This window comes from Paenibacillus xylanilyticus (assembly GCF_013359935.1).
Lineage (GTDB): Bacteria > Bacillota > Bacilli > Paenibacillales > Paenibacillaceae > Paenibacillus > Paenibacillus xylanilyticus.
In genome coordinates, this window is the sequence record NZ_JABMCB010000192.1 from 346,029 (window position 1) to 403,699 (window position 57,671).

Here is a 57,671-nt window from a genome sequence, read left to right on the forward strand (position 1 = left end):
GTAGTGACTTCTCAGATTCATGACATAACAGGTCCAGCCTTGTTGGACGAAATGAGGGATATATTTGCTCCACATCCAGCTTCCTGTATAGGCACCATGCACGAATAATAGCGGGGGTCTGTTTTCGCTTATTGCTTGAATGTCATCTCCCTCAAAAATCTCCAGATATAAATCCTGTTCCCCAATGTACTTTACGGTATGGTCAGGCAGGGATTTGGTGTAGTCCCTCATGTGTAATTCCTCCTAAAGACTTTTAGTTTTATATCAAACTATTTATCCAAAAAAATTTAGAAGTTGCTGTGAATTTTCATCAAAATTCGAAGCAGTTCCTCTTTCTCTGTTTCCGTGATATCCGCGTAAAAGACATTCAGCAGGTTCTGAGAGATCTTTTCAAAGACGGGCTTGAGATCCTCGCCTTTAGATGTCAGTGCTACATGAACAACGCGCGTATCTTCGTCGCTTCTCTCCTTGATGACGTATCCCATACGGACCAGCTTGTCGACAAGCGCCGTGACGGTAGATTTGTCCTTGCCAATTTTTTTGGCGATCTCGGCCATGGTCATTTTAGGCCTGTTATACAGGGCGTAGATAATATCGCCATGAGAAGTGGCAATATCCTGAACTCCATGCTTGGTCATCTCGGATACGATAAAACGGTTGGAACTCTCTTTAATTTTGGATATGAGTGATATAGCGTCTCTTGTTTTCATAACTCCAATATAGTTTGGTATCAAACTAAAGTCAAGGAGATTTCGAAACCATTGTGCGAAGGGATGACTCGATGTCCAGCATAAGACGCAGACAAGCAAATAATATAACTCTCATTATTCAAGTAAGTTGCATACCTGCTCACGTTGAGGAAAATAGTCCCAAAAACAAAAGGACCATTATACTACGTTCCAAATAAGGAAAATAACCGATGTTATTAAGGTAGTTCCTTTCTGCTAACAAACGAGGAGTGATACAACTTACGATGCATACGAATATAAAACAAGAATTTCTTTCTCAAGAAGATACGGAAGAAGCTTTACAACGAATAATGCATATTGGTGAGAACAAGGATACCTCTAAAATTCATTTTCTGATCAAGCTTCTGGAAACTACAGAAAACAATGTAATACGAAACCAAACGGCCATCACATTATCCGATCTTGGAGATGAGCGAGCGGTCGAGCCATTAATTCAAGCGATAATGGACCCCAGAACATTGGGAAGCAGAGGAACATTCTTATACGCTCTTGAAAACCTGGATTACATACTACATATAGAGCACATCATTCCATTTATTGGTGATACCAGTCTGGATGTATGCGCACAATCATTCATGCTGTTGGAGCAATTAAAGGATAGGCTATCCGACGAACAAATACTTAGATGCCAACAAGTAATTGAGCACGAAATCAAACATAACGAAAGAAAGCTTCTGGTCGTAGCTTTAGACATGCTGCAGAGATGGAGGTAAGGCCGCGTCCGTGAACTGAACAATCCCTATCCAATGCTTTCATTCCCTCCTTCCTTTCGTTTACAATAGGGTATTGAATGCAGCAAACGAAGGAGCGGGTATTGATGGCGAAACAAAAATATTATGTCGTGTGGGCTGGCAAGCAGCCAGGCGTATACAGCACGTGGGCGGAATGCAAAGCGCAGACAGATCATTTTATCGGGGCAAAATATAAATCGTATGAAACCAAGGCCGCAGCCGAAGAGGCTTACCGTGCCGGATGGAAGGGAAACTGGGGGACAGGTGCAAGCGGATCGGGTAGTTCTTCCAAAACCAAGTCCGTCAGCAGCGGCAGAAGCGCAGGTATGGAAACTTCGGAAGAAGTGGACTACGACAGCATCTCCGTTGACGTAGGTACGCGTGGAAATCCGGGACCCGTGGAATATAAAGGGGTAGACACTCGCACAGGGGAGATTATTTTTTCCGTCGGACCGATCTCCAAAGGCACGAACAACCTGGGTGAATTTCTGGCTATTGTACATGCCTTGGCGCATCTCAAAAAAGAAGGCAGCAGCAAGACCGTGTATACCGACTCCGTAAACGCCATGAAATGGCTGAAGCAAAAAAAGGTATCCACCACACTGGCTCGGGATACCTCGACAGAAGAGATTTGGCTGATGATTGACCGTGCGGAGCAATGGCTGCGTACGAATACGTATAGCAACAAAGTGCTGAAATGGCAGACGAAACAGTGGGGCGAAATCAAGGCGGATTATGGGCGCAAATAAGCAAAGATCCTAAACGTGTGTTACATTATATGAAGTCTATTAGAAACGATATTTACAATTTCCAGTTTCCATTCTATAATCATCTGAATATGAGAAGTTACACATATGGAGGAGCCTGTCATCTGCAGGCCCTCTTTATCTTTTTGGTCGATCCCTTTATCGTAAAGTTATGGGGGAGAGTACACATTGCAGGAGGCAGACATGAGTTCCATTTATAGAAGTGAAGAAGGCAAGAGCAGTATTCTTGAGGATTATGAAGCCTATCTTGAGAATCTGGGCGAAGGCATTACACGGGAATACGTGGAGACTAGGTTTGGACAAACGCATGTATTGCTGACGGGTCCAGAGGACGGTAAGCCTTTATTTATTCTCCAGGGCGGAAACTGTGTGAATCCGATGACGTTGTCATGGTTCTCTTCCTTATTCAAGGATTACCGGATTATTGCTCCCGATACGATCGGTCACCCCGGTTACAGTGAAGAGACACGAATCTCGGCGAGGTTTGATAGTATGGCCTTGTGGGTTTCCGATTTGCTGGACCATTACAAGATTGAAAAAAGTGCGTTTATCGGGCCTTCGTTTGGCGGTGGAATTATCCTTAGACTGGCTACGTACATTCCGGAGCGTATTGCATGTTCCGTCTTGGTATCGCCTGCTGGACTGGCTGTCGGTTCGAAATTTAAAACAGCTCAGGATATCGTTCTTCCACTTGTGAAATATCGGATGACTTCTTCTCCATCTTCTTTGCAAAAAATTACAGGCACCATGTCATGCAACTGCATGAAGGAAATGGATAAAAACATTATGGGCAAAATCTTCAAATACGTCAGCATGGAGCAGGATAATCCGAAGCTTACGGAGCGGGAAGAGCTGGTCAATTATACGTCGCCAACGCTGCTGCTCGTCGGAGAGAAAGATGTCTTTTTCCCTGGGGACAAGGTCATTGAACGAGCTCAGAAAATTATTCCGAATGTACAAGCCGTCAAATACGACACGGGTCACTTTCCGTCTCAAGACGTGCTCATTCAGATGAACGAGGAAATTCGCCAGTTTTTACAGAAGAACTACGAATAGGCTGCAGGGACGGGGCGGAGTGAAGTGTTTTTCCAGTTTAATAAAATAAACCGCCCCATCTGTCGATAACATATAATTAGAGGATTGTTTTAATGAATGTTCCCGCATGACTATGTTTCGAATTGCCCCATTTGGTTTAAATATATGGTTGGCGATGAAACGCCTGCTGATTGGAACGGAATGGTGCAACATGCGGCAAGTCTTCCGATCAACAAGGTTGAAAAGAGGGTCTGTTATGAGAAAAGACAATTACAAAATGGCACTGCAGCGCAATGTCATTCTAAACGATACATATCAGGTAAGACAGGTACTCGCCAGCAGCGAGCTGGCTATTGTGTATGCAGGAAGAGACAAAAATACAGGGGCGAAGGTAGCGATTAAGGAATTTTTTCCACAACGGCTGGCTTCGCGTCAATCCGATAAGCGGGGAGTGTACTGCTCTTCGCGCGGCTTTGGCGGGCAATATCAGGAACTGCTTGCTGCCTTTTTGATGGAAGGTGAATTGTTGTCTGACCTCAGCCATCCCCATATCATTACATACATCGATCATTTTGAAGAGAATGATACAGGGTACCTGATTACGGAATACTGCAGCGGGATTACCTTGAATGAGTATTTGAACGAAAATGACCATGCACTGGATCCAGCATTTATTCAGGGTACTTTGCTTCCTCTGGTGGACACCCTGGACTACATTCATAAACAGGGGATTCTTCACCGGGATGTGAAACCTTCCAACATTATGATTATGGAGGACGGGACACCTATGCTGCTGGATTTCGGTTCCGCTGCTCGCTGGCCCACACAATCTGGAGATAAACAGGCAATCTTTACATCTGCGGGATATTCGCCGCTTGAATTTTATTCCGAGAAATCCAGTCAGGGACCGATGTCAGACATCTATAGCCTGTCAGCTCTCCTTCATTATTGGACATGCGGACAGCCCCCGATGGACGTGAAACAACGTCTGTTCCAGGATGAGTTACCATCCGTTCGCAGCCACAATACGTATGTGAATCCATGGCTGGCTCGTGTCATTCATTGGGGTCTGACTGTCCGCTCCGAGAAGCGCTGCGCTTCGCTGGCTTGGGTCAGAAGGTCTTTGCGCGTCCAAGCCTTGATGTGGAAAATACGCAAACCAGGCACGTTGGAATGGACATTGGCAGAGAATGAACATACTCAGGTCTATGATCTGGAACCGGGTAAAAAGCATGAGACGGCGTAAGCTTACGCCTCTTTTGCAACCCAATCTTCATGCTTAGACTAAAACGAAAGAACAAAATGAAGCCAGACCTCTTGTGAAAAGGGAGACCTGGCTTGTTTTTCACTATTAAAATTATTATGATGGAATAAATTGGATATATAAAGTCAAAGAAGCTCACATATATCATTCTGACAGGGATGGTGATGTGAGCTTTTTTACGCTTTTTTTCAGAAGTTTTATATTGAACGCAATAAGAAATTAGCATAAAAAGTAAATTCCCATTCAAAATACTCTTCATTTTCGAAAGTGTTTTTAGGTCTAGAGATACTTGTTTGCTAAAAGAAGTTGCAAATATTAGGGTGTCAGCCTGGGTTTGTAAAATAAAGTCTCTAAATTAGATAATTCGGTCTATATATAAGTAAATTTTTCCGAAGGATATCAGAGTGGCTCAATCTATTAACATACTCAATTACCCCAATTTACATTCCATACGCTGCGGAATACGATAATCCTAATCTAATAGGAAACCGCAGGAGGTATGAAATGAAACGAAAATCAGCCCGATTGTTATCCGGTTTTATAGCAGCTGGAGTCTTGTTATCTTCTATGTTTTCCATGCCTGCTTATGCAGCGCCTGCCTATGGCGCTCTCGAGAAGAGTGAAAGTGCTAAGTCCATTCTGCAATCTCTGACGAAGGAAGAAAGACAAGCTCTAAACCAGCTTCAGGTTATGGATGGAGAAATTATCGACGCCAAGGTGAATACGAAAAGTAGCGATTTGGTAAACGTGATTGTCCAATTCAAAAGCGAACCCGCTGCAGTTGCCTTAAAACGAGCTGCACTAAACAATGAGAAGATGTCAGAGCTTACGGCTACGAGCAAAGTAAAACAAAATCACCAGCAATTCAAGCAGCACATTAAGTCTCTGCAGCAGAAGAGAGGGCTATCTTATGATGCTGCCTCGATCCAAATCACTCAGGAGTATGAAACCGCACTAAATGGTGTTGCGCTAACCATCCCTGGCGTAGCCATAGACGATTTGATGAAATCCGGGGTAGTCAAAAAAGTGTGGGCTGATCAGGAAGTGGCTCTGGATCTACCAGAGACAGACACGCAAAGTGAATTTGCCGTGGGGGGTGGAATGCAGCCTCGAATGGCTGATAGTGTACCTTATCTCGGCATCGATAAACTTCATAAAGAGGGCATTACAGGTAAGGGAATTAAGGTCGGTGTACTGGACACAGGGATTGATTATAATCATCCGGATTTAACAGGGGCATATAAAGGGTATCGCGCTCATTCAGGTGAAGATCCAAAGCAAGTGGATCCGGCGACGGTTAAAGGTTGGGACTTTGTCGATAACGATGCTGACCCGATGGAGACGACTTATGAAGATTGGGAAAATTCGGGTTATAAGGAACAGGGTGTATTAGCAGAAGATTATTATACTTCCCATGGAACACACGTATCGGGAACCATCGCTGGTCAGGCCAAAAATGAAGTGGGGTACGCTGTAAAAGGTGTTGCTCCAGACGTAGACTTATATGTGTACCGTGTACTTGGACCTGGTGGAAGTGGTGAGATGAGTGGCATTATTGCCGGGATAGACAAGGCCATTGAAGATGAACTGGATGTGATCAATCTCTCTCTCGGAGCTGCAACGAATGATCCATTGGATCCAGCCTCCATTGCACTGAATAATGCTATGCTGCAGGGCGTGGTAAGTATGGTTGCGGCAGGTAACGATGGACCCAATGAAGGTACGTTAGGTACTCCGGGAGCCAGCGCGCTGGCCATTACGATTGGTGCATCCGATGTTCCGTTAACCCTTCCTACGGCTACCGTGACTATGGATGTGTACAGCGATCCAGGTGCGGGAGAGGCAGGCGGAAATACAGCTGAAACAGAAGCGCCTGCTGCAGAAGAAGAAGTGCCAGTGGGAGAAGACATGCCTGCTACAGAAGAAGAATCGCCACCAGCAGCAGACGAACCATCTGCAGCAGATGTAGAAGCGTCGGCAACAGAAGAAGAGACACCAGTAGAAACATCACCAGCAGCAGAAGATGCACCTGAAGCAGATGTAGAAGCACCACCAGCAGCAGAAGAAATACCTGCAGTAGAAGAAGAAGTACCAGCACCAGGAGAAGAAGCGCCTGATTCAACTTATACTGAGGAATTACCTCTGTTTGGTAAAGATTTTACTGACGATCTGACCACGCTTGAAGGCAAAACCTACGAACTTGTTTATGCAGGGCTTGGTAATGCTTTTGATTTTGAAGGTATTGATGTACAAGGCAAAGTGGCCCTAATCGCTCGGGGTGATATTGCACTCGATGCCAAGATCGTCAATGCAAGAAAGGCAGGCGCAGCGGCAGCTATCATTTATAATAATGTTGAAGGAACAATTCCCAATTATTTGGGTGAAATGAACGGGTATATTCCTACGTTCCAAATGATGAGAGAGCTTGGAGAAAAACTAAAAGAGTTGAACGGCGTGACGGTCACCTTTGGCGCAGCAGGCCAAACCGTTACGGAAGGAAATAAACTGGCAGATTTCAGTTCCCGAGGTCCAGCCGCCGTGAATGATGATATTAAACCTGATCTTGTAGCCCCGGGCGTAGCTGTTTTTTCAACCTATCCTGTATTTGTGAATGATCATACGGGTGAGAATTATAATATTGCCTATGCACGAATTTCGGGTACTTCCATGGCAACGCCGCATATGGCGGGAATTGCTGCACTTATGCTCCAGGCACATGAAGAATATACACCTTTTGATGTGAAGTCTGCTCTTATGAATACAGCTGTCGATTTGAATGGCAATTATTCCGTATATGAGGTAGGTGCAGGTCGTGTAGATCCTTACCGGGCAGTCCACACATCCGTATTTGCCAAAGTTCAGGATCAAACGATTCACTTTTCGAATGACGAATCCATCCTGATTGATGAAATTACAGGTTCCATCGTATTTGATAGTGCATATTTGGAAGAAAACGGCCAGGGAATCGTATCGGACAGCCGGACAGTTAAGATAGAGAATAAAGGGGACCGTGCCAAAACGTATAACACTTCCATGAAGCTGTTAAACGATATGAATTTAAATGTTCATGTTCCAGAATCCATTACTGTAAATGGCGGAAGTACGGAAGAGATGACTGTTTCAGTGGATATACCACAGAACACGCCGAGCGGCCGTTATGAAGGATATGTATATTTGGATACGGGAGATGCGGCGGATCATATTCAGATTCCATTCTCCATCCGTATTAGCGAAAAGGGCATCACTTCGGTGGAGATGATTCCTCCATCCGTTACAAACGATACCCCATTCCATCAGTTTCTGAACCGGATGACACTGAGTACCATTCTTTTGGGCAGTCCCATTGATTCTGTGGATGTATTGCTGAAGGATCGCGAAACCGGCGAGGACATCGGGTTTGTAGGTACCTTGAATTCGCAGTCCATGCTCCCGGGAGTGGAATATCTGATCCTGAATGTGTTTAGAGGTTATGCATTTCCGATTGAAAATGGGGAGATCTCCAGCATCGCACGATTTGTCCCTGAGGGCAGTTACACACTTGAATTCATTGGAACGGATTCGGACTCGAAGCAGTATTCATATGAAACTTTGGTAGTTGTGGACAATACAGCACCTGAGATTGATTTGGGTATAGAGCCTGGCGTATACGAGCTCAATGATAGTATGCTGACGGAAAGGGAAGGTGGACAGGGTGTCTGGTATGATGGCACAGCTATCGATTCAACCGTCCAAACCTTTGTTGATAATGGGATCACCGCTTATGATCAATCTTCCAATCGTGTCATTTTCTATGAGAATGGCAGCCCCTTCTATTCCGGTGATTTGCCTGTTTCCAAAGAAGGAAACATATCATTTGGTATTACCAAAGAAGAATATGACAATGGTTACGAACTTCGACTCTTTGGATTGGATGTGGGTACAGCGGCAAATCCTGTTAAGGACCATCGCTATGGGTTTATATCTGAAGGCAAACCTTATGTGACCAGTAAATATGACAAAGACGAAGTGCGTAAAGGTGATACGATTACCCAGACCATTCAATTGAACAATGTGGAGAAGTTAAACGGTATTTCGTTTACCCTGGAATCGATGTATGACTATAAACAATTTAACCGGGTTGAGCCAACGCCTGAGCTGCAGGCATTATTGGTTGCCACAGGTGCTGAAGTGAAATTAAGTGATCCTGTAGTGGACCAAAGAGAAATCAGCTTTGAGGCATCCATCTCAGGTGGGTCCTTTGAAGGAATCACAGGGGATCTTGATTTGTTCCATGTTGTCTTTGATGTACCGAAGGATGAATTCTATTTTAAGAAAAGCGACGTACCATTTCTTGAAGTGAAATACACGACTGTTGGCATGAAAGAGAACGAAGAGAAATTGGCATTAACCGCGTTTAACACAGACAGCTATGAAGTAATCTCCAAATCTTCAAGAACATATGGTTTTGTACGTCCGGAAGCTTTTATGGTCGATGGAGAGTATCTGGATTTTGCAAATGACTATTCGGCAATGGGCATTGAAGTTTATGCCGAGACGGCTTCCGGTGAGAAATATGAGGGGACTATGCAAAATTATGGTGAGTTCCTTATCGATGGGATTCCCGCAACAGGAGAAATGTCGACCATCTACACACGAGTTCCGGGTCATTTACCTTCCAAGCTGGCAGTGGTTCTGAGCAAGACGATTGATGGCGAATATTATGGCATCAATCAAATGAATTCGTCTGACTTTACGTATGCTGGAGATATTAATGGGGATGGAGCCATCGATATCTATGACATGGAGCTTGTAACGAAACATTATCATACTTCGGATGAAATCGCTGATATTGACCAGGATGGTTATGTAGGAGACGCCGAAGTGAATTATATTACGAATAACTTTGGAATGACCGCTAACTATTCTACCAAGGAGCCTGTCTTGCATATTGATATGACAAGGGAAGCAGCAAGATATCATCAAATGAACGATATTCTGGATTCATGGCAAGAGGCCATTATTATGCAGAGAACAGCTGAAGCTATTCGGCTAAAAGACAAGTTGGAAGAAGAACCGTTAAAAGGCATACCAGACCTGCGTCTATCCTATGACTTGCTGCAGATCCGATTTTACTTGTTTATGAATAATATCGATGAAGCAGAGAGACTTATAGCCGAAGTCGAGATTCCGGATGAATCGGAGCATTCGTACGAGCATTATTTTTATCACCATGTGATGGGGATTTACTACTTCCTTACAGGACATTATACCAAATCAATCCAGACATTAACTTCAATCAATCAGTCCAAATATACGAATCATGAATACTTTTATCATTTGTCGCTGGCATATCACTCGATATATTCGAATATTACGTCTTACTATTACGCTGAGAAGGCTATCCAGCATTTTCGGAAAACACTCAATATGGTGCGGATCATTGATACCGAAACCATTATGCTGGTTCAACTCAATTCACGCGAGTATCATGATTTTCCTGAGACGAAACGCAGATATGAGAATCTCATTCGGATTTGTGATGATTGTGGGCTTCCTGACCGAAAAGCAAAGCTGCTGAACAATCTTGGCTATGAATATAATCGGCGAAAGCAATATGAGGATGCTGCCCATTGGTATAGGCAAGCTCTTGCTATCATTCCTGAGAAGCAACCGTTGTACCTGATGGTACTCAATAATTACATAGAATCGAATAGACTGGGTAATCTCATTCCTGCAAACAAGCTATTGGATATGTCTCTGGATGCATTGCATAACTCTAAACTTGTTGAAGACGCAAGTTATATGGAACTGGAACTCCAGTGTGTCATTTTACAAGGGGAAGAGAACGCGTATTATGAAATGATAGAAAAGCGGATTCTTCCTTATTATCGTGAACTCGGTTCCCAGTATCTCGCCGAACGGTATGAAGAAATATTGTTTGAGTACTATATGAATCATGGTGAAAAGGATAAGGCACTTGGGCTCGCCAAAAATCGTTTTAAATCGCAAGCCACTTTACTTATATAAGGGTAATATTAGAGTAAAAGAAGAGTCGATATGTAGGTGATTTGAAACGAGCACTGTATCTCCGATACAATGTGGTCAGAGAGTCTGAGAGATTTGCATTCAAATATGGCTGAGAAATGGAGAACTACAATATGACTGATTTTATTAACGCGGATGATATTAATGACGTAATTCTGGCAGCGGCTGCCACAGAACTGGAGCAGATGGTGAGCAGAATTTGCGAACTGATTGGCACACCTTTGGAACAAACAACGGAGCTGGAGCGTCAGGTGATTGCGGCATTTGGTTTTGGCGCTGTATACGGTATTACCCATCGGGATCAGCTCGGAGAGTCGCAGGCTCATGCACTTAGCATCCGGATGCTGATTAAGCCGTTTAACTACAGTGAGCAGCAAGCGGTGGATTTTGCCGATGACCTGATTCGGGTGGCTTCGGACCGGGAGGCACATCCTGTCATGAACACGATTATTCATCGCGGCATTGATGGTCACCGCCAATTCAACCAGGAAGACGATGAAGGACTTGCCCGTAACATTCAGGAGATTTTGACTGCGGTACAACCGGAGAAATAGATGCGCGTTAGTGGATTGGGGAGATGATCGCAATGGATCTGATGAAATTAAGTAAAGAGCTCTCATACGCTCTGCGACATGCCCCATGGGAGTACGAACTGGAGCTGGACGAAGAGGGCTGGGTAGAGATTCCGCAATTGCTCGTGGCGTTACATGAAAGTCCGCAGTGGAAGGAAGTTACAGAAGCTGATCTGGAGCAAATGATTCAGGCCTCGGATAAGAAGAGACACGAGATCCGTTCTGGTCGCATCCGGGCATTATATGGTCATTCAACTCCGCAAAAGATATCCAAAATACCTGCCGATCCACCGGAAAAACTCTATCATGGCACGCCAGCACGCGCGGTGGCTTCGATTATGGAGCAGGGGCTGCATCCGCGGCAGCGACAATATGTACATCTGTCCGCAGATATGGATACCGCCACTCAGGTGGGACGTAGACGTGATGATCAGCCTGTGATCCTGAAAATTAATGCCTCACAGGCAGCTAAAGACGGTATCCTTTTTTACCATGGAAACGAGAATATCTGGCTCGCCGATCACATTCCTGCTAGCTATATCCAGCAATGATCAATGTAACGGTCATGGAGACGGGACATACATTGAATTGCAGTCGTAATCGGACTGGTTTGGTGCATGGTGAGCCGATCAACTTCTATATCGTTGTATAGATCGTCGCTGCACCAAAAGGGACACATCCAACATTCGTTGGTGTGTCCCTTTTTGATTTCCATAGTTTCCTCTTCTAAATTTATACACGGAGAGAACTCAGATCTGAACAGCTCCCGTACTCAAAACTTATTTGCCCAAAATCGCTTTAACACCCTCATTCAATGGTTGAGCTGGACGGCCGAGCAATTGTTCCAATGTATCACTTTCTACAGCGAGTGCGCCTTCACGAATAGCACTTTGCATATCGACCAGCATGGAGACAACAAATTCAGGCAGACCTGCACCCTTCATGATGTCGGCGTAAGCAGCATCGTCCACGTTTTGCACGTTAATATCCTGTCCGAGCACTTCCCCAACGATGGCCGCAAGTTCAGCTTGGGTACGAAGTTTACCAGACAATTCGTATACCGAATTCTCATGTCCCTCACCTGTAAGCACTGCAGCAGCAGCATGCGCATAATCACTGCGAGTAGCCCAGCCTACTTGACTTGCGTTGGTTGCATGCACCCATGGAGCACCTTGGGCAGCTGCTTGTACGCTGCCTGCTTCATTCTCCAGGTACCAGTTGTTGCGCAGGAAGGAATAAGGAATACCAGACTCGCGAATCGCCTTTTCTGTGGCGCGGTGTACTTCAGCCAAGGAAAGGGTGTTCTTATCTGCATTCACCACGCTGGTGTAAGCAATGAAGCCGACTCCTGCACTTTTGGCAGCATCCACGGCAGCTTGATGTTGGCGAATACGTGTTTCATTGTCACCATCTGTGGAGATGAGCAGCAGACGATCCACGCCGGCAAAAGCTTTGGCAAGGGTATCCGGTTGATCAAAATCACCTTGACGGACGTCGACACCTTGAGCACGCAGTGCTTCTGCTTTCTCAGTGTTGCGTACACTTACAGCCAGATCAGCGGCAGATACTTTTTTTAATAAAGCTTCTACGACCAGTGAACCCAAGTGTCCTGTTGCGCCAGTAACCAAAATTTTCATGAGATGTTCCTCCAATGGTTTAAGTATTTTTGAAAAAAAGAACGGATGTAATCCGGTTGGTTATAACAGGTGTGATTACAACCAAAGGGTTAAAAAAAGCTCACAATGAGCTTCTTTTATTCAGGGACATGAACCTGATCCATCATCTGCTGTATCGTTACGCGATTCAAGCGCTGTTCCATGGCTGTCTGAGCCTCAATAAGTTCGGCGCGCAAGGTACGTTCGATCATGCTGCCCACCGGACAATTCGGGTTCGGATGTTTATGGAAATTAAATAACTCCCCATCCTGGGCCACTTCAAGTGCCCGATATACATCCAGCAGGGTAATGTCTGCCGGGTCCTTTAATAAGGAAGCGCCGCCGACGCCAGGTCTGACCTCGATCAAACGAGCCTGTTTCAGCTTGGACATGATCCTCCGGATGATGACGGGGTTCGTATTCACGCTAGAAGCAATAAAATCCCCAGTGCACTCATTGGGAGCAACAGCGATCAAGGACAGTGCATGAACCGCCATGGAAAAGCGACTGCTGATTTGTTTCATGGATAATCACCACCGTTGTAACTATAATAGTTACAAATTAAGCTGTTGTCAAATCCCGTTTCTTTTCCTTCTGAAGGATAATATACAGAATGCTATAAATACTTTATAGCTGAACTTTTCAAATGATCATAAGGCAATTAAATAGAAAAATATGTTTTAATTGACAAATAAAAAGTAAGTTGTATAATCTGGCTAGATAAACCGTTGTGAGCAGCATTGCTATGGTTGGGAATAACCTTTAAGAAGGGAGCTGGGTCTGCTGTTTATCATATGAATATATATTTGATTTCCAAGTCTGTGGTATTAGTTCGTCTAACATCTTGGATTCAACTTTTTTTTAGATCAGTTTCAATTCTTCAAGCTAAGTGACTCCAGGTGAGTAGGACAACTGAAAATGAGAGGAGCCATGTTGGTTTATGCTGCTGCGAATGCTGAAAAATGATATCACGAGAAAGAAAGGGATCACGGCTGCATTATTTATTTTTGTTCTGCTAGCTGCCTTGCTGGTGTCCTCGGGTTCCCGGATGATTATGGAACTAACGAGTTCCATTCAATATTTATTCTCTGAATCCAAGACACCACATTTTGTACAAATGCATGCCGGAGAACTGGATAAGGACAAAGTGAACTCATGGGCTGAGTCAAATCCCATGGCCCAGCAGCATCAGATAGTAGAGATGGTCAATATTGACGGCGCTCATCTGTTTTTCGGGGCAGAATCCGAGAAACGTAGTGTAATGGACATCGATTTTGTAACTCAGAATCAGGATTTTGACTACTTGTTGAATTTGAACAGTGAAATGATACAGGTGAACGATGGTGAGATTGCTGTTCCTGTGTATTACATGCAGCAGAACAAGTTAAGCGTGGGAGACCAGGTGCGAATTGATAATGGACAATTTAAACGTTCCTATACCATTGTTGATTTTGTCCGGGATGCCCAGATGAACCCATCCGTCGTTCACTCCAAACGTTTTATTGTGAGTTCAGGTAACCTGGAGGAATTGAAGCAGAGTATCGGGGAGATGGAATATCTTATTGAGTTTCGCTTGACGGATCCCGTACAGATCGGAGAATTCACGCAAGCCTACCAGAATGCAGGACTTCCCAATGCCGGTCCGGTCGTGACGTATAGTCTGTTCCAGTTACTGAATGCCATGACTGACGGAGTCATAGCTGCCGTTATCATTTTGGTCAGTCTAGTGCTGATTCTGATTGCGATGCTCTGTATCCGGTTCACGATGCTGGCTACCATCGAAGAGGATTATCGTGAGATCAGTGTCATGAAAGCAATTGGTATTGCGGAGAAAGACATTAAGAAGCTGTATCTCATGAAGTATGTATTTATGGCCGGGTTGGCTTCCCTGCTCGGTTACGTTGCATCTCTGGGTGTGAACAGACTTTTCGTGTCGAATATCTTGTTGTACATGGGAAAGGCACCTGCAACCTTACTGCATTTTGCTGTACCATTACTCGCTGCCGGATTGATATTTGCCATGGTGGTTCTGTTCTGCCGGACGGTGCTGCGGCGGTTTCGTTCCTTCTCTGCGGTGGAGGCACTGCGAACTGGTAGTTTGGGAGATACACAAATCATTCGCAATCGCCTCAGTCTGTCCCGTAATCGTTGGTCTTCCGTACCCGTCTTTCTTGGACTGAAGGAAGTCGTACAGCGAATCAAGATGTTCCGTTTGTTATTATTCGTCTTTGTTATCAGCTCGTTTATCATGATAGTACCGATCAATTTTCTCAACACCTTGCAGGCACCAAGCTTTATTTCCTATATGGGTGTAGGACAAAGCGATATACGCATCGACTTGCGGCACACTGACGATGTAGAACAGCGTTATAACAGCCTGATCACTCAGATCAAAAATGATGAAGCCATCCAAACGTATTCTCCACTCGTAACAAGCCAGTTCAAGGTTCGGAATGCGGAAGGTAGTTATGACAATCTGAGTGTGGAAACCGGGGATTTCAGCATTTTCCCATTGTCTTATGTCAGCGGTAATGCGCCGGCAACCGAAAACGAAATTGCACTATCGGATGCGAACAGCAGCGAGCTCGGGCTGAAGACAGGAGAACAGCTTACCTTGCTGGTAAATGGCAGGGACCAGGTGATGACGGTCAGTGGCATCTATCAGGACGTTACTAACGGAGGGAAAACGGCGAAAGCTCTGTTGCCATATAACAAGGATAGCGTTCTCTGGTATGTAGTCAGCCTTGATCTGAAAGATCGCAGTCAAATGGCTGCCAAAATTGCTGAATATGAGACGTCCTTCTCGCCAGCCAAAGTAACAGATCTGCAAGGATACCTGGATCAGACGCTTGGAGGAACCATTAAGCAATTGAAATTGGTTACGATGTTGGCTTTAGCCATCGGAGTATTTATTTCCATACTCATTACCTCATTGTTCCTTCAGATGCTCGTAGCGAAGGACAATAACGATATAGCTGTTTTAAGAAGTCTCGGTTTTGCCTTGTCCAAGATCAAACTGAAGTATGTCGTGATGTCACTTGTCATATTGATTGTCGGGGTTGCTGCCGGAACGATACTGTCCAACACACTCGGGCCGCTGCTCGTCAGCAGCATTATGTCAACATTTGGTGCTTCCAATATTTCTTTCGTTGTTGACCCAGTACAGGCGTATATTCTGTGTCCCTTATTGCTTGCAGGAGCCATCGTACTGACGGCGTGGATCAGCATCCAGTCCATCAAGGAAACTAGCATATCCAAAATGATCGCGGAATAGGGAGGATTAACGATGACAACCATACTTGAAGCTAGAGACGTGAATAAATCCGTAGCCATCGGCGAGAATGGGGAACATAGCATTCTAAAAGATATCAACCTCCAACTCCAAAAAGGAGAGTTCGTATCCATTATGGGTCCGTCCGGTTCAGGCAAGTCTACGTTGTTGTACAACATCAGCGGCATGGATCAGATCAGTGCGGGCAGTGTCTATTTCAATGGTAAAAAAATATCGGCATTTAAGGAGAGCGACCTGGCGAGTCTGCGCTTGACCAAGATGGGCTTCATTTTTCAGAACATTCATCTGCTCAAGAATCTAAATCTGCTCGACAACATTGTACTTTCCGCCTACCTCGCCAAGAACAGCAGCAGAGATTCAATTAATACTCGTGCACTGTCACTCATGAAAAAGATGGGAATTGACGGGCTGACTCAGCATAACATCACGCAAGCCTCGGGAGGACAGCTCCAGCGGATCGCCATTTGCCGCGCGCTTATCAATAATCCGGATATTCTGTTTGGAGATGAGCCCACAGGGGCGCTGAATTCCAAATCGACACACGAGATCATGGATATTCTCGGGGATATCAATGCTGCAGGTACTACCATTCTACTTGTTACGCATGATGTCAAAGTGGCTGCCAGATCGGAACGGATTCTGTTTATGATGGATGGTAAATTGGTTGCAGACAAAAATATCGGCAAGTATGCAAGAGAACGTCAGGATCTAAAGAACCGGGAAAGTCATCTCTCGCAATGGTTAACTGCAATGGGGTTCTAAGTTGGGAACTTCACGACTAAAATAGACCGACAGTCGGTCTAGTGAATCGGAGGACAGAATATGAGATTAATTAAAAATCCGGAAGAACGACGAAATGAAATACTGAATGCAGCCGAGATTCTGTTCGTAACAAAAGGTTATACCAAAGCGACGGTCATGGATATCCTCCAGGCTTGCAACATTGCTAAGGGTACGTTTTATTATTATTTTCAGTCCAAGGAGGAAGTGATGAATGCCATCGTCATGCGTTACATTCTGAACGGGGAGTCCGCAGCAAGACGGATAGTGTCTGATCCAGAATTGAGTGCCCATGATAAGATTTTTCGCATTATTACTGCGCAAAATCAGCCCGACGATAGAAAGCATGGACTGATTGAGCAATTGCACCATGTACAGAATGTGGAAATGCACCAAAAGAGCCTGGTGGAGACGGTCATTAGGTTAAGTCCGATCTTGGCTGAAGTAGTCGAGCAAGGTATTCAGGAAGGTGTCTTTAACACACCTAGCCCTAAGGAGTCGATCGAGTTTTTGCTGGTATCATCACAGTTTTTACTGGATCAGGGTATTTTTCAATGGGAGGAAGAAGAGCTTCGGAAGAAGGTTGAAACGTTCTCTCATATCATGGAACGTGTCCTGGGGGCAAAACAAGGAAGTTTCGCCTACTTTACCCGTCTGCATTTTCCACATCAAGCTTGAGATGAGAAAGGGGCGGCATTAATGGAACAGACTGTTCAAACATCATTCGGAAAGTTTCTGATCGTATGGTTCGGTCAGCTGATTTCCTTGATCGGGATTGGCCTTACGGCTTTCTCGCTGGGGGTATATGCCTTCGAGAAGACTAATACGGCAACAAGTGCTGCTCTGATTACCCTGTTTACATTTTTGCCTAGCATCCTGCTCAGGCCTATTGGAGGTATACTGGCTGACCGATTTGACCGCCGGACGATGATGATCATCGGTGATTTGGGTTCTGCAGCCGGTCTGATTTTTATCCTGGGGATCATGCTCACGGATGATATTCAGTTATGGCATATCTATGTGGGAGTGGCCTTTAGTTCCGTGTTTTCCGCGCTGCAAAGCCCCGCATACAAGGCCTCTGCCACCGACTTGCTGGATAAGGATCAATTCTCCAAAGGGAGCGGACTCGTGCAACTGGCTGAATCCTCCAAATTTTTGTTTTCACCGATTATTGCGGGAATCCTGCTAAGCATCACAACGATCGAAGTGATCCTAATCATTAATATCGCTACTTTCTTGATTGCCATTCTGGCCGTGCTGGTCATTCGGAAGAGCATGAAGGTAGAGCGGGAGAATAAAGAAGACACAAACTGGATGACCGATATTCAGGAGGGGTGGAAGGAAGTTGTAACGAATAAGGGAGTGCTGCTGCTGGTCATTATTATTTCCTTGGTGACCTTCTATCTGGGATTCCTGGAGACGCTGATTGGTCCAATGCTCTTGTCCTTTACAGATGCGAAAACACTTGGGACGTTTCAGTCCGTTAGCGCGATTGGGATGCTGATTAGCAGTTTGTGCATCGGGATATTTACGATGACGAAGAAATACGCAAGTGTACTTGTTATGGGGTTAATCATGTGCGGACTGTCCTTCTCGCTTCTCGGGATATCGACCAACATCTATTTTATTATCTTAGCGGGCTTTCTGTTCCTGTCCTCACTGCCGTTTGTTAACATGAGCGCAGATGTGTTGGTGCGTAACAACATTGCCAACGAGAAGCAGGGAAGAGTATGGGGTATCATTGGTATCCTGTCACAGCTCGGGTTCATCATTGCGTATAGTTTGGCCGGATTTTTGGCCGACCACGTATTTAACCCCCTTATGCTGGAAGACGGGTCACTGGCATCTTCTGTTGGTCAGATCATTGGAACTGGACCAGGGAGAGGGATTGCCTTGCTGTTCATCATTGCCGGTCTTTTTGTTATTCTGATCGCTATAATTACATCCCGGTTGAATATGATCAGATTACTAGAGCAACGTATCAACATTACTCAGCCGGATTCTACCGGGTTGGTACACGATTAATTCGAAACTAATTATTTGGCTGCAACTTCATTTAAATGGGGCGAAGCGCATGCTGTAACGCAAGGGGATATCAATATCAAGGCTATAGGTCAAGCCGTCGGATACAGCAATTTCCATTAATTCGCCCGTGTTTTAAATAGCAAAACAGGTTTATATCCAGCGAGTATCGGTAGCACCCACAGCAACGAAAAAAGCCATGTCCCCCGGATCAGGTGAACCAAGATGGTTCAGAATGGATTACTGGGACAAAGCTTCTTCAGTTATTTTGCGGATATCGAACGGGGAGCGAATGCCTTCCTCAATAATGTCGGGCAGAATGTTGTTCAGGAAATAGCGCACACAGTGGAGGTCAATATTTTTGATTTTGACCAGTGCATAGCGGTACATGACGATGAATTCTTTCTCTGTATTGCCACGCTGCAGTTCCGCGAAGGCTTCATATACCTGGTCCATTTTATCTGCGACCTCAAGGATTAGTCCTTCTACAGTGTCGTCTTTGCCTTCTCGCAGCTGCCTACGGAAAATGTCCTTGAATTCTTCAGGGATATTTTCGTTGATAAAATGTTCTACCATGGCTTCTTCAACATGCAGCAGCATGGAACGCAGCTCCAATGAGTAATGTTTGACTGGCGTCTTGATGTCACCAATGAAGATTTCGCCATAATCATGGCTGCTGGTGATTTCGTATAGCTTTTTCCAGTCGATGCTTACTCCGTGCTGTTCTTCAATATCTGCCAGTGTCTTGGCGTACTGGACCACTTTCCAGGAATGAGCAGACACACAGTGTTCTTCGAACTTGAACTTGCCCGGCGTCCGAATAATGCGTTCAAGATCGTTCAGCGACCTGAAGTACGTATGAATTCCCATCTAAGCAATCATCCTTTGTTGGTTTGGGTATGAACTGACTATACTTTAGTTATGTTAACCATGGATTAACGATGTATGCGAGAAAGGTAAAAAATAAAGCTTTGTATAGGAAGGATATTCATATTCGAGTGGGAGAAGTAGGAAGGTGCTACTAGCGAACAATCCAAAAACCACCATGTTTACTGAACTTATATTCAGCATAATCCATGATGGCCTTTGGTTTATTAATATTTTTGGTTATTCAAGATTTATGAAAAATCTCGATATGATGTCAAGCTTTCTTCCTTACTGGTGAAATAAACCAATATGCCATGCCAACAAACAAGGCACCACCGATGATATTACCCAGTGTGACTGGAATCATATTGTGCAGCCAACCTGCCAGTGTGATCGTATCGGGGTGATTGGGCAGCAGCCAGGATAGCGATAAGAGCGTCATATTGGCGACACTGTGTTCATATCCGCTGGCGATAAACGCATATAGACACCACCAAATCAGGACCAGTTTGGCAATATCCTCTTTGGAACGGGCCGCCATCCAAATGGCCAGACAGACAAGCCAGTTACAGAGTATGCCGCGGAAAAACAGTTCGGTAACGGGTGCAGCCATCTTTTTGGCCGATACGGCAAACAGGATATGCTCCGGTCCAGCTGTTTTGAACAGACCACTGCCCACAATCAGCAGACAGAGCAGGATGGCGCCGATCAGGTTGCCGAGGAACACCAGCCCCCAGTTTTTGAGCGTATCACGGACCGTAGTCCGGCCCGCCAGTGTGCTCATGGTGAAAAACATGTTGTTGCCTGTGAACAATTCCGATCCTGCAAAAATGACGAGGGTAAGGGCCAGTCCAAAGGACATGCCCATCAGCATCATCTGCAATGGCGACTTGGCTGCAAGCAGCGGTGCGCCGATACTAAAGATCAGAATAATTCCCAGGCCCACGTAGGCGCCTGCCATTAAGGCTGCCACCATGTAACGAGGCAAGCTGGCATTCATCTGATCCCGTTTTTTTACGGCAGCTTCAATAATTCCTTCCACACCTGGTGTAAACATCACGGTCTCCTCCATTATTGTGCATCAATCTAGGTTTTACTTATGGAGCTGGCTACACAGCGATCCAGACCTGCCCGTTTTCGATCTTCACCGGAAACATTTCAACCTGCCCCTTATCGGGCGCCTGTACCTGACCTGTACATAAGTCAATTTTCCAGTCGTACAGCGGATCGTAAAGATAGTGGCCGGATACAATTCCTTCGGCGAGCGGCCCGCCCTTAGGGTGGGGGGTATGGTTGTCGGCAGCGAATACGGTACCATCCGATGCGCGAAAGACAGCCAGCTGCCGGCCTTCAATTTCTACCACCCGCCCAATCCGGGGAAGAAATTCATCAATTTCTCCCGCCGGAAAATAGGTGCCTGATTGTTTGGTTGTCATATGGACTGCTCCTTTTCTATGGCAGGTTCATCCTGCAGATTTCAATGATATTTGTCCAGTGAAGAAGTTTGCTTCCTTATGGACGAGCCGACACTTCAATACCTTGGAACAGTTTGGTTTGGCCTTCTTCATTTCGAAGTGCTTTTTTCCATGGGTCCTCTACATGGCCCAGGGCAAATTCAATGCGGTCCATCAATGCTTTGCGTTCCTCCAGATTATCAACCACTACTGAACGAATCTGCTCAAGACCGATACGTTCTACCCATTCCGAGGTGCGCTCCAGATAGTTTCCAGTCTCGCGGTAGTATTGGATAATTGCACCGCATAATTCGATGAGTTCTTCATCTGTTTTCACTTTGCATAAAGAGTCTGCAAGTCTCGCCTTAATCCCGCCGTTGCCGCCAACAAACAACTCCCAGCCTCCATCATTACCGACGATACCGATATCTTTCGTACATGATTCAGCACAGTTCCGCGGGCAGCCATTGACCGCCATTTTGAATTTGGCAGGCAGATCGAGACGTTCGAACTTGCGCTCAAGCAGGGCGCCCATTGCCATGGAGTCCTGGGTCCCGAAGCGGCAGAATTGGGAACCGACGCATGTTTTGACTGTACGCAGCGATTTGGCGTATGCGTAACCTGAAGGCATATCCAGTTCGGCCCATACCTGCGGCAGATCCTCTTTTTTGACCCCGATCAGATCGAGGCGTTGACCGCCGGTAACCTTGACCGCTTTAACATCGTATTTGACCGAAATGTCTGCAATGCGCTTCAGTTCTTCCGGCGTGGTCACTCCGCCATACATGCGCGGTACCACCGTATAGGTGCCGTCTTTCTGGATATTGGCGTTCATGCGTTCATTGACAAAACGGGACTCTTTCTCGTCTTCATGCGTATCCGGTGCAATCATGCCGAGGTAGTAGTTAATCGCAGGGCGACATTTGGAACAGCCCTCTGGCTGGCTCCAGCCCAGGACATTCATGACTTCCTTGGTTGTCTGCAATCCTTTTTGTTTGATTTCGGCCACAATTTCATCCCGGCTGAGCGAGGTACATCCACAGATGCCCTGTTTGGCACCGCTTGTGAAGTTGTCTCCCAGTACGTATTGCAAAATTTGCTCTACCACCGGTTTACAGCCGCCGCATGAACGGGTTGCGCCTGTGCAGGCTTTGATCTCATCGACACTGCTCAGGCCTTGATTCGTAATGGCATCCACGATGGTACCTTTGGTTACTCCGTTACATCCACACACAATTTCGTCCTCGGCCATCGTTTCAACAGAAGCGGCTTTTTTGTGGCCACCACAGCCCGTACCCATCAGCGAAGCATACAGGTCATCTGTCATTTCGGTTTTTTGTTTGATCAGCTTCTGCAATTCGGCAGAGTCGGTGACGTCACCAAAGAGCACAGCACCGACCATGACATTGTCTCGCAGCAGAATTTTTTTGTAAGTCCGTTTCCAGTCATCCTTATGGCTAATCACTGTATGATCCGGACTATCAAGAAACTCGCCTGTAGAGAAGACGTCCACACCTGAAATTTTTAATTTGGTAGATACGACAGAGCCTTCATACGGAGCAGTCTCTACACTGCAGATATGCTTGGCGAGAATCATGCCTTGTTCGAACAACGGAGCGACAAGGCCGTAACATACTCCACGGTGTTCGGTACATTCCCCGACGGAATATACGCCCTCCAGCGAGGTCTGCATGTAGTCATCGACGACGATGCCCCGGTTAACCTCCATGCCGCTTTCACGGGCTACAATCGTGTTGGGCTTAATGCCTACGGCCATAACCACAAAGTCTGCATCCAGTACGGTATCATCGGCAAAGCGGAGACCTTCTACACGTTCCCCGCCGATCAGTTCAGCCGTCTGCGCACCCATTTTGAAACGAATGCCCTGACGCTCCAGTTCTGCTTTTAACATGGCTGAAGCTTGAGGATCGAGTTGGCGTTCCATCAAGTCCTGCATGAGATGTACGACAGTGACGTCCATGCCGAGCTGCACCAGTCCTTTGGCTGCTTCTAGTCCGAGAAGTCCTCCGCCGATAACTGCCGCTTTTTTATATTGCTTGGCTGCTTCGAGCATCATATTGCAGTCGGCAATATCCCGGAATCCTACAACGCCTTCTTTGTCATGACCGGGAACCGGAAGAATGAAGGAGCTGGAACCCGTGGCAATAATGATTTTGTCGTATGGCACCCGTGTACCTTCGTTCGTGACAACTTCCCGGTTGTCTGCATCAATATGGGACACGGTTGTCCCGGTATGAAGCGTAATGCCATTGTCTTCATACCAGTGCAGATCATTAAGCACGATATCATCAATGGTTTTGCTGCCCTCCAGAACATAGGACAACATGATCCGGTTATAATTGGGATAGGGCTCAGTGCCGAAGACCGTAATGTCAAAGCCTGAAGTCAATTTCAAAATTTGTTCAACTGTACTGATGCCGGCCATACCGTTGCCGATCACGACAAGTTTTTCTCTTTTTCCGTTCATGTGTGTAAGCCTCCTTGGTTAGACACTGGACAATACCAACAATTGTAGTGGTTTATATTTGAATCATACCGTGGATTGCTGACACTTAATGTGATTTATTTCACTAAGAACGATATAAGTGTCACAAATAAAAAAGTGTGAGCCCCGTCACGGAAACCGTTTTTTATTTAAAGTATGAACGAGAGGAGACGTTAGGGTGGGGATTGAATTAAAATAAGAAATACGAACTATTGTTCTCTTTTTGTTTTCGTTGTAACATCGTGAGTGGGATATGACGTTCCCTATTTCTTCGAAAGGAAGTTTTCGCATCATGATGGGAAGATCCCACCTGATTATTGGAACAGGCGTTTCGCTATCTGTGCTGCAATTAATGGGTATGCAAGTGACTGCTCCGGCAGTTACGGTTGCGCTGATTGGTTCGCTGCTGCCGGACATTGATGAACCGAATTCCTTATTGGTATCCAAGGCATTGCCGAATAGTTTGATCAGGCTGCTGCAAACCATTTTGCTGCCCACCGCTGTATTTGTGTACTTTTATGTACAGGCCAAGCCTTGGAATCTGCTGCTCGCCATTTTGGTTGGGCTGGTCTCTTTCCTGCCGTCCCGTTCACTTCGCAAAGTGTTGATGTTTGTTATTGGACTGGGGCTTGTATTCTATGGTCATGCATTCGCCCCATGGAACCTGATCGCGGGAAGTCTGCTCATGTTGTGTACAACGCTAACCCATCGAGGGCTAACCCATACTGTGTATGGAACGGCAGTGTGGGGAGGACTTCTATACAGTACAACGCATCAGCAGGGTCCGGAGATCTGGGTAGCTGGAGGAATAGCTTATGCCATGCATCTGCTTGCAGACTCGTTGACGAATCGCGGAATTCGTCCGTTTCCGCCACTCAAGTGGCGGATACGAGCAAATTTGATGAGTACGGGCACCAAGCACGGGGCTGTTGTAGAGAATGTATGTATCGTACTGACCTTAATTTTGGCCTGGATAGCATTTTCACCGCTATTCTTGTAACGGAGCATGTGCCGCATATCAAAACGCCAGTCCAGATTGAATGGACTGGCGTTTTAAATATATCCCTCTAAACCTAAAACTTAAATTTTTAATGATGCTTGCCGCATGTTGCATGTCCGGAACAATGGTTCAGCGACTGAACTGCAAGCCGAGATACTTAGGACGATGATGATGGAGAGTCGGTGAGTCCTTCAATATCCGAGGAGCCAAATACAAATAAAACAACAAGGATGACTACAATTAATAGCTCGGCAAATCCAGTTCCGTCAAAGTCAGACATCATTCAAACCTCATTTCATTCCGTTTAGGAATTCATTCTTTTTTGAAAAGCCCGCATAACATCATCGAGAGTCACATCGCCGATTTCGTCAAGAAATTGGACGAGTTTGTCTGCATTCGACGGCGTAATATTTTTAAGTGTTTTATATTGTCCAACCAATTCAACGACACAAAAAGAGACACTCTAACCAAAGTCAGAATGTCTCATAGAGTAGAAGGAGGGTTCAGAGTAGAAACTATTGAACCTTGAACCTCGTTCCAACGTTTACGCGTTCTCAATAATGGTATTCATGGTCGTGCGATCCAGACCCTTCACCAGTTTGACAAGCAGCGCTTTGGCAGCATCATAGTCATCCGTGTGAATGATGGAAGAAGAGGTGTGAATGTAACGTGCACAAATGCCAATGACCGTTGATGGTACACCGATTCCGCTCAGGTGCACTTGTCCCGCATCGGTACCCCCAGGTGAGATGAAGTATTGCATCTTGATCTGGTTCGAAGAAGCCGTGTCCTGAACGTATTCCACCATCCCGCGATGGGTGAACATGCCAGGGTCAAAAATACGGAGCAAAGCGCCTTGTCCGATATGTCCAAAGGACTGTTTGTCACCTGTCATGTCATTGGCTGCGCTGCAATCCAGTGCGAAGAAGATGTCAGGTTCAATCAGATTGGCAGCGGTGCGTGCACCGCGAAGCCCCAATTCCTCTTGAACGGTCGCACCGCAATATAAGGTGTTGGGAAGCTTTTCCTTGTGGAGCGCTTCAACCAATTCAAGAGCAAGTCCAACCCCGTAACGGTTATCCCAGGCTTTTGCCATGATTTTCTTCGGATTAGCCATTGGCGTGAATTCGCAGATCGGCACAATTTGCATGCCTGGATGAATGCCCCATGATTCCGCTTCAGCACGGTTATCTGCACCAATATCCAGGTACATGTGATTGAGGTCAACCGGTTTGTTTCGTTGCGATTCATCCAGTAAGTGAGTAGGCGTAGAACCTACAACCCCGGTAATGCGGCGATCAGGAGTAATGATCTGCAGGCGCTGTGACAGAACAGCCTGGCTCCACCATCCACCGAGCGGACGGAATTTAATCATTCCTGTTTCCGTGATGCCTGTTGTCATGAAACCGACTTCGTCAAAGTGCCCGGCAACCATCACTTTGGGACCCGATTCTTCACCGCGCAGTACACCAAATAGACTCCCCAGACGATCCTGAACAAATTCCTCTGTATAATTGGACAGCTGTTCCTTCATCCAGCCGCGAAGCTCACGCTCGAATCCGGAAGCGGAAGGAAACTCTGTTAAGGTGCGAAACATCTCCATTGTTTTTTCATTCATGTGTCGACAACTCCTCTGCTCGTATGTATGACAGTCTCGACAGAACGGCTGGCGGACTGTTGTCCCCTAAAATGCAGGACGAATTATTAACCACTGGTCACATTACAGTATGAACCTTGCGCACGTAATTGTCCATGTCTGTGTCACGTATCTAAGGCATTCCTGGGACAATAAAATGGGGACAGGCGAATAGATGGGCGATAATCCCACGCCTTTAGCAGTGATATTGAATACTCATACATTGAGGCTCTTTGTAATTCCCATCTATCGTGAACTTCTCATTCATTTGCCTGACGACAGGAAGGAGTTGGAACACCAGATGAAGCCACCTCATGAAGGCAATGAAGATATCCTTTTTATCGTCCTCTTTATTTTACTCGTGATCGTGCTTCTTTATTTATAAGAAAATGATGAACCTGGATATATCATGATTGAAAGCCATCTGATCCGGCGTACTTGATTCTGCTGCAAAAATGCTGCTCTCCCCAACTGGAAACAAATGCTGCAATTCGCCGGATACATAACCTTCCCATCATTAACAAACAATGAACATAGGATTTAACTCGCTCCGGGCAGTATTAAGCTGCTCGACTGATTTTGATTTCAAAGGAGGTTCTGTATCTTGCCAGCTCAAACCAAAGGATCCGGTAATGGAAAAAAAGCATCATCCCTGTCCATTAATGAACAGGATTACAAGAAGGTTGCCAAAAAACATGAGCCAGCCCGTCCGATCCTGGCAAACTGCATTAAGGCTTTCTTTGTTGGAGGATTCATTTGCATCATTGGACAGGCTATCCAGGAGGCATTCAAAGCGGGGTTTGATATGACTTCCAAGGAAGCGGCCAGTCCTACAGTTGCGGTTATGATCCTGATCTCGGTCATTCTTACATGTCTTGGGGTCTACGATAAAATCGCTCAATGGGCCGGAGCCGGTACGGCAGTTCCGGTTACCGGGTTTGCCAACTCCATGTGCTCGGCAGCATTGGAGCACCGAGCGGAGGGACTTGTCCTGGGGGTCGGAGCCAACATGTTTAAACTTGCCGGTTCAGTTATTGTTTTTGGTGTCGTTGCTGCCTTTATTATAGGTATCATTTACGCCTTCCTGGGAGTCGGAGGTGGGCATCTATGAAGCTGATCGGACGTCAAACCTGGCAATTTGAAAACCAGCCACGAATTATCGGCAGAGCAGCGGTTGTGGGACCTGAGGAGGGAGAGGGACCGCTGTCAGCCGATTTCGACTACGTATACGACAATCTGGAGATTGGCGAGAAAACGTGGGAGAAAGGGGAGCGCAAGCTGCTTGAACAGGCTACGCAGCTGGCACTCGTTAATGCGAACATTACAAAGGAAGAGCTCCAGTTTTTTATCGGTGGTGACCTCCTGAACCAGATCATCAGCAGTTCATTTTCGGCTCGAAAACTGGGAGCCCCCTACCTTGGTGTTTTTGGAGCCTGCTCCACATCCATGGAGAGCCTGGCATTAGCCTCCTTAATCGTTGACTCGGGTGCGGGTAATTATGTCCTCGCGGGTACGGTCAGCCATAACTGTACCGTGGAGAAGCAATTCCGCTATCCAACAGAGTATGGTTCCCAGAAGCCTCCATATGCCCAATACACGGTAACAGGGTCAGGATGCAGCGTGGTTTCCCGTACAGGGGACGGTCCTGTGGTTACCCGGGCAACGATTGGCCGAGTGATGGATCTCGGAATCAAGGACCCGTTCAATATGGGGGCAGCCATGGCTCCTGCCGCGGCAGATACCATTGTGTCTCATTTCCGGGATACCGGACTTGAACCAGGGTATTACGATCTCATCGTAACCGGAGATTTGGCCTCTGTTGGACTCCCGATTACGAAGGAACTGCTGCAAAAGGAAGGTATACCCATGGAACAAACGACGTTTAATGATTGCGGGCTCATGATTTACGACCGGGAGAAGCAGCCATACGTTGTAGCGGGCGGCAGCGGATGCGGTTGCTCTGCCACCGTAACTTACGGACATATTTTGAACCGGATGCAGAAAGGTGATCTGAAACGGGTCTTGATTGTTGCCACGGGCGCACTGCTGTCACCGATATCCTACCAGCAGGGCGAGAGCATCCCATGTATTGCGCATGCGGTAGCCATTGAAAAGGAGGGATAAACGATGCAATTTTTGTGGGCTTTTATTGTAGGCGGCTTGATTTGTGTGGTGGGACAGCTGCTGATGGATGGCGTCAAGCTGACCCCGGCTCATACCATGAGTACACTGGTTGTGGCTGGTGCGGTTGCGGACGCATTGGGTTGGTATGATCCACTTGTCAAATTTGCGGGAGCAGGGGCTTCCATTCCCATTACCAGTTTCGGTAATTCACTGGTGCACGGGGCGTTGACCGAGCTTGAAAAAGACGGATGGATCGGGGTGATTACCGGTATCTTCGACTTGACCGCAGCGGGGATATCATCTGCGATTATCTTCTCCTTTCTCGCGGCACTGGTGGTTCGGCCGAAAGGCTGACAAAGTTTGCAGAATCTTAAAGCTATATCGACTTAAATGGAGAGGCTCCGGATATTTAATATCCGGAGCTTTTTGTCGCACTCATGCGAGAATGGCGGCCAATCTGACGGCTGGAAACAAATTGTGATTCTCTGCGAGTGTACTCGGGCCCGTTGTTCATGTACAATAAAAGGAAATCTGTATGCTTTTTTAGGAGGTTAGACCACATGCCTGTGCGCAAAGAGTCGATCCAAATCATTTCAGCAGTTCGTTCTAATCTGGAATCTTGCATAATGGGGAAATCCTTTGAAATTCAACTTTTGCTCACAGCTTTGCTTGCAGGCGGACACGTTCTGATCGAAGACGTACCGGGAACAGGCAAAACGCAGTTGATCAAAGCATTATCGAAATCCATGCGCGGAGAATACCGCCGCATTCAATGTAATCCCGATATTCTGCCAAGTGATATCACCGGTGTATCCGTATTCCATCCGCGTGATGAACGCTTTTATTTCCGTCCGGGTCCAGTCATGACCAACATACTTCTAGCGGATGAGATCAACAGGGCAACAACGAAAACCCAGTCAGCCCTGCTGGAGGTAATGGAAGAGCGCAGTGTGACGGTAGATGGCGATACTTATGATCTGCCGCACCCGTTTATGCTCTGTGCTACCCAGAATCCAATCGATTTTGAAGGAACCTACACATTGCCGGAAGCACAACTTGACCGGTTTATGCTGAAAATAAGTCTTGGTTATCCGGATAAGGATATTGAGAAAACGCTGCTGAAGCAGCATCAATCGGGTCAGCCTGTGGACCGGCTTGAGTCCGTAACCCACATGGATCAAATTTCTGCGATTCAGCAGGAGATCAAGGAAGTGTTTATCGGCGATCCGGTGATGGACTATCTGCTTGATGTCGTTCGCATGACGCGTTCGCACCCGTCCGTGCTGCTGGGGGCGAGCCCGCGTGCAGCCATCTCATTCATGATGGCGGTGAAGGCGTTTGCCTTCTTGCAGGAACGTGATTATGTGCTCCCGGATGACGTGAAGACAATGGCGCCGTATGTCATCTCCCATCGGATTGTGCTGCGTCCTGAAGCGAGACTGGACAGCATGAGCTCTGAAGCCGTACTGAATTCTGTACTTCAGCAAGTTCGTGTACCCGTCTCCATGGGGCAATAATTCATGAAGCCGCTTTTGAGTAATGTCAGAAGAGGAATGCGCCACCCTCGCGTATGGAGCATCGCGGCGGTGTGGATTTGTTGTTTGGCTTACGTTCTGTTCCAGGGCGGGAAAACGTCCATCATGCTGCTTTCGATGGTGACCTTGCTCTGTCTCTATCTTGCAATTGCCGGGTTCAGCGGGGTAAGACGTGCACGCGGTGTGCGTATTTTATCCTCAGGTCAGGATCATGAAGAACTTTTGCATGCCGGTGACCAGGTTCAAGTGAAGCTTCAACTGACCATTCCCGGGTTTTTGCCGCTGCCTTATGTAGTTGTGCGTGAAATATTGCACCGTCATAACGGGGAGTCCTGGTCTTTCAGGGAGAGCCTGATTCCCAACATGCGGGGAAATGGAGAGTTGTCTTTTCAGACCCCGCCGCTGGAACGAGGCAAATATGTGTTTTCGGAAACGGAATGTGCAAGCGAGGATATCTTTGGACTGATCGAGCACCGCGGCACATTCAAGGCCAAAGGCGATTTTCGGGTGCTGCCCCGCACTGTGTTCATACCGTACTGGCAGTTATATGATCGTAAATCGCGACTATCTGGACCACAAACCGCGCGGACGCGTTCCCGCAGGGAAACAACTCAAATCAACGGAGTGCGTGATTATGTATATGGAGACCGGCTGTCCCGGATTCACTGGAATGCTACAGCCAAGACGGGAACATGGAAATCCAAGGAGTTTGAACATGAATCGGTACCCAAAACCATTCTGGTGCTTGACGCATTGGCGGGCAGCTACGAGCAAGGGGAAGCGTTTGAACTGGCTGTTTCCACCGCGGCATCGCTTTTGGAGTATGGAACGAGGGAACGGATGGGCATGGGGCTGATGACATTATCTGACCAAACGAAACTGCTCCCTCCCAGCGAAAGCCTGCTTGAACGACAGAAGATGATGCACCATCTGGTGGACGTGCAGCACAATGGCCAGGATAAACGACTGCTTCCCGGCATTGAGAAGCTTGCGCGTCAGCTGCCACAGGGTGCTTATTTTGTAGTCATTTCTCCCCAAAAAGATGAAAAGGTACTGGAATTGCTGCGGTGGGCTGACACTCGGGGAATGACTCCGTGCCACATTATTATTGATACCAAGGAGTCCCGTCAGAGTGCTGAATGGTCAGCCATGCTGCGAGGAAAAGGCACAAGATCCTTTGTTGTTTCCCATCTGCAGGAACTTCCAACGGTTATGGGGGGAGGTTCTGCATGAGTACCAATGGAAAAGAACTACGAACGGGAAAAAGATCCTGGTATCACGCAGCGTCGCTGCTCTGGATCTTCCTGATTGCAATGCAGTGGATCTCGTTTACCCAAGAATCATGGTATACGGAGACGACATCACTGGTGTTGTGGACGCTGGCAGCGGTCAGTGTATTGGAAATCATTTTACCTTTTAAACCGATCTACCGCATGGCGATCAAGGCTATTGTACTTATATATATTTTGCATAAAACGCTCATTGATTACTCTGTCTATATGCCTTACGGGACATTCACCGATCGTGCGGAGCAGTTCCTGCTGCATTTGACGCCATACATCTGGTTCTCGCTGTGTGCATGGGTCATGCTTGAAGCTGCTCTTCGACTGGTGACCACAACCCGCCGTATCCTTGTCTTTCTGGGAGTTAACATTGTATCGATGGGGATTCTGGATTCCTTTACCCAAATTCCGTTATGGATTGAAGTGGCCTGGGTGATGTTTGCAGGGATGGGCTGGCTGGTTTGCCAGCATTTCCGCAATTTTCAACTGCACTATCCGCAGGGCTGGAAACGATTAATCCGGTATCCGTACAAAATATTGGCCAACATCGCCATCATCTTTTCTCTGATTATCGTAGCGAGTGTGAATATGCCGGAAGTTCCGCCTACATTGACTGACCCGTATACGGCATGGCGTAACTATACCGGAAGCTCTACGAGCCAGACAGGCGACGGCACGCTGGATATTCCAAGTTCCACAGAGTCGGGATACAGCCGTGAAGATAACCAGTTGGGCGGTGGATTCAATTTTGACTACACGCCTGTGATGTCGGTGACGACCAATGAGCGCAGTTACTGGCGCGGTGAAACCCGGGAAGAGTACACCGGGACAGGGTGGGATGACCGCAGACGGGTGTCCACAGAGTATGTAGAACTTGGACAAACCCTGGAGAATGAGGATGCGGGCAACGTGAATACCAAGGAAGTTACTCAAAAAGTAACCATGCTGAACGATAATGTGTATCCAATCCTCTTTGGTGCGTACTCGATATCCGAAGTGAGTTCAGTCAATGGCGAGAACGTATCTGGCCGGATTCTGTGGAATGCGAATCAGGCAGAACTGCATATCGTAACGGACCGGCAGCAGCCGCAATTTCCCAAAACGTATACGGTTGTCTCTGAAGCGCCCGTAATCGTTGAAGATGAGCTTCGTACAAAGACGTTTGATGATCTGTACGCGAGCAATCCCGCAGACGATATGTACCTGCAGATGCCATCCCGCTTCCCGGACCGGGTGACGGAGCTTGCAGCTGAAATTACAGCTTCGGCAAATACGCCGTATGAAAAAGTGGCATTACTGCAAAACTATTTACAACAAAACTTTAATTACACCAACAATCCCGATTTATCACGAAAAGTAAGCAGTGATTTTGTTGAAGGATTTTTGTTTGACATCCGCGAGGGCTATTGTGATTACTTTTCGACGGCACTGGTCATGATGGCACGTTCGGAGGGGATACCGGCTCGCTGGGTAAAGGGTTATGCACCAGGCCAAATGTCTCTCAATTCGGACATGCAGGCACCACGTCAACCTGGGGCCGAGATTGAGACCACTTATACAGTGACGAATGCAGATGCGCATTCCTGGGCCGAGGTCTACTTTGGCGAATATGGATGGATTCCGGTTGAAGCGACACCTGGCTTTGATATGCCGCTGCTGACAGAACAGCCTGATGTACAGCCGGTAGATGAACCGGAAGAGCAGCCTGAAGAGGAACCAGTTGTTGAAGAAGAGCAAACACCGGCACCTGAAGAAGCTGCATCAAGCGTTCCTGCTTTTGTAATTTGGGCCGCTGTGGCTGTTCTTGGGTTATGGGTGGCCTACATGTTCTGGCGGAATCGTTTCTCGCTCCGTTTCTGGATCCTGCGCCTGCGAACGGGTGGACCACTCACGCCTGAGCAGAAAGTTGTTGCAGAGACAGACCGGTGGATTCGGTATGCGAAACGAAGAGGATTGAACCGAAGCGGAGATGAGACGCTGCGTGAGTCCGTTAACCGCTGGAGTCAGGCGAAACCGGCTGCTGCAGCAACGCTGCATGAACTGCTTGCGATGTTTGAACAGACGCGTTACAGCCCGGCCTCCGTTACTTCGGATGATTGGAAGGCAGTCTATGAGACAGCCTTGAAGCTGCGCAAGGAACTCAAAGCGGAACGGGCATAGCGGATGCCCGTCCCGTTTTTCCTTTTTCCCATACCATCAGGCACTGTATGCATTTTCAGGAAAGACGGATTTGTGATATAGTGTGTCGTATGAAACTGAGGTGACTTCTTTGTTTAAAATGTTAATGCCCAAGCTGCGAGTAGACACGGTTTTTGACATTAATCTGGAAGAGCTGTACGCTCAAGGCTACCGTGGAATAATAACTGATCTGGATAATACGCTTGTTGGTGCGAAAGCTCCTGATGCCACGCCTGAACTGATTGAATGGTTTGCGCGTGTGAAAAAGGCTGGTTTCAAGCTGATGATTGTATCCAATAACAATTTGAATCGTGTATCTTTGTTTGCGACGCCGCTGGATATCCAGTTTGTGCATAGTGCACGCAAACCATCGAATGCACCGTTTCGTAGAGCAATGAAAATGATGGAGCTAACTCCGGAAAAAACGATTGTGGTAGGCGACCAGATGCTTACGGATGTATATGGAGGTAATCGGCTGGGACTTTATACCGTGCTGGTACTGCCCATTTCCATCGGTGATGAAGGGTTTATGACCCGCTTCAATCGGCGCGTGGAACGGATTGCTCTAACCAGTTTGCGCAAGAAAGGCTTATGGCTCGAGGAGGAAAACAAGAAATGACAGAAACGCATAACGGCAACCTTGCCGTAAGATGCAGTGGATGCGGTGTGCATCTGCAAACGGAAAATCCGGATAAACCGGGATTTATCCCAGAGAAAGCGCTGGGGCGTGAACCAGTAATATGTCAGCGCTGCTTCCGGATCAAAAACTACAACGAGTCATCATCCGTCACGGTGGATCAGGACGAATTTTTGGCTCTTCTCAGCAAAATCGGGGATAAGGATGCACTTGTCATCCATATCGTTGATCTGTTTGACTTTGATGGCAGTATCATCTCCGGTCTGCAGCGTTTTGTAGGCAACAATCCGGTACTGCTCGCTGTCAACAAAACAGATCTGCTTCCCAAAGTAACCAACTGGAACAAGGTTCGTAACTGGGTACAGAAGCAGGCTAAAGAGCAAGGGCTGCGTACAGTGGATATTGTGCTCTGCAGTGCCAAGCAAAATCAGGGCTTCGACCGTCTGCTTGAGCTCGTTGGTACGTACCGTGAGGATCGCGATGTGTACGTGGTCGGTGGTACCAACGTGGGCAAATCCACGTTAATTAACCGTCTCATCCGTGATTATAGTGATCTGGAGCAGGAACTGACAACGTCCCGTTATCCGGGAACGACACTGGATATGGTCAACATCCCTTTGGATGACGGAAAATACATTATTGATACGCCCGGAATTGTTTACCCATGGCGTTTCAGTGAGATCGTATCACGCAAGGATCTGGCAGCAATCATGCCGGACAAGCCGCTGAAGCCGGCCGTGTATCAATTGAATGCAGGCCAGACGCTGTTCTTTGGCGCGATGGCCCGCTTTGACTTTATTGAAGGTGATCGCCAGTCCTTCACTTGTTATACCAGCAATGCCATTGATATTCACCGGACGAAGCTGGAACGTGCAGATGATCTGTACCGTGACCATGCCGGAGAACTGCTGTCCCCGCCAACCCGTGAGGATGCAGCAGATATGCCAGAATGGACAAGGCACGAGTTCCGGATCAAACGCGGCAGCCAGTCGGATGTGTTTATATCTGGTCTGGGTTGGGTTAAGGTCAATGGTGAGAATGGGGCGCTTGTCGCTGTGCATGCACCGAAAGGCATTCGGGTACTGGTTCGTCCATCTTTGATCTAACTTTGACGGCAAAATGATTCTCAACTGATCGGAGGCGGACCTATGTCAGAACAGAAGAATGCCTATGCCTCACTCCCGATTCTGCTTGGGGTTATGGGTGATCCCATTGGACATTCCAAATCTCCTGCCATGCATAATGCGGCTCTTGAAGCAGCAGGCGTGAACGGATTGTATATGCCGCTCCATGTTCGCCCGGAGCAGCTGGAAGCAGCCGTTAAAGGCATTGTGGCTCTGGGTTATCGCGGTGTTAATGTAACGATACCGCACAAAGAAGAGGTTATGCAGTACCTCGATGTCATTGATGAGAGTGCACGGTTGATTGGTGCTGTGAATACGATTGTCAATGAGGGTGGTAAACTGACAGGGTACAACACGGATGGCATTGGTTATGTGCGTTCATTGAAAGAAGAAGCAGTTCCCGATCTCTCAGGGAAACAGATCGCAGTTCTCGGGGCAGGAGGCGCTGCAAGAGGCGTCATTTATGCACTGGCGCTGGAGAAGCCGGAACGAATTAGCATCCTGAACCGTACAGCAGAACGAGCGAGCATGCTTGCCTCCGATTTGAGAGGGCATGGGATGGGTGACATCACAGGCAGCGGCATGGAAGAAGCTGCAGCCGTGTTAGCCTCAGCCGATATCGTCATTAACACAACGGCAGCAGGCATGCATCCCCATGTGGACGATGTTCCTGTGAATCCCGAGCTGATTCGGGAAGGTACGGCTGTGAGTGATCTGATCTATAATCCACTGGAGACACGCTTGCTTCGTGAAGCCCGTATGCGTGGATGTGTTGTACATGGCGGTCTCGGCATGTTTGTGTATCAGGGCGCGGTCGCATTTGAGCACTGGCTTGGAATTCCTGCGCCAGTAGAGACCATGAGACGTGCTGTATTGGATAGTTTTATGAAATGAAAAATATAATTGAACGGTCAGGTCCAGACAGACGTTGAGTTCTGTTGCCGAGACCTGCCGAGCATAAGGAGTTATGGAGTATTCATGTTAAACGGTAAACAAAAGCGCTTCTTGCGCTCACAAGCACATCATCTGACCCCTGTGTTTCAGATCGGTAAAGGGGGCACCAACGAGCATCTGTTCCGTCATATAGAAGATGCGATCGAGAAGCGTGAATTGATGAAAGTGCAAGTGCTGAACAATTGTCTGGATGATAAAAATGAGATCGCTGAAGAAGTCGCTCGGGAAACCGGAAGCGAACTGGTGCAGATTATCGGCAGCACCATCATCCTGTACAAGGAATCACGCGATAACAAACAAATCGAACTTCCTTAGGCGGTGACACGGGTGAAGATTGGCATCATGGGCGGGACGTTTGATCCGATTCATATGGGGCATCTGCTCGCAGCCGAAGCCGCAAGAGATTCTCATGCACTTGACGAGATCTGGTTCATGCCGTCTCATGTTCCGCCCCATAAACGCGGAGCCGGAGCTTCGGGACAGCAGCGTCTTGATATGACGGAAGCCGCAGTGAAGGGTGTTGAGCAATATGAAGTGCTGGACATCGAAATGGAGCTCGGCGGAGTATCCTATACGATTGATACGATGAAGGAATTGTGGCGCCGTTATCCAGAGCATGAATTTTACTTCATCATCGGAGCGGACATGGTGAACTATCTTCCGAAGTGGGAACAGATTGAAGAACTGGCAGCTAAATTAACCTTTATCGGTGTGGGTCGGCCAGGGTTTCAATTACATCTGGATGATCTCCCCGAGGAATTGCAGGACAGTGTTTTACTGGCGGAGATGCCCTTGGTGGATATATCATCCACAGCTGTTCGGAGAAGACTCGCGAAGGGACATTCGGTGCGGTTCATGATCCCTGATGCAGTTCATCAATATATTGTAAGGAGCGGTTTATATGGAACTAAGCCGTGAAGAATTGATTCAGGCCGTTTCAGGTCAGATGCCGGAGAAGCGCTGGAAGCATACGCTTGGCGTGATGGAAAAAGCAGTCCAGTTGGCGGATAAGTATGGTGCAGATCCGGTGAAAGCCGACCTGGCAGCCATTTTGCATGACGTCGCCAAATACTGGCCGGTATCCGAGATGGAAGCAGTCATCCGTGAGAACGGATTGAACGAAGAACTCTTGCAGCATGACAAGCAGCTCTGGCACTCTGAAGTAGGTGCCTTTATTGCACAGCGCGATTATGGTGTTGATGATCCGGAGATTATTAATGCGATCCGCTGGCATACTTCAGGCCGTGTAGGGATGAGTCTGCTGGATAAGGTGGTTTGTCTTGCTGACTACATCGAACCAGGAAGAGATTTCCCTGGGGTTGAGCACATTCGGGAACAAGCGGAGCGTAGTTTGGAGGAGGGGCTTATTGCAGGCTTTGACTCCACGATCAGCTTGCTGATCTCGCAGCGCCGGGTTATATATCCGCTCACCATGTTATCGCGGAACGATCTGATTGCACATTTATAAAATATGGAGGTTGGTTCATGACATTATCATCGAAAGAACTTATGAATATGGCGGTAACTGCCGCTGACGATAAAAAAGCATCCAACATTGTAGCACTGGATCTGGTTGGTATCTCGCTGGTAGCAGACTATTTTGTGATCTGTCACGGGAATTCCGATACACAGGTACAATCCATTGCAACGGAGATTCGCAAACAGGCGCATGCGGCTGGTGTGAACATCAAAGGTATCGAGGGCATGGATTCCGCACGTTGGGTCCTGATGGATATGGGCGACGTGGTTGTGCATATTTTCCATCGGGACGAGCGTGAGTATTACAACATTGAGCGCCTGTGGTCTGACGCCAAAGTGGTGGAAACGGTATGAGTTTGATTGCAGGAACGGTCGTCTCTTTGCCGGTTGACCGTGAAGTATCTCCGTTTGGCTATTTTTTGACGACGGGATCGGAAGATGTACTGCTCCATTATACGGAACTTACACGGGACGTTAAAATTGGAGAAACGCTGGAGGTCTTTTTGTTCTTTGATACAGAGGACCGTTTGGCAGCGACAATGAAAAAACCATATCTCACACTCGGTGAAATGGAACGGCTGGTCGTGGCCGATATTCATCCACGCCTCGGCTGTTTCCTCGAGATGGGACTTGGGCGGCAATTGCTGCTCCCGATCCGTGAATTGCCCGAACTGGAAGAGCTGCGTCCTCAAGTCGGCGATGAAGTTTTTGTGATTATGGAACATGACAAGCAAGGACGTCTTCGCGCCAAATTGGCCGGAGAACGCGAGCTTGCGCCGCTGTCGTTCCACGCTCCAACATCGTGGTTGAATGAATGGGTTGAAGCTACAGTGTACAAGCCGCTGCAGATGGGTACATTTGTGCTCGTTGAAGGTGGAGTGCTTGGCTTTGGTGCCATCGGCATGATCCATTCCTCCGAACGTAACCGGATGCTGCGCCTTGGCGAAAAAGTGAAATGTCGGGTAACGCTGGTTCGTGAAGACGGACGTGTCAATTTGGCAATGTCCCCTCGCAAAGAGGTTGGCCGTAACGAAGATGCAGACAAGCTGCTCGCGTTCATGAAAGAGCGCCCTACGGGCGGGATGCCTTATTCGGATGCAACTCCGCCGGATATTATCAAGCAGCGCTTTGGGATCAGCAAATCTGCTTTCAAGCGTGCCCTGGGCAAGCTGATGAAAGACGGACTGGTGACGCAGAAGGAAAACTGGACGTACTTGTCGGAGTCGGCTCCCAAAGATTCGAATGAAGGCAAATAGTCGTTAACGTCATATTAAATTGAGGAAGGGCAGGGCAAGGCTGGGTGAACTCCGGACGCCCCTGCTTTTTCTTTTGGAATCGGAAAATGAAATTGAAAGTGCGGTGCCTGACATGTCTTACCGTAAATTTGCTTATGTGTACGATGAATTAATGGAAGATATGCCTTATCCGGACTGGATAAGGTTTGCAAGAACAGCGTGGGAGCAGCATGGCATGCCTAAGAGTGTCGCCGAACTTGGGTGTGGAACGGGCTCAATTACGATTCCGCTGGTAAACTCGGGTTTTGAAGTGACGGGCATTGACCTGTCTGCAGATATGTTATCTGTTGCACGAAGCAAGATGGAAGGGACACCTCAGGGTCATCGATTGTATCGTGAAGGCAGTGTCCGCTGGGTTCAACAGGATATGCGGGACTGGAGGGTGCCGGAGCCAGTGGATTCGGTCATTTCCTTTTGTGACTGTATCAATTATCTGCTTGAAAAGGAAGATGTCGTACGTACGTTCCAGCGAACCTATGAGATGCTGAAGCCAGAGGGAACATTTCTGTTTGACGTGCATCATCCCGATACTCTGATTCGCTATGAAGAGGAGCAGCCTTTTGTGCTGGACGAACGCTCGGTATCGTATATTTGGACCTGTGACATGGATCGTGATCGGTGTGAGATTGAACATCATCTGAGTATCTTTTCCAGAGTGGATGATGGCAGCAAGGACATGTATCAGCGATTTGAAGAGGTTCATGTTCAGCGTGCATATGATCCGGATTGGATGAGACTGGAGCTGACGAAGGCTGGCTTCAGAGATGTCCGCGTATATGCTGATTTTGAGTGGAAAGAAGCTGGAAAAGGCGCACAGCGGCTGTTTTATGTTGCGGTAAAATAGGATTGCATATGGAAACTGCCCTTATGATGATAAGGGCGTTTTTTTTCTTGATTTTCGTGATAAAAGGCATTGTCAGCAGGGCGGAAGGGAGCCATAATGGATAGATGGAAAACGCTTTCCCTTAGCTTGGTGGGTAGGAATTGTAATCTGATTTAGGCGGTGCACAATGGAAAGTACATATAAAACAAGGTTGACTTCTGAACAACTAAACGGAATTGCCAAACAGCATTTTAACACAGACTTCAAAGATTATAAGGAAATGATTGATGGTTGGGCCAACCACGCCTATTTTATGACGCTAAGCAATGGCAAGGTGGTCGTGCTCAAAATAGCCCCTTCTGCGATAAATAAACCCATGCGCTGTGAACAGGATCTGATGATTGCCGAAGTGCAGGCACTTCGGCTCGTAGAGGAACTCAAAGATGTGCCCGTTCCCCGCGTCTTGGCGCATGATTCCACACGCAGTATTGCTCCAGCGGAGTATTTTATTATGGATTATATGCCAGGCACACCCTACAACAAGGTCAAAGATCAGTATAATGCGGCAGAACAGGAAAGGATTGAACAGCAGCTTGGTGCTTTAAATCGCCGAATGAATGAGATCAAAGGTGAGAAATTTGGTTACTTTTCGGAGAAGAAACCGAAGTACACCACCTGGAAGGAAGCATTTCTGAATCTGGTGGATGACTTGCTCACTGATGGACAAGAGGCTGGCGTAGAGCTCCCCGTTGATTATGATGATCTTAAGGTATTAATTTTGGAGAAGTCCGATGTGCTGGATGATGTCAAGGAAGCTGTGCTTGTCCACTGGGATCTGTGGGATGGCAATGTTTTTGTGGAACAAGGGCGGATTACGGCCATTATTGATTTTGAGCGGTCACTCTGGGCAGATCCACTTATGGAGCACTACTTCAGTCATTTTAATTATACACCGGGATTTGTGAAGGGTTACGGGAGGGCTATAACAACCGATAGTGAACGAAAACGAAGAAGTTTATACGATCTGTATTTTGACCTGGTGCTGCGGATTGAATGCTCATACCGGCAGTATGATAATCAGGAACACATTCAGTGGACGATTAATAACTTGGAAGAAGGAATCGATCGATTTCGTTTATCCTGAGCGAATGCTGTTGAACAGTACCATTTATAGTCAACGCAGCGCGTAATATTGACTTTGGTCTTGCTTTTTTATATAATGTTCCCGATATTGTATACATATTTCGATGATAAGGAACAGTAGTGGGTCCTGTACATGACAGAGAGTCGGCGGTTGGTGCAAGCCGATTGACAGTATTTCACGAACTCGCCTTGGAGAAATGCGGTGATTACACCATCCTGTGTTTGAATGGCAGCATTCGTTCAGGAATGGAAATCCGCATCGGTTAACCGCCGTTACAGGTACAAAGGGAGTGGATGACGAAGCACGTTCGTCCGCTAACTAGGGTGGTACCACGGGAATTCAACCTCTCGTCCCTAGCGCTGCAAACGCTACGGGATGCTGAGGTTTTTTTGTTGCAATAAATGTGAATAACCAAGAGGAGGAACAATAGATGAGTGAGAATCACCAGCCGAAGCACGGCTACCAGCCGCAGGTTATGGAGAAAAATTGGCAGCAGTACTGGGACGAAAACAAAACGTTTAAAACGGGTGAGGATCCGGGTAAACCGAAGTTTTATGCACTGGATATGTTTCCTTATCCATCCGGTTCAGGTTTGCACGTAGGTCACCCGGAAGGTTATACGGCAACGGACATCGTTTCACGTTTCAAACGTATGCGCGGTTACAACGTGCTTCATCCAATGGGTTGGGATGCTTTTGGTCTGCCTGCAGAACAGCATGCATTGGACACGGGAGAACATCCACGGGAGATCACTTTCCGGAACATCGACAACTTCCGTCGTCAAATCAAGTCCCTCGGTTTCTCGTATGACTGGGATCGTGAAATTAGCACAACTGACCCGGAATACTACAAATGGACGCAGTGGATCTTCATTCAGCTGTACAAAAAAGGCTTGGCATACGTGGATGAAGTGCCAGTTAACTGGTGTGAAGCCCTGGGCACGGTACTGGCTAACGAAGAGGTTATCGACGGCAAGAGTGAGCGTGGTGGACATCCGGTTGTTCGCAAACCGATGCGCCAATGGGTTCTGAAAATTACGGAATATGCTGAACGCTTGCTGGAAGATCTGGAAGAGCTGGACTGGTCCGAAAGCATCAAGGATATGCAGCGTAACTGGATTGGTAAATCGACGGGTGCTGAAGTTGTATTCGCCATTGAGGGCAGTGAAGAAGTTATCAAGGTGTTTACAACACGTGCGGATACCCTGTTCGGTGCCAGCTTCGCCGTTCTTGCTCCTGAGCATGAATTGGTAGAGGCCATTACAACAGCGGAACAACGTGAAACCATTAAGGCTTACCAGGAGCAGGCTTCCCGCAAGAGTGATCTGGAACGCACAGATTTGGCCAAGGACAAAACGGGTGTATTCACTGGTGCCTACGCGATCAATCCGGTCAATGGTGCCAAACTGCCTATCTGGATTGCGGATTATGTTTTGGCAGGATACGGTACAGGAGCTGTTATGGCTGTTCCGGGTCATGATGGTCGTGACTGGGAATTTGCGAAGCAGTTTGGTCTGGACATCATTGAAGTTATTCAGGGTGGAGACGTGACACAAGAGGCGTATGCCGGAGACGGACCGCATGTGAATTCCGACTTCCTGAACGGACTGAATAATGAAGAGGCCATTGCAAAAATGATTGCCTGGCTGGAAGAGAACGGCAAGGGACAAGGGAAAACAACATACCGCCTGCGCGATTGGTTGTTCAGTCGTCAGCGTTACTGGGGAGAGCCGATTCCGATTCTGCACCTGGAAGACGGAACGATGAAAACCGTGCCAGAAGACCAACTTCCATTGCTGCTGCCGGATATCGACCAGATTAAACCTTCGGGTACGGGAGAATCACCACTGGCGAATGTAACGGATTGGGTAAATACGGTAGATCCTGAAACGGGAATGAAGGCACGCCGCGAGACCAATACGATGCCGCAATGGGCGGGCAGCTGCTGGTATTACCTGCGCTTCATCGATCCACGCAACGATAAGGAATTGATCTCCCAGGAGAAACAGCAGCAATGGTTGCCGGTTGACCTCTATATCGGAGGAGCCGAGCATGCGGTTCTTCACCTGCTGTATGCTCGTTTCTGGCACAAAGTGCTGTATGATCTGGGCGTGGTTAGTACCAAAGAGCCGTTCCACAAGCTGGTGAACCAAGGCATGATTTTGGGAACCAACAATGAGAAAATGAGTAAGTCCCGTGGCAATGTCATTAACCCGGATGAAATTGTGAATGAATTCGGAGCGGATACATTGCGTCTGTATGAGATGTTCATGGGGCCTTTGGAAGCTACGAAACCGTGGAATGCGAACGGGGTTGAGGGCATGTACCGCTTCCTGTCACGTGTATGGCGTCTCTTCATTAACGAGGATACTGGGGCGATCAACGACAAGATCACTGTGGATGGCGGAACGGAAGAATTCAAACGCACCGCTCACAAAACGATCAAAAAGGTTACGGATGACCTGGAGCATCTGCGTTTCAACACAGCGATCAGCCAACTGATGATCTTCATCAACGATGCTTACAAAGCAGATACACTGCCGCGTGAAGCAATGGAAAACTTTGTACAGCTGCTGTCACCACTGGCACCACATATGGCGGAAGAACTGTGGAGCCGACTTGGACACGAGGGAGGAATCTCCTACGTGGCTTGGCCAGAATATGACGAGTCCATGACGGTGGATGCCGAAGTGGAGATCGTAGTCCAAGTAAACGGTAAAATCGTAACCCGTGCCACGATTGCGAAGGATCTGGATGCACAGGGGATGCAGGACTTTACGATGGAACTGGCGCCGGTTAAACAGGCTCTGGAAGGCAAGACCATTCGCAAGGTCATTGCCGTTCCAGGCAAACTGGTTAATATTGTTGCCGGTTAATCTCACCGGCTCTGAATAATTCATCGAGCTTTAACAAGTCTTCTTCATACTTGTCATGGGTCGTGTGAATAAGGCTGTCGAATACACCGTCCAGGCTGACCTTCATTAGGGCAAGTGCCTGTGCGGTAATGCCTCCGGGTACTGCAACGCGAGCCTGAAGTTCTTGGGGGGTATATCCTCCTTCCGTGAGCAGCTTGCCTGTTCCAAGGAGCATTTCACCTGCAAGGGCGCAGGCATCTGCGCGTTTGATCCCTGTAAGCTTGACGGCACTCTCGATCCATTGTTCCAAAAAGAAGGATATGAATGCAGGTCCGCAGCTGGAAAAGTCGGATGTAATCCGGGTGCAGGCTTCCTCCACCTGGTAAGGTTTGCTGAAATGACTGAGAAGCCCTTCCAGAACGGAGCGGTCTTCCGTGGTCATGCGCTCGCCGTGAATGCACAGGGATGCTCCGCTGCCGACCTGGTGCGTAACGCTGGGAATAACCTTGGAGACTTTGCAAGGAAGTGAAGATTCCAGATGGCGCAGCTGCACGGGACTGGTAATCGAGACGATCATATGATTGGGATTTACAACAGGCAGGATGTCGTCAATAACATGTTTGAATTCGAGCGGCTTCACGCACAAAAATATGATATTGCTTCGGATGACAGTTTCCCGATTGCTCTGCGATTCATGCAGGCCGGGATAACGGAGGGATAACTGACGTACTTTGGAAGGGGTCCGATTGCTTGCAGCGATCTGCCGGGGCTCCAATGCTCCGGATTGGATCAAGGCATAGATCAGCAGGCTTCCCATGCTGCCGGTTCCGATAAATCCAACCTTCATTGTTTCAGGCCTCCTTTCATGCTTTACGGTACTGGCGCAGTTCGTTCCTTCTAGTCTATGCATCAGGACTTGTATGACATGACATGAAAAAAGAAAAGCTTAATTTCACCAGCAACATTCAACGGTTCGGAAGCACCGCCCGTTTTCAGAATGAACTATTTTGAAGACAGGGAGAGGTGTGGAAGCATGAAATGGAAACAGGCAATAATCATTGCTGCTGCGGTGATTGGAAGTGTATTGATATTATGGTCGGGCAAAAGTGAACAGCCTCCTTCTGGCTGGGAACCCATGCAGCTCGGCACCGAGACGCCGACGATAGAGCAGGATCCTTCTGCTGTGCAGTCGGCTGTTTTGGGTGGTGGGGAAGCCAAAGCGGCGGCAGATACGGATGCAAAGAAGGGAACGGATGATGCTGTTTCTCAAGAGCCCGAACAGGTGGATAAAGGGGTAGTTAAAGAGGTCGATTCGAGCAGCACCGTGGGCGGATCGGATGCTTCATTGGCAAAGACTTCTGCAGCGGAAGTTGTCCCGGAAAAAAACCAAACGGCTCAGCCTGTACAGGATGTGGATAACGGCAAGATCGATGTTAATACGGCACCAGCTTCCAAGCTTACAGAGCTTCCGGGCATTGGAGAGAAAAAGGCACAGGCCATCATCGATTATCGGAATGCCCATGGTCCATTTACCAAAGTCAGTGATCTGACAAAGGTCAAAGGAATCGGGATGAAGATGTTGGAGAAAATGGCTCCATATGTCCAGATCCGTTAACTAATTTAATAATGTGATGATTACAATAGAGTAAACAAAGGTTTTCTTACGTTAAGTAGCTGGATGAGTATTGCTACAGATAAACTTAAAACGAACGGGAGAGGAAACGATCATGAATACAGCAGACGTACGCAAAGACTGGGATACTTATTTCATGGATATCGCATATATGGTCTCAACCCGTTCCCGCTGTTCACGCCGCCATGTCGGAGCTGTGCTTGTTCAGGGCAAAAAATTGCTTGGGACAGCGTATAACGGAGCACCCATGGGTGTTCCCGACTGCTCGGAAGCCGGATGCATGATTTCCGAAGAATATGAGCTGGTTGTAACCGATGGTCAGGAGGAAATGGTCAAAAAGCAGCGCTGTATTCGTACGATTCATGCGGAGCAGAATTTGCTCTTGTTCACCGATCGGATTGATCGTGAAGGTTCATCCGTGTACGTCACGGACGAACCTTGCTGGACTTGCTCCAATATGCTTGCCAACAGCGGCATTACGGAGATTGTTTTTCATCGCCCGTATCCCAAGGATACAGGCAAAGTAACACGAATGATGGCCCAGAAGGGAATTACGTTTCGCAAGCTGGAGAATTACCAGCCGCCCCGTGAGACCATGATGACCATTAGTGATTAACAGATGATTACGCAGGATAAACGAATAAACGTTAAAATTAGGTAGGTTACTACGTTTTAAAGTCAATAGCAAGTGGATGTGGTGGGAAGAACCCCCGGTTTAGCTGTTTCAGCTGCCGGGGGTTCTTTGCGTTGGTTGCACTGGTGGCTTAAAGGGGGATGGAGAATGAAAGGCAGACCTTTATTCGTATTCACAGTCTGTTGGTTATGCGGCAGCGGTATGGCATGTGCTATGACAGGATGGACTCTCCTTTGGGGAATGGTCGGTGCACTCTCCTGTTTGCCGTTCCTGCTTCGGTGGATCGGCATGCGGGGCTGGGCCATCGTGGTATTTATTGTGGCATTAATCGGTGGAGCTGGGCACTGGGAGTGGAATGAAGCCCGGAATGTGAGCAATCTGCCCGAGATTACCAATATAGCTGCTGCAGATCTGGATGGGTACTCAGCTACGCTTCATGGAATACTGGATTCGGATGTTCGAGTTGATGGTGATCGGGCAGATTTTCAAATACAGATGAACTCAATAGAGGCATCGTCAGATGCTCAATCTGGAACAGCGTCAGGGGTTCTACGGGTGGCCCAAACGAAAGAACGTCTGATGGTACATGTGCGTTTGGCTGAAGAAGAAGAGCAGCAAGTTGCGGCGGGATGGCGGCGGGGGGATGCAATCACGTTAACCGGTGTACTGACACTTCCGGGAGAAGCGAGGAATTTTGGTGGCTTTGACTATCGGAATTACTTGAAGACACAGTATATTCACTGGCTATTCAAAGTGAAAGGAGCCAGTTCGGTAACAACGGTTTCTCCTGAAGGGATAGGAAAGTTCAATATACTGCGGTGGAATGACCTGATCAGAAGTACATTGGGTTCTGCCGTAGACAGACTGTTTCCAGAACCTCACGCGGGTTACATGAAAGGTCTTATTATAGGAATGGCAAGCGATATCGACCCCGATACCTATGGTCAATTTTCACAATTGGGACTTACACATATATTGGCCATCTCGGGCACCCATGTGGCGGTATATGTGGCTTCGCTGTTACTCCTTTTGTCGTGGCTGAGGTTAACACGAGAGACATCACTCACCATTGTCCTATTGCTGATTCCTGCATATGTGCTGTTATCTGGTGGTTCACCTTCAGTCATTCGAGCGGGGATTATGTCCATGATCGGTTTATATATGGCACGGCGAGGGCTTGCCAGAGACGGACTGCAGATGATCAGCGCAGCAGCCTTGATGATGATGTGGTGGAATCCGTATTTCCTGTTAAGCGTCAGCTTTCAGCTATCTTTTCTCGTCACTGCCGGACTGATGATCTACATGCCTCTCATAAACCGGTTATTTCATGGTTGGCCCAAAGCCGTCGCAGCAACAGCTTCAGTGACGGTAACCGCGCAGCTTATTTCTTTTCCGGTAACGATATTGTATTTCAACCAGTTTTCGCTGCTTTCTTTTGTTGCCAACTTTTTGCTAGTATCCTTGATTAGCGCTATCGTATTACCGCTTGGCACGGTCGCTCTCTTATTGTCATTTCTATGGCTGCCTCTTGCCAAACCTCTTGCCTGGGTTGCGATTTTGCTGAACAAAGTAACATTTGTGAGTGTGGAATGGATGAATAGTTTACCGGGATTTGTCCTGATCTGGGCCACACCTTCCTTGCTGTGGATTGCAGCGTATTATGCCATACTGTATGCACTCTTGTTTCTTCTTCATCGAGGAAAGGGCGAGATTCCGCAAGCTTCTAATATGGAAGAAGACACCGCACCTCTGGTTCGTACACATCGTGGTCAAGGTTTGCAAGGAGCAGCACAGTCCGGGGGATTGAGTGAACGAATGGATTGGGATCGGCAAGGTAAAGGCCAACAGGTTCGGAGTAATGATTCTGGTTCTATGACGACACTAAGTGCAAGTATTGCCTGGCCGGAGTATACAAGTGCGTTTACCACGCAAGGCGCCGGCTACTATACGGGGGAACGGATGAATTTGTTCCATAAAGGGATGTGTGGTTTGCTGGCCCTGCTTCTCATAGTGGGATTGGTTTGGGCCTACCGGACTCCACTGCCTGCTGGTACTGGTGTTGTTCAATTTTTGGATATTGGCCAGGGGGACAGCACGCTGATAACTACACCTGGAGGGAAACATATTTTGGTGGATGGCGGGGGAACGGTTAGCTTTGGCAATCAGGAATCCTGGAGAATCCGGCGAGATCCCTATGAAGTGGGTGCCAAGGTAGTTGTACCTTTATTGAAAAAACGTGGTATTCATCGACTGGATGCGGTCATTCTGACTCATGCTGATCAGGATCATGCTGGAGGGCTGCAGGCAGTGCTTGAGCAGATTCCGGTTGAACGTTTCATGTTTAACGGTACAACGAGCGGCAAAGACAATTTTGAAAAGTTGCTGGATACCGCAGTGGAACGCAGTATTCCGTTATATGCCATCCAACAAGGGATGTCATACGCAGCAGACGAAGAAACCGTGCTTCATTTTATATCGCCTGATTTGGATCATTCACTGGATACGGGAGGCAGGCTTCCTGTGTCTGAACATCAGAATCATGATTCGGTTGTCTTCCTGCTGGACATGGCTGGAGCATCACTGTTATTTACAGGCGATATGGATGCAGCAGCAGAACAAAATCTGTTATACATGATTCAAGACGGGTCTCTTGCAGCTTCTTTCAAACAGGAGCCAGGGTCGTTTTCATTCCCATCTGTTGAGACTTCGGTCGATGTGTTGAAGGTGGCGCATCACGGTAGCAAGACATCGTCGACAGAAGCCTGGCTGCAGTATTGGCATGCCAAATCAGCAGTCATTTCAGCAGGTGCTAACAATACATATGGACATCCCAACCCCGGAGTGCTTGAGCGACTGGAGGCTGTGGGTTCACAGATTTATCGAACGGACCAGATGGGCGAAGTCCAGATGAGAATAAAAGACGGGCAGATTGATGTGCGTTACAAATTGAGCATGGATGAATGATGAATTTTTGAGTAGTGCAGGATAATGGTTATATTTACCGAATAATGATTAGGCTCAGTTTTATTGGGCAATAGAGATGACAAGTTACATAATGAGAAGGGGAACAGAAGCAATGGGACATGCAAAAACAACAACACGAAAGAACGGCGGAGTAAAACAGAATTTTGGAGCCAAATGGCTCAGGATGACACTGATGTTGTGTATTGGAGTTATCGTTTCCGCCTTGCTCGCGGGTCATTCCCCTGCGTCTGCAGCATCCAGTACAAGCAGTTCGATTATTTCCATGCTGGATCGCAACAATTATATCCTCGACAATGGTACAGTTTGGTCCAAAGGGGCAACTAGTGGGGTCTGGACGCAAAGCCCGAACCTGATCGGCATCTCTAAAGGAGACTCTCATTCCCTTTATGGCTGGACAGCGGATGGGCAAGTCTATCGTTGGGATGTGGACAACGCCCAAAAGCCTGAGGTAAATCAATACAACGGAGTAGTAAAAGTGTATGGGCGTGGCTTGATACTTCTCCAGGACGGAACACTCCATCAAGATGGAAAGCAGATTAAAGGTTTGGAATCCATTATTGATGTCGGCCCCTATCCAGCTGATGGTTATTATTCATATGGCACATTATCCGCGTCGGGTGATGTCTATTACGCAGACTATCGAAACATTGTGCGCAAAGTAGGAAGTGTTGAGAACGGTAAAGCCATTGCCACGAATAGTGCGTATGCAGCTGTCCTGAAAAACGATGGATCAGTGGTCATTGTGAACATGATGTATGAAGAGGACCAGGTGGAGGTCGCAAGTGACGTTCAATCTATGATCTGGCTGGGGAATACGCATAAGCTGCTGACGGTGAAGAATGATGGCACTGTATGGAGTTATGATCGAACGGCTAAATACAAGTCTGAACAACTGCCAGGGCTAACCAATGTTAATCGACTTGAATATTCGTTTGAGCTAGGTGAATTATATGCACTTTTACAGGATGGAACGTGGGGAGTCTATAATGAGGGACAACTGAAATCACTCCAAGCTCCTTCATTAACAAAAGTAACATTGACTGCATCGGCGAAAGAAGCTGTTCTTGGAGATACGGTTACACTTTCAGTTCAGCAGACCTATAGCAACGGTTTTAAGATCAAACGCCAGCCGATACCTACAGAAATCATCCTGGAACAGCCACAAGTTGCAAAAATTCAGGGTGACGGCACGCTTAAGGTTACGGGCATGGGAACGACCAAAGTAACATTTACAATGGAGAACCTGACTTCAAGCATTCAGTTGGATGCTGGAGCGGAGCAGAAGCTTACAGGAGCTACGTTGTTAAACGGGACTATATATTTACCGGTGCAGTCGGTATTTAAGACGTTGGGAGCCAAAGTTGATGTGAAAGGCTCGTCTTTTATCATTCAACTTGGAGATGACAAGATTACCCTGCAAAAAGGGAGTACAACTGCACGGTTTAACAATCAGGAGCTCAAGTTAAAAGGGAAGGTACAAACTATTGAAGGGCAGACGGTATTTCCGGCAAATTTATTAAGTCAGACTTCAGGGATCAAAGTTCGATGGGATGCGGAGTTGAGGCAGGCTGAGGTTCTGGTTGGTAAGTCAGCTATTCTTATTGAATCAAAGGATACAGCAGCTTTAATCAAGAAAAAAGAACTTGGAAGCCTTAGTCGATTGATAGGCAAATCGTATTGGATTAATGAGTACACCGAGTTGGGACAACGTTTTAGCAAAGTAACGGTTACTGATATTGAAATTGATAAGTATGATTCGGGAGATAAGAGCTACTCGGTGGTGTTTCGTAACGCAAAGGGTAAAACGGTTGCTGCTTATGCAGGGGGCACTGCCTCAAGGGTCACGGAGATGTTGTCGGATTCGGATCAATTCTTCACGTATGACCCCTACCAAAAATACAAATGGTCTCAGTCCACATGGAAGAAGATTATTGCTGGAGAAGTAGCTTTGGGCATGACAACGAAACAAGCTGGTCTAGCGTGGGGAGATCCGACAAGCATTACCCAAGAGATGAGCTCAAAGGGGAAAATAGAAGTGTGGGTCTATGCTGGGCCAAATATATTGCGTGTTTTGAGCTTTGTTGGCGGGAAACTGATCAGCATTTATTAATTCCTTTTTACGACTCATGAATTTAGCCACCTTGGTGAAAGGAAGCAGAAAGCCCGCTTTCCGGTACACTCCTCGGGGAGAATATCGGAAAACGGGCTATGTCCCTTTTTAGGATGAAAAAACTATTCAACGCCATCCTTAAAATGTTTGTTCCAATGTTTGTCGCCTTTGTGCAAGAGATCTTCCACGGTTTTTTCCAGTGTGAGAAGGAGCTGTTCTCTGACATCAAGTACAGTTTCTCTGTACAGACGTTCTTCCGATCCGACGATTTTATCGCCGTATAACGCCTGTGCAGCAGTGTACTTCCGATGTTCTTCAACCAGAGTATCAATGGATTGCAGTGCGTGTTCTACAAAATGAGAAATGCTTTGATATTCCTTCGGCATTTGTTCCTTTAACAACTGAATTTTCGCAAGAGCTGGCATGCTCATCACCTCGTATTATGAATGTAAATTTACAATACACTATTTTCATGAAAATTGCATTAAAAACAGCTTAAATTAGGACAAATTTCGACTTTTTTCATTTTCGAAGGTTCTTAAGTGCTCATCTATAATATATGCCATTGCAATTCAATTGAGTCGTGCAAGTAATGGAATGGCTAGTTGAAGCCACGTGGTGACTCGGTATGCAATTTCTGTTATTCTAAGATAAGATTTCAGCGGCCCTTCATACATAAGCCGTTATTTTGTTGTGGTAATATACAGCATCTATAACGTATTCTAGGAGCAGACCGTGCTTAGTAAGCGATAACAAATGTGAACGCTTCAACGTTTTACCTGTTACTATCAAAAAAATACTTAACTTTGCAACAATTTTATTGATGAACACGTCTGTAAGGTTGCAGGGAGAGGGGGATCCTTTGTGGTAGAGCCGGAACTCATCAGAGCCGCTCAATCGGGCGATCGCGACGCTCTAATTACCCTATTGCGGGACATAGAACAGCATGTATATCGAACCGCATATTACATTTTAAATAATGAACAAGATGCTTTGGATGCTGCTCAGGAAGCTTTAATCCGAATCTATACCAAAATTAATTCCTATGAGGAAAAGGCCCAATTTAAAACATGGGTACAGCGCATCGTAACCAATATCTGTATCGATAAATTCAGAAGAACCAAGCCCTCGGTCTCCATTGACGAACACGAAATGGTTTTTCAGGATAATCAGGATGTGGAATTTGAAGTGATGTCCACGTATGTTGCAAAGGACATTCAAGATGCGATCAACAAACTTCCAGAGCATCATCGAACCGTTATTGTACTAAGGTATTTGCAGGATTTATCGTATAACGAAATTGCGGATTGTCTTGATCTTCCGCTGAATACAGTCAAATCTTATCTATTCAGAGCCAGACAGCAATTGCAAAATCTACTACAGGAATATCAGAAAGGTGGTGTGACAGGATGAAATGCGAAGAGGTGGTGGAATGGATGCACCGGTATCTGGATCATGATCTGGGCGACGCGGAAACTGCGCAGATGCTACAGCATGTGGCCCAATGCCCGGAGTGCGCCGAGAATTTTAGTTTGCTTAGAGCTCTTTCCAGAGAGTTGGAAGATTTGCCGCAGGTGACCCCGAAGTTCAGTTTGGTTGATGCCATTATGCCTCAATTGGATGCGATTGATGAAGCACGGAGGGAACAAAGCAGTACAATACAGGAAATGAGTCCTGTCCCTGCTGCATTCGAGAATTTACAACGGTCAAGTGAACGAAAACCGAAGCAAAGATGGCTTAATTCCATGGTGGGCCGGATGTCCATGGGTGCTGCGGCAGCAGCCGTGGTGCTAGGGTTTGCAATCTGGGGTTATGAACCGGAGAAACTTGAAAATGCCGAGTCCGTGATGATGAGTTCGGGCAGCGCCCAAGAGACGGATGCTGCCGATCCGAATTCGTTAAGTCGGGGAATTGAGAATGACGAAGCTTCAAATCCTGAGAATAAAAGCAATCCATTGTTAGATGACTCGGAGACGTCCATGACAGAAGGAACGGATCCAGAGACAGTACCTGAAGAAAATGGGTCGGACCAGGTACAGGAGCCTGAGGTAACGGACAACCAAACGCCAAAACAGCCAGCTCCAGGGTCTGAGTCGGACAACAGTACGGAAGCACAAAATAGCCCTTCCAGCCCGAAAGCTCCCGATAGTCAGAAGAGCCAGGATCAAGGCCAGGATGTGCAGCCAAAAACTCAGGATTCGGCTACAGGTGCTGTACCTCCTGCAGTTGCGGATGAAAAAGAAGGAAGCGAATCGGACAACAGGGAGGCTGAATCATTTAACTCTCAGGCTGCAACACCTGATGTCAATTCCGAAGATCCTACTGAGGGTACGACTTCTCCTGATTCAGAGACAGGAATCGAATCAAATGGCAACAAAGGGTTTGCCGCACCGGATCAAGGTGTAGCGTCTACCATGACCTCGAAGGAATGGAAGTCACCGGACGGAACTTATGTAGTGATGCTGATTGACAATCAACTAAGTGTTTATTCGAAATCGGCATCCGATCCAGACGTTCTTAATCTAGTGGAACAGCGTAACTTGGAAGGAACCTTAAAGACTGCCGGCTGGTCCAGCGACAGCACCTTGTTTAACTATGAGACAGACAAGGACGGCACCACGGTAAAAAATTCATTTACTGTACCTTCAGCAACAGGTGAAACTACCACGAAATAATCCGGAAATGCGAGCCTGCTTTTTCGAATCAGCAGAACACTTCAAGGGTGGCAAGAATATACTAAATTTATCAATAACGTCCTATCTCAGTTAAAACAACTGACGTCGTATGACCGGGACCCAGCCTTTTCTAGAATCGCTGGTGTTCTCGTTTATATAGATGTAGGACCAGGGGGCCTTCATTCGTTTAACGGATGCAGGGCCCCTTTGTTGTCTGTCGTGTTTTCTGGTAGGATAGTAGGGATAGGGGGCACCGTGATGGATGTAAAAAGTGCAACAAAGGCAATTCGCAATGGGGAGACGGCTCCGATATACGTGCTGTACGGAACGGAGAAATACCAGATACAGCAATTTACGGAGATGTTAAAAGAACAGGTTATCGAGGAAGAGCATCGGGATTTCGCCATTATTCCGTACGATCTGACTGAAACACCTGTTGAAGTGGTGATTGAGGAAGCGGAAACGGTTCCCTTTTTGGTCCCGCGAAAATTGATTATTGTAAGGGATGCGAATCTGTTTACTGCAGGTAAAGATTCCAAGATCGAACACCAGGTGGATCGGCTGCTTACTTATATGGATAATCCGGCAGATTACAGTACGATCGTTTTCCTCGCGCAAGGGGATAAGCTGGATGAGCGTAAAAAGCTGGTGAAAGCGGTCAAGAAACAGGCGGTCGTTCTTGCCTTTGCTCCACTGAGCGGGGAAGAACTGCTGAATTGGATCGTAAAGCTTGCGAAGCAGCGTGATGTAACTTTTGAAGCTGGGGCGGCAGATACACTCGTGAGCTATGCAGGAACAGGATTGCAAACACTGTCTGCTGAAGTAGACAAGCTGTGTCTATTCGCTGGTAATGGCGGTACGATTCATCGTGCTGATATTGAGTCATTGGTGGCGCGCAGCACAGAGCAGAATGTATTTGCTTTGGTGGAGGAATTAGCCAATTTACGTTTGGAGAAAGCGCTGGGGTTATTTTATGAATTACTGAAACAGCGCGAGGAGCCTATTAAAATTGCAGCATTGATCGCTCGACAGTTCAGGATTATGATTCAGGTAAAAGAGCTTGGCCAGCAAAGCTACTCACAACAGCAAATTGCCAGTCAGCTTGGTTTGCATCCGTACGCGGTTAAAATTGCCGGAGAACAGGCACGCAAATTTCAGCCAGAACGGCTGAGAAACATTCTGAGTCATCTTAGTGAACTGGATTACCAGATGAAAACAGGTGCTGTTGATAAAGTGCTTGGTTTGGAGTTGTTTCTTCTAAGGCTCGGAGCATAAATAAAGCAAGTCCCAAAAAAAGGGATAACAAAAGACCCTTATTTCGATCGACAATAGGTCAACGAGATAAGGGCTCTTTTTTGGGTACTTATCAGATCAGATACTAAAAAATCCTGAAAGCTCGGTGCTGTTCAGGATTTTTCCATTGGATCGTATAAGTAACGCTTCTTACGCTTGTGCGGAAAGAGCGTTCAGTTTTTTCGCCAAGCGAGACTTTTTGCGGGCTGCAGCATTTTTATGAACCAGACCTTTAGTTACAGCCTTGTCCAGCTTTTTGGAAGCAGCTTGAATCGCAGCTTTAGCAGTATCAACTTCGTTGCTTACCAGAGCAGCATCAGCAGCTTTAACAGCTGTACGGAGTGCGGATTTCTGGGAAGCGTTGAGTGCGCGGCGCTTGTCGCTCGTTTTTACGCGTTTAACAGCGGATTTGATGTTTGGCATTACATTCACCTCCTGTAAGGCATTCGCATGAATACAAACGTTTCACAACTTAAAATATTCTAGCACGCTAGCATGCAAATTGCAACAAATATTCCTATAGTGTTCTTGCTATTGCATAAAGAACTGCATTTCCCCACACAATATGCTCAAATGCGGTAAAGGAGGCAGGGACAGATGACACTTGATTTACAGAACTATACAGTTCGGACCGACTTGGCGATTGATTCGAAAGAAATGGCTCAAGGCTCGCAGAAACAGACGATTCCCGGGCTGCGGGAAGATGTGGAAGAGAAAGACGGCATTACCATTACTCGGATTGATGTGCTGAACGATGCTGCCGCAAAAACAATCGGACGCGTCAAGGGACACTACGTTACGTTGGAAGTCCCGTCACTTCGTAACGGTGATACTGACCTTCAGGAACGTGTGGCCGCAGAATTCACGAGGGAGATGGAGGATTTCTTGACCAAAGCGGGTGTTAACAAGACATCTAAAGTGCTGATTGTCGGCCTCGGCAATTTGCATGTAACGCCTGACTCACTTGGCCCGCTTGTGGTGGAAAACTTGATGGTAACCCGTCAGTACTTTGAATTGGTACCGGATCAGGTAGCTCCAGGTTACCGGGAAGTTAGTGCAATTGCCCCTGGTGTGCTTGGTACTACAGGCATAGAGTCCAGCGACATCGTCCAAGGGATAGTGGACCGCACCAAACCGGATGCCATCATTGCCATTGATGCGCTGGCTTCCCGCTCTCTCGAACGTGTCAATACAACGATTCAGGTTGCGGACATTGGCATACATCCTGGTTCAGGCATTGGTAACAAGCGGCGTGGTCTTACCAAAGAAATTTTGGGAGTTCCATGTATCGCCATCGGTGTACCGACCGTATGTTATGCCTCCACCATAGTAAATAATGTTATTGAAATGATGAGTGCACACTTCCGTCAAGAGACAGACCAGACCAAACAAATTATGGGCATGCTGGACGATATCGGTGAGCAAGATCGATTAAGTTTGGTGAAAGAGGTTCTGGAGCCACTTGGTCATGACTTGATTGTTACGCCAAAGGAAATTGATGAATTCATCGAGGGAATCGCCAACGTGATTGCTAGCGGTCTGAATGCCGCACTGCATGATGCGGTGAATCCGGATAACGTTGCAGCTTACACTCACTAACTGTAAAAAGCCCGGCCAGGAAGTCCGAATCTATCGGACTTTCTTTTTTGCTGTCTTTCTTCTAATTCCTGTTCTATCAAATCTGGCAGGCTCATAGAGTTGAAGTATAAGAGTTGTCCAGCAGGAAGGAGACAGATGAATGAACAAAATATTGGCCTGGAATATCGGGAAGTGGAAAAAAAGATGTCTGCATGTGCTGGCCATGGGCCGTACGTTGCTGCTGCTTATGATTATATCTGCTTTGTTTTTTGTAGTACTCGGCCTTGGAGGTATGGCAGAAAAACGGTTGAACAATTCTCCGGTATCTTCCATGAAAGGATTCGCTAGTAGCGTCTCCAGCCGCTTTTTTGTGGATATGCTCGGCATGGAGATGCCCCACTTGACCCAGAAGGAGCAGACTTCTGCGTTCTCCGGCGAAAATTTGACTACTTTTGTATTCCAACTTCTTACCAATGTGAATCCACAGGACCCCAAAAGCCTGATCGCAAGAGAAATGCCTGGCATGGGCTCCAATCAACCGGTTTTGCTTAGGCCCGGCTCAGGGAATGAAAAGGCCGAAGCGCCTGAAGATTATCAACCAGGTCCAGGACTGACCGATACCGCTTCTGCTGGCGGGGGCAAGTCAGATGGTGACCTGCATGTTCCACCGGGTCAGGATAACACGGATCCTCCCGAAACGAACGAGCCCGGGGATGGAGAAGTAACGGAAAATCCGCCGCCAAAGAACGGTGGTCAGGAAGGTACAGCCACAGCCGGCAAGAAAAGCGTGCTCATCTATCATTCCCACCCGCGCGAAGGATACAATCCATTGCTTGGCACCAAGAGTGACAACCCTTCCTCAGGGAAATCAACCGGCAATGTTTTTCAAGTTGGATCTTATCTGTCCGATAGCTTGGAGAAGCTCGGCGTTGGGGTGGAACATGCCAAAGATGATTACCCGACCAAAGTGAAGGATTAT

The 57,671-nt window shown here is 47.2% G+C and carries 50 protein-coding genes and 1 other annotated feature (2 of these 51 cut by a window edge); of the genes, 38 read left to right on the forward strand and 12 right to left on the reverse strand.

From position 1 onward, the window contains the following. On the reverse strand, nucleotides 1-231 hold the 5' end (the start) of the coding sequence (locus HP552_RS21460) for an alpha/beta hydrolase (protein ID WP_175397419.1). Its footprint begins 609 nt before the window's first position; 231 of the gene's 840 nt are visible here — the first part of the coding sequence; the start codon lies at nucleotides 229-231; its stop codon lies beyond the left edge, outside the window. 56 nt (nucleotides 232-287) lie between these two features. Next, nucleotides 288-710 (reverse strand): MarR family winged helix-turn-helix transcriptional regulator, encoded by a 423-nt coding sequence (locus HP552_RS21465; RefSeq protein ID WP_175397420.1) that lies wholly within the window; start codon nucleotides 708-710, stop codon nucleotides 288-290. A gap of 263 nt (nucleotides 711-973) precedes the next feature. On the opposite strand from HP552_RS21465, the gene HP552_RS21470 reads away from it, so the two are divergent. The 7 genes from HP552_RS21470 to HP552_RS21500 all read left to right on the forward strand — a co-directional run bounded on the left by HP552_RS21470 (nucleotide 974) and on the right by HP552_RS21500 (nucleotide 11,693). After that, the gene (locus HP552_RS21470) at nucleotides 974-1,462 is read left to right on the forward strand and encodes a HEAT repeat domain-containing protein (protein ID WP_175397421.1); all 489 of its coding nucleotides are present in this window, start codon (nucleotides 974-976) and stop codon (nucleotides 1,460-1,462) included. 104 nt (nucleotides 1,463-1,566) lie between these two features. Beyond that, the gene (gene rnhA, locus HP552_RS21475; protein WP_175397422.1) at nucleotides 1,567-2,229 is read left to right on the forward strand and encodes a ribonuclease H; all 663 of its coding nucleotides are present in this window, start codon (nucleotides 1,567-1,569) and stop codon (nucleotides 2,227-2,229) included. Between the two features lie 201 nt (nucleotides 2,230-2,430). After that, entirely contained in the window at nucleotides 2,431-3,303 is an 873-nt protein-coding gene (locus tag HP552_RS21480) for an alpha/beta fold hydrolase (protein WP_175397423.1), read from the forward strand. 235 nt (nucleotides 3,304-3,538) lie between these two features. Then, nucleotides 3,539-4,528, forward strand: a complete 990-nt coding sequence (locus HP552_RS21485) for a serine/threonine protein kinase (RefSeq protein WP_175397424.1) — start codon at nucleotides 3,539-3,541, stop codon at nucleotides 4,526-4,528. Nucleotides 4,529-5,050: 522 nt separating this feature from the next. Further along, nucleotides 5,051-10,552 (forward strand): S8 family serine peptidase, encoded by a 5,502-nt coding sequence (locus tag HP552_RS21490; protein WP_175397425.1) that lies wholly within the window; start codon nucleotides 5,051-5,053, stop codon nucleotides 10,550-10,552. A 131-nt stretch (nucleotides 10,553-10,683) separates the two neighbouring features. After that, a complete protein-coding gene (imm48, locus tag HP552_RS21495; RefSeq protein ID WP_175397426.1) occupies nucleotides 10,684-11,124 on the forward strand; it encodes an Imm48 family immunity protein in 441 nt (146 codons plus the stop codon). Nucleotides 11,125-11,156: 32 nt separating this feature from the next. Beyond that, nucleotides 11,157-11,693 (forward strand): RNA 2'-phosphotransferase, encoded by a 537-nt coding sequence (locus HP552_RS21500; RefSeq protein WP_175397427.1) that lies wholly within the window; start codon nucleotides 11,157-11,159, stop codon nucleotides 11,691-11,693. Between the two features lie 228 nt (nucleotides 11,694-11,921). On the opposite strand, the gene HP552_RS21505 is transcribed toward HP552_RS21500, so the two are convergent. Both HP552_RS21505 and HP552_RS21510 read right to left on the reverse strand, forming a co-directional pair. Continuing rightward, on the reverse strand, nucleotides 11,922-12,779 hold the full coding sequence (locus tag HP552_RS21505) for an SDR family oxidoreductase (protein WP_175397428.1): 858 nt from the start codon (nucleotides 12,777-12,779) through the stop codon (nucleotides 11,922-11,924). A gap of 116 nt (nucleotides 12,780-12,895) precedes the next feature. Beyond that, entirely contained in the window at nucleotides 12,896-13,321 is a 426-nt protein-coding gene (locus HP552_RS21510; RefSeq protein ID WP_175397429.1) for an Rrf2 family transcriptional regulator, read from the reverse strand. 416 nt (nucleotides 13,322-13,737) lie between these two features. Here HP552_RS21510 and HP552_RS21515 point away from each other — a divergent pair, with 416 nt between their 5' ends. The 4 genes from HP552_RS21515 to HP552_RS21530 are packed head-to-tail and all read left to right on the forward strand — an operon-like array spanning nucleotide 13,738 to nucleotide 18,894. Further along, nucleotides 13,738-16,071 carry an ABC transporter permease gene (locus HP552_RS21515; protein WP_175397430.1) on the forward strand — a complete coding sequence of 778 codons (2,334 nt, stop codon included), beginning with the start codon at nucleotides 13,738-13,740 and terminating at the stop codon, nucleotides 16,069-16,071. A 12-nt stretch (nucleotides 16,072-16,083) separates the two neighbouring features. Further along, the gene (locus tag HP552_RS21520) at nucleotides 16,084-16,851 is read left to right on the forward strand and encodes an ABC transporter ATP-binding protein (protein WP_175397431.1); all 768 of its coding nucleotides are present in this window, start codon (nucleotides 16,084-16,086) and stop codon (nucleotides 16,849-16,851) included. 60 nt (nucleotides 16,852-16,911) lie between these two features. Continuing rightward, nucleotides 16,912-17,547: a TetR/AcrR family transcriptional regulator gene (locus HP552_RS21525; RefSeq protein WP_175397432.1), complete on the forward strand. Its 636-nt coding sequence runs from the start codon at nucleotides 16,912-16,914 to the stop codon at nucleotides 17,545-17,547. Nucleotides 17,548-17,568: 21 nt separating this feature from the next. After that, the gene (locus HP552_RS21530; protein ID WP_175397433.1) at nucleotides 17,569-18,894 is read left to right on the forward strand and encodes an MFS transporter; all 1,326 of its coding nucleotides are present in this window, start codon (nucleotides 17,569-17,571) and stop codon (nucleotides 18,892-18,894) included. Between the two features lie 237 nt (nucleotides 18,895-19,131). On the opposite strand, the gene HP552_RS21535 is transcribed toward HP552_RS21530, so the two are convergent. From HP552_RS21535 to nirB, 4 genes are all read right to left on the reverse strand, one after another. Continuing rightward, nucleotides 19,132-19,761 (reverse strand): YfbR-like 5'-deoxynucleotidase, encoded by a 630-nt coding sequence (locus HP552_RS21535; RefSeq protein WP_175397434.1) that lies wholly within the window; start codon nucleotides 19,759-19,761, stop codon nucleotides 19,132-19,134. 271 nt (nucleotides 19,762-20,032) lie between these two features. Beyond that, nucleotides 20,033-20,815 carry a formate/nitrite transporter family protein gene (locus tag HP552_RS21540; RefSeq protein WP_175397435.1) on the reverse strand — a complete coding sequence of 261 codons (783 nt, stop codon included), beginning with the start codon at nucleotides 20,813-20,815 and terminating at the stop codon, nucleotides 20,033-20,035. A gap of 52 nt (nucleotides 20,816-20,867) precedes the next feature. Continuing rightward, nucleotides 20,868-21,194: a nitrite reductase small subunit NirD gene (gene nirD, locus HP552_RS21545; protein ID WP_175397436.1), complete on the reverse strand. Its 327-nt coding sequence runs from the start codon at nucleotides 21,192-21,194 to the stop codon at nucleotides 20,868-20,870. Between the two features lie 76 nt (nucleotides 21,195-21,270). Next, the gene (gene nirB, locus HP552_RS21550; protein ID WP_175397437.1) at nucleotides 21,271-23,700 is read right to left on the reverse strand and encodes a nitrite reductase large subunit NirB; all 2,430 of its coding nucleotides are present in this window, start codon (nucleotides 23,698-23,700) and stop codon (nucleotides 21,271-21,273) included. Between the two features lie 310 nt (nucleotides 23,701-24,010). On the opposite strand from nirB, the gene HP552_RS21555 reads away from it, so the two are divergent. Beyond that, nucleotides 24,011-24,718, forward strand: coding sequence for a metal-dependent hydrolase (locus tag HP552_RS21555; RefSeq protein WP_175397438.1), 708 nt, complete (start codon nucleotides 24,011-24,013; stop codon nucleotides 24,716-24,718). A 544-nt stretch (nucleotides 24,719-25,262) separates the two neighbouring features. Here HP552_RS21555 and HP552_RS21560 read toward each other — a convergent pair. Continuing rightward, a complete protein-coding gene (locus tag HP552_RS21560; protein WP_175397439.1) occupies nucleotides 25,263-26,336 on the reverse strand; it encodes a M42 family metallopeptidase in 1,074 nt (357 codons plus the stop codon). A gap of 670 nt (nucleotides 26,337-27,006) precedes the next feature. Here HP552_RS21560 and spoVAC point away from each other — a divergent pair. The 17 genes from spoVAC (at nucleotide 27,007) to leuS (ending at nucleotide 43,805) form a co-directional block, all read left to right on the forward strand. After that, nucleotides 27,007-27,465, forward strand: a complete 459-nt coding sequence (spoVAC, locus tag HP552_RS21565) for a stage V sporulation protein AC (RefSeq protein ID WP_376768974.1) — start codon at nucleotides 27,007-27,009, stop codon at nucleotides 27,463-27,465. After that, nucleotides 27,462-28,478 (forward strand): stage V sporulation protein AD, encoded by a 1,017-nt coding sequence (gene spoVAD / locus HP552_RS21570; protein ID WP_175397441.1) that lies wholly within the window; start codon nucleotides 27,462-27,464, stop codon nucleotides 28,476-28,478. Before spoVAC ends, spoVAD begins: the two co-directional genes overlap by 4 nt. A 3-nt stretch (nucleotides 28,479-28,481) precedes the next feature. Next, on the forward strand, nucleotides 28,482-28,832 hold the full coding sequence (spoVAE, locus tag HP552_RS21575) for a stage V sporulation protein AE (protein WP_175397442.1): 351 nt from the start codon (nucleotides 28,482-28,484) through the stop codon (nucleotides 28,830-28,832). 206 nt (nucleotides 28,833-29,038) lie between these two features. Then, nucleotides 29,039-29,995: an AAA family ATPase gene (locus HP552_RS21580; RefSeq protein WP_175397443.1), complete on the forward strand. Its 957-nt coding sequence runs from the start codon at nucleotides 29,039-29,041 to the stop codon at nucleotides 29,993-29,995. A 3-nt stretch (nucleotides 29,996-29,998) separates the two neighbouring features. Continuing rightward, nucleotides 29,999-31,246, forward strand: a complete 1,248-nt coding sequence (locus HP552_RS21585) for a DUF58 domain-containing protein (RefSeq protein WP_175397444.1) — start codon at nucleotides 29,999-30,001, stop codon at nucleotides 31,244-31,246. Continuing rightward, complete coding sequence (locus HP552_RS21590; RefSeq protein ID WP_175397445.1) at nucleotides 31,243-33,456, forward strand: transglutaminase TgpA family protein; 2,214 nt, start codon at nucleotides 31,243-31,245, stop codon at nucleotides 33,454-33,456. The genes HP552_RS21585 and HP552_RS21590 overlap by 4 nt, the downstream gene beginning before the upstream one ends. Before the next feature lie 109 nt (nucleotides 33,457-33,565). Continuing rightward, a complete protein-coding gene (locus HP552_RS21595; protein ID WP_175397446.1) occupies nucleotides 33,566-34,093 on the forward strand; it encodes a YqeG family HAD IIIA-type phosphatase in 528 nt (175 codons plus the stop codon). Continuing rightward, entirely contained in the window at nucleotides 34,090-35,217 is a 1,128-nt protein-coding gene (gene yqeH, locus HP552_RS21600; protein WP_175397447.1) for a ribosome biogenesis GTPase YqeH, read from the forward strand. The genes HP552_RS21595 and yqeH overlap by 4 nt, the downstream gene beginning before the upstream one ends. 42 nt (nucleotides 35,218-35,259) lie before the next feature. Continuing rightward, nucleotides 35,260-36,129, forward strand: a complete 870-nt coding sequence (gene aroE, locus HP552_RS21605; protein ID WP_175397448.1) for a shikimate dehydrogenase — start codon at nucleotides 35,260-35,262, stop codon at nucleotides 36,127-36,129. Nucleotides 36,130-36,213: 84 nt separating this feature from the next. After that, nucleotides 36,214-36,504 carry a ribosome assembly RNA-binding protein YhbY gene (gene yhbY, locus HP552_RS21610; protein ID WP_175397449.1) on the forward strand — a complete coding sequence of 97 codons (291 nt, stop codon included), beginning with the start codon at nucleotides 36,214-36,216 and terminating at the stop codon, nucleotides 36,502-36,504. A gap of 12 nt (nucleotides 36,505-36,516) precedes the next feature. After that, nucleotides 36,517-37,107, forward strand: coding sequence for a nicotinate-nucleotide adenylyltransferase (locus HP552_RS21615; protein WP_175397450.1), 591 nt, complete (start codon nucleotides 36,517-36,519; stop codon nucleotides 37,105-37,107). Beyond that, nucleotides 37,091-37,657, forward strand: a complete 567-nt coding sequence (gene yqeK, locus HP552_RS21620) for a bis(5'-nucleosyl)-tetraphosphatase (symmetrical) YqeK (protein WP_175397451.1) — start codon at nucleotides 37,091-37,093, stop codon at nucleotides 37,655-37,657. Before HP552_RS21615 ends, yqeK begins: the two co-directional genes overlap by 17 nt. A 17-nt stretch (nucleotides 37,658-37,674) precedes the next feature. Next, nucleotides 37,675-38,022 carry a ribosome silencing factor gene (gene rsfS / locus HP552_RS21625; RefSeq protein ID WP_175397452.1) on the forward strand — a complete coding sequence of 116 codons (348 nt, stop codon included), beginning with the start codon at nucleotides 37,675-37,677 and terminating at the stop codon, nucleotides 38,020-38,022. Then, nucleotides 38,019-38,924 carry a CvfB family protein gene (locus HP552_RS21630; protein WP_175397453.1) on the forward strand — a complete coding sequence of 302 codons (906 nt, stop codon included), beginning with the start codon at nucleotides 38,019-38,021 and terminating at the stop codon, nucleotides 38,922-38,924. The genes rsfS and HP552_RS21630 overlap by 4 nt, the downstream gene beginning before the upstream one ends. 112 nt (nucleotides 38,925-39,036) lie before the next feature. Continuing rightward, the gene (locus HP552_RS21635; RefSeq protein ID WP_175397454.1) at nucleotides 39,037-39,807 is read left to right on the forward strand and encodes a class I SAM-dependent DNA methyltransferase; all 771 of its coding nucleotides are present in this window, start codon (nucleotides 39,037-39,039) and stop codon (nucleotides 39,805-39,807) included. A gap of 166 nt (nucleotides 39,808-39,973) precedes the next feature. Next, nucleotides 39,974-40,930, forward strand: coding sequence for a phosphotransferase family protein (locus tag HP552_RS21640; protein ID WP_175397455.1), 957 nt, complete (start codon nucleotides 39,974-39,976; stop codon nucleotides 40,928-40,930). 94 nt (nucleotides 40,931-41,024) lie between these two features. Beyond that, nucleotides 41,025-41,288, forward strand: a binding site (T-box leader). Nucleotides 41,289-41,360: 72 nt separating this feature from the next. Beyond that, nucleotides 41,361-43,805 (forward strand): leucine--tRNA ligase, encoded by a 2,445-nt coding sequence (leuS, locus tag HP552_RS21645; protein WP_175397456.1) that lies wholly within the window; start codon nucleotides 41,361-41,363, stop codon nucleotides 43,803-43,805. On the opposite strand, the gene comER is transcribed toward leuS, so the two are convergent. Beyond that, on the reverse strand, nucleotides 43,786-44,631 hold the full coding sequence (comER, locus tag HP552_RS21650; protein WP_175397457.1) for a late competence protein ComER: 846 nt from the start codon (nucleotides 44,629-44,631) through the stop codon (nucleotides 43,786-43,788). The two genes, leuS and comER, sit on opposite strands and share 20 nt — an antisense overlap. 186 nt (nucleotides 44,632-44,817) lie before the next feature. Here comER and HP552_RS21655 point away from each other — a divergent pair, with 186 nt between their 5' ends. The 4 genes from HP552_RS21655 (at nucleotide 44,818) to HP552_RS21670 (ending at nucleotide 51,146) form a co-directional block, all read left to right on the forward strand. Continuing rightward, nucleotides 44,818-45,399, forward strand: coding sequence for a ComEA family DNA-binding protein (locus HP552_RS21655; protein WP_246310996.1), 582 nt, complete (start codon nucleotides 44,818-44,820; stop codon nucleotides 45,397-45,399). A gap of 112 nt (nucleotides 45,400-45,511) precedes the next feature. After that, complete coding sequence (locus HP552_RS21660) at nucleotides 45,512-46,033, forward strand: deoxycytidylate deaminase (protein WP_175397458.1); 522 nt, start codon at nucleotides 45,512-45,514, stop codon at nucleotides 46,031-46,033. Between the two features lie 165 nt (nucleotides 46,034-46,198). After that, a complete protein-coding gene (locus tag HP552_RS21665) occupies nucleotides 46,199-49,015 on the forward strand; it encodes a ComEC/Rec2 family competence protein (protein WP_175397459.1) in 2,817 nt (938 codons plus the stop codon). A 112-nt stretch (nucleotides 49,016-49,127) separates the two neighbouring features. Then, complete coding sequence (locus HP552_RS21670) at nucleotides 49,128-51,146, forward strand: copper amine oxidase N-terminal domain-containing protein (RefSeq protein WP_175397460.1); 2,019 nt, start codon at nucleotides 49,128-49,130, stop codon at nucleotides 51,144-51,146. 122 nt (nucleotides 51,147-51,268) lie between these two features. Here the strand turns inward: HP552_RS21670 and HP552_RS21675 are convergent, their stop codons facing one another. Continuing rightward, entirely contained in the window at nucleotides 51,269-51,571 is a 303-nt protein-coding gene (locus tag HP552_RS21675; protein ID WP_153979478.1) for a hypothetical protein, read from the reverse strand. Between the two features lie 439 nt (nucleotides 51,572-52,010). Between HP552_RS21675 and HP552_RS21680 the strand changes: the two genes are divergently transcribed. The 3 genes from HP552_RS21680 (at nucleotide 52,011) to holA (ending at nucleotide 55,096) form a co-directional block, all read left to right on the forward strand. Further along, the gene (locus HP552_RS21680; protein ID WP_095289827.1) at nucleotides 52,011-52,559 is read left to right on the forward strand and encodes an RNA polymerase sigma factor; all 549 of its coding nucleotides are present in this window, start codon (nucleotides 52,011-52,013) and stop codon (nucleotides 52,557-52,559) included. Continuing rightward, nucleotides 52,556-53,821, forward strand: a complete 1,266-nt coding sequence (locus HP552_RS21685) for an anti-sigma factor (RefSeq protein ID WP_175397461.1) — start codon at nucleotides 52,556-52,558, stop codon at nucleotides 53,819-53,821. Before HP552_RS21680 ends, HP552_RS21685 begins: the two co-directional genes overlap by 4 nt. A gap of 258 nt (nucleotides 53,822-54,079) precedes the next feature. Next, on the forward strand, nucleotides 54,080-55,096 hold the full coding sequence (holA, locus tag HP552_RS21690) for a DNA polymerase III subunit delta (RefSeq protein ID WP_175397462.1): 1,017 nt from the start codon (nucleotides 54,080-54,082) through the stop codon (nucleotides 55,094-55,096). A 168-nt stretch (nucleotides 55,097-55,264) separates the two neighbouring features. Here the strand turns inward: holA and rpsT are convergent, their stop codons facing one another. Beyond that, nucleotides 55,265-55,537, reverse strand: a complete 273-nt coding sequence (gene rpsT, locus HP552_RS21695; protein WP_024628504.1) for a 30S ribosomal protein S20 — start codon at nucleotides 55,535-55,537, stop codon at nucleotides 55,265-55,267. A gap of 174 nt (nucleotides 55,538-55,711) precedes the next feature. Between rpsT and gpr the strand changes: the two genes are divergently transcribed. Continuing rightward, entirely contained in the window at nucleotides 55,712-56,713 is a 1,002-nt protein-coding gene (gpr, locus tag HP552_RS21700) for a GPR endopeptidase (RefSeq protein WP_175397463.1), read from the forward strand. A 139-nt stretch (nucleotides 56,714-56,852) separates the two neighbouring features. Then, nucleotides 56,853-57,671: the 5' portion of a stage II sporulation protein P gene (locus HP552_RS21705; RefSeq protein ID WP_175397464.1), read on the forward strand. It continues 471 nt past the right edge of the window; only the first 819 of its 1,290 coding nucleotides appear in the window; it begins with the start codon at nucleotides 56,853-56,855; its stop codon lies off the right edge, out of view.

What these genes read in the sequence shown, in the direction of transcription:
- HP552_RS21465 (WP_175397420.1), bottom strand. Translation starts at nt 710, where the DNA reads ATGAAAACAAGAGACGCTATATCACTCATATCCAAAATTAAAGAGAGT.
- HP552_RS21470 (WP_175397421.1), top strand. Translation starts at nt 974, where the DNA reads ATGCATACGAATATAAAACAAGAATTTCTTTCTCAAGAAGATACGGAA.
- rnhA (WP_175397422.1), top strand. Translation starts at nt 1,567, where the DNA reads ATGGCGAAACAAAAATATTATGTCGTGTGGGCTGGCAAGCAGCCAGGC.
- HP552_RS21480 (WP_175397423.1), top strand. Translation starts at nt 2,431, where the DNA reads ATGAGTTCCATTTATAGAAGTGAAGAAGGCAAGAGCAGTATTCTTGAG.
- HP552_RS21485 (WP_175397424.1), top strand. Translation starts at nt 3,539, where the DNA reads ATGAGAAAAGACAATTACAAAATGGCACTGCAGCGCAATGTCATTCTA.
- HP552_RS21490 (WP_175397425.1), top strand. Translation starts at nt 5,051, where the DNA reads ATGAAACGAAAATCAGCCCGATTGTTATCCGGTTTTATAGCAGCTGGA.
- imm48 (WP_175397426.1), top strand. Translation starts at nt 10,684, where the DNA reads ATGACTGATTTTATTAACGCGGATGATATTAATGACGTAATTCTGGCA.
- HP552_RS21500 (WP_175397427.1), top strand. Translation starts at nt 11,157, where the DNA reads ATGGATCTGATGAAATTAAGTAAAGAGCTCTCATACGCTCTGCGACAT.
- HP552_RS21505 (WP_175397428.1), bottom strand. Translation starts at nt 12,779, where the DNA reads ATGAAAATTTTGGTTACTGGCGCAACAGGACACTTGGGTTCACTGGTC.
- HP552_RS21510 (WP_175397429.1), bottom strand. Translation starts at nt 13,321, where the DNA reads ATGAAACAAATCAGCAGTCGCTTTTCCATGGCGGTTCATGCACTGTCC.
- HP552_RS21515 (WP_175397430.1), top strand. Translation starts at nt 13,738, where the DNA reads ATGCTGCTGCGAATGCTGAAAAATGATATCACGAGAAAGAAAGGGATC.
- HP552_RS21520 (WP_175397431.1), top strand. Translation starts at nt 16,084, where the DNA reads ATGACAACCATACTTGAAGCTAGAGACGTGAATAAATCCGTAGCCATC.
- HP552_RS21525 (WP_175397432.1), top strand. Translation starts at nt 16,912, where the DNA reads ATGAGATTAATTAAAAATCCGGAAGAACGACGAAATGAAATACTGAAT.
- HP552_RS21530 (WP_175397433.1), top strand. Translation starts at nt 17,569, where the DNA reads ATGGAACAGACTGTTCAAACATCATTCGGAAAGTTTCTGATCGTATGG.
- HP552_RS21535 (WP_175397434.1), bottom strand. Translation starts at nt 19,761, where the DNA reads ATGGGAATTCATACGTACTTCAGGTCGCTGAACGATCTTGAACGCATT.
- HP552_RS21540 (WP_175397435.1), bottom strand. Translation starts at nt 20,815, where the DNA reads ATGTTTACACCAGGTGTGGAAGGAATTATTGAAGCTGCCGTAAAAAAA.
- nirD (WP_175397436.1), bottom strand. Translation starts at nt 21,194, where the DNA reads ATGACAACCAAACAATCAGGCACCTATTTTCCGGCGGGAGAAATTGAT.
- nirB (WP_175397437.1), bottom strand. Translation starts at nt 23,700, where the DNA reads ATGAACGGAAAAAGAGAAAAACTTGTCGTGATCGGCAACGGTATGGCC.
- HP552_RS21555 (WP_175397438.1), top strand. Translation starts at nt 24,011, where the DNA reads ATGATGGGAAGATCCCACCTGATTATTGGAACAGGCGTTTCGCTATCT.
- HP552_RS21560 (WP_175397439.1), bottom strand. Translation starts at nt 26,336, where the DNA reads ATGAATGAAAAAACAATGGAGATGTTTCGCACCTTAACAGAGTTTCCT.
- spoVAD (WP_175397441.1), top strand. Translation starts at nt 27,462, where the DNA reads ATGAAGCTGATCGGACGTCAAACCTGGCAATTTGAAAACCAGCCACGA.
- spoVAE (WP_175397442.1), top strand. Translation starts at nt 28,482, where the DNA reads ATGCAATTTTTGTGGGCTTTTATTGTAGGCGGCTTGATTTGTGTGGTG.
- HP552_RS21580 (WP_175397443.1), top strand. Translation starts at nt 29,039, where the DNA reads ATGCCTGTGCGCAAAGAGTCGATCCAAATCATTTCAGCAGTTCGTTCT.
- HP552_RS21585 (WP_175397444.1), top strand. Translation starts at nt 29,999, where the DNA reads ATGAAGCCGCTTTTGAGTAATGTCAGAAGAGGAATGCGCCACCCTCGC.
- HP552_RS21590 (WP_175397445.1), top strand. Translation starts at nt 31,243, where the DNA reads ATGAGTACCAATGGAAAAGAACTACGAACGGGAAAAAGATCCTGGTAT.
- yqeH (WP_175397447.1), top strand. Translation starts at nt 34,090, where the DNA reads ATGACAGAAACGCATAACGGCAACCTTGCCGTAAGATGCAGTGGATGC.
- aroE (WP_175397448.1), top strand. Translation starts at nt 35,260, where the DNA reads ATGTCAGAACAGAAGAATGCCTATGCCTCACTCCCGATTCTGCTTGGG.
- yhbY (WP_175397449.1), top strand. Translation starts at nt 36,214, where the DNA reads ATGTTAAACGGTAAACAAAAGCGCTTCTTGCGCTCACAAGCACATCAT.
- yqeK (WP_175397451.1), top strand. Translation starts at nt 37,091, where the DNA reads ATGGAACTAAGCCGTGAAGAATTGATTCAGGCCGTTTCAGGTCAGATG.
- rsfS (WP_175397452.1), top strand. Translation starts at nt 37,675, where the DNA reads ATGACATTATCATCGAAAGAACTTATGAATATGGCGGTAACTGCCGCT.
- HP552_RS21630 (WP_175397453.1), top strand. Translation starts at nt 38,019, where the DNA reads ATGAGTTTGATTGCAGGAACGGTCGTCTCTTTGCCGGTTGACCGTGAA.
- HP552_RS21635 (WP_175397454.1), top strand. Translation starts at nt 39,037, where the DNA reads ATGTCTTACCGTAAATTTGCTTATGTGTACGATGAATTAATGGAAGAT.
- HP552_RS21640 (WP_175397455.1), top strand. Translation starts at nt 39,974, where the DNA reads ATGGAAAGTACATATAAAACAAGGTTGACTTCTGAACAACTAAACGGA.
- leuS (WP_175397456.1), top strand. Translation starts at nt 41,361, where the DNA reads ATGAGTGAGAATCACCAGCCGAAGCACGGCTACCAGCCGCAGGTTATG.
- comER (WP_175397457.1), bottom strand. Translation starts at nt 44,631, where the DNA reads ATGAAGGTTGGATTTATCGGAACCGGCAGCATGGGAAGCCTGCTGATC.
- HP552_RS21655 (WP_246310996.1), top strand. Translation starts at nt 44,818, where the DNA reads ATGAAATGGAAACAGGCAATAATCATTGCTGCTGCGGTGATTGGAAGT.
- HP552_RS21660 (WP_175397458.1), top strand. Translation starts at nt 45,512, where the DNA reads ATGAATACAGCAGACGTACGCAAAGACTGGGATACTTATTTCATGGAT.
- HP552_RS21665 (WP_175397459.1), top strand. Translation starts at nt 46,199, where the DNA reads ATGAAAGGCAGACCTTTATTCGTATTCACAGTCTGTTGGTTATGCGGC.
- HP552_RS21670 (WP_175397460.1), top strand. Translation starts at nt 49,128, where the DNA reads ATGGGACATGCAAAAACAACAACACGAAAGAACGGCGGAGTAAAACAG.
- HP552_RS21675 (WP_153979478.1), bottom strand. Translation starts at nt 51,571, where the DNA reads ATGCCAGCTCTTGCGAAAATTCAGTTGTTAAAGGAACAAATGCCGAAG.
- HP552_RS21685 (WP_175397461.1), top strand. Translation starts at nt 52,556, where the DNA reads ATGAAATGCGAAGAGGTGGTGGAATGGATGCACCGGTATCTGGATCAT.
- holA (WP_175397462.1), top strand. Translation starts at nt 54,080, where the DNA reads ATGGATGTAAAAAGTGCAACAAAGGCAATTCGCAATGGGGAGACGGCT.
- rpsT (WP_024628504.1), bottom strand. Translation starts at nt 55,537, where the DNA reads ATGCCAAACATCAAATCCGCTGTTAAACGCGTAAAAACGAGCGACAAG.
- gpr (WP_175397463.1), top strand. Translation starts at nt 55,712, where the DNA reads ATGACACTTGATTTACAGAACTATACAGTTCGGACCGACTTGGCGATT.